41 protein-coding genes are annotated in these 50,616 nt (G+C 37.9%); 25 read left to right on the top strand and 16 right to left on the bottom strand.

Features of this window, described 5'->3' with window-relative positions; all coding sequences use genetic code 11:
- Positions 1-571 precede the first annotated feature (571 nt).
- The 4 genes from clpB (at position 572) to ACTJKN_RS27060 (ending at position 7,051) form a co-directional block, all read left to right on the top strand.
- Positions 572-3,172: an ATP-dependent chaperone ClpB gene (gene clpB, locus ACTJKN_RS27075; RefSeq protein WP_440828734.1), complete on the top strand. Its 2,601-nt coding sequence runs from the start codon at positions 572-574 to the stop codon at positions 3,170-3,172.
- 166 nt (positions 3,173-3,338) lie between these two features.
- Positions 3,339-5,633: a M60 family metallopeptidase gene (locus ACTJKN_RS27070; RefSeq protein WP_440828733.1), complete on the top strand. Its 2,295-nt coding sequence runs from the start codon at positions 3,339-3,341 to the stop codon at positions 5,631-5,633.
- Positions 5,634-5,758: 125 nt separating this feature from the next.
- Complete coding sequence (locus ACTJKN_RS27065) at positions 5,759-6,412, top strand: hypothetical protein (protein WP_440828732.1); 654 nt, start codon at positions 5,759-5,761, stop codon at positions 6,410-6,412.
- A gap of 9 nt (positions 6,413-6,421) precedes the next feature.
- Positions 6,422-7,051, top strand: coding sequence for a hypothetical protein (locus tag ACTJKN_RS27060; RefSeq protein WP_440828731.1), 630 nt, complete (start codon positions 6,422-6,424; stop codon positions 7,049-7,051).
- A 91-nt stretch (positions 7,052-7,142) separates the two neighbouring features.
- Here the strand turns inward: ACTJKN_RS27060 and ACTJKN_RS27055 are convergent, their stop codons facing one another.
- Positions 7,143-8,345 carry an MFS transporter gene (locus tag ACTJKN_RS27055; protein WP_440828730.1) on the bottom strand — a complete coding sequence of 401 codons (1,203 nt, stop codon included), beginning with the start codon at positions 8,343-8,345 and terminating at the stop codon, positions 7,143-7,145.
- A 103-nt stretch (positions 8,346-8,448) separates the two neighbouring features.
- Between ACTJKN_RS27055 and ACTJKN_RS27050 the strand changes: the two genes are divergently transcribed.
- Both ACTJKN_RS27050 and ACTJKN_RS27045 read left to right on the top strand, forming a co-directional pair.
- The gene (locus tag ACTJKN_RS27050; RefSeq protein WP_440828729.1) at positions 8,449-9,006 is read left to right on the top strand and encodes an NADPH-dependent FMN reductase; all 558 of its coding nucleotides are present in this window, start codon (positions 8,449-8,451) and stop codon (positions 9,004-9,006) included.
- Positions 9,007-9,326: 320 nt separating this feature from the next.
- Positions 9,327-9,929: an outer membrane beta-barrel protein gene (locus ACTJKN_RS27045; RefSeq protein ID WP_440828728.1), complete on the top strand. Its 603-nt coding sequence runs from the start codon at positions 9,327-9,329 to the stop codon at positions 9,927-9,929.
- Between the two features lie 80 nt (positions 9,930-10,009).
- Here the strand turns inward: ACTJKN_RS27045 and ACTJKN_RS27040 are convergent, their stop codons facing one another.
- Both ACTJKN_RS27040 and ACTJKN_RS27035 read right to left on the bottom strand, forming a co-directional pair.
- The gene (locus ACTJKN_RS27040; RefSeq protein WP_440828727.1) at positions 10,010-11,662 is read right to left on the bottom strand and encodes a M28 family metallopeptidase; all 1,653 of its coding nucleotides are present in this window, start codon (positions 11,660-11,662) and stop codon (positions 10,010-10,012) included.
- Positions 11,663-11,981: 319 nt separating this feature from the next.
- A complete protein-coding gene (locus ACTJKN_RS27035; protein ID WP_440828726.1) occupies positions 11,982-14,762 on the bottom strand; it encodes a S8 family peptidase in 2,781 nt (926 codons plus the stop codon).
- Between the two features lie 167 nt (positions 14,763-14,929).
- On the opposite strand from ACTJKN_RS27035, the gene ACTJKN_RS27030 reads away from it, so the two are divergent.
- Positions 14,930-15,766 carry a M57 family metalloprotease gene (locus ACTJKN_RS27030; RefSeq protein ID WP_440828725.1) on the top strand — a complete coding sequence of 279 codons (837 nt, stop codon included), beginning with the start codon at positions 14,930-14,932 and terminating at the stop codon, positions 15,764-15,766.
- A 205-nt stretch (positions 15,767-15,971) separates the two neighbouring features.
- On the opposite strand, the gene ACTJKN_RS27025 is transcribed toward ACTJKN_RS27030, so the two are convergent.
- Entirely contained in the window at positions 15,972-16,415 is a 444-nt protein-coding gene (locus ACTJKN_RS27025; RefSeq protein WP_440828724.1) for a PepSY-like domain-containing protein, read from the bottom strand.
- A gap of 937 nt (positions 16,416-17,352) precedes the next feature.
- Complete coding sequence (locus ACTJKN_RS27020; RefSeq protein WP_440828723.1) at positions 17,353-19,860, bottom strand: DPP IV N-terminal domain-containing protein; 2,508 nt, start codon at positions 19,858-19,860, stop codon at positions 17,353-17,355.
- Positions 19,861-20,036: 176 nt separating this feature from the next.
- Here ACTJKN_RS27020 and ACTJKN_RS27015 point away from each other — a divergent pair, with 176 nt between their 5' ends.
- From ACTJKN_RS27015 to ACTJKN_RS27000, 4 genes are all read left to right on the top strand, one after another.
- The gene (locus ACTJKN_RS27015) at positions 20,037-20,915 is read left to right on the top strand and encodes a polysaccharide deacetylase family protein (RefSeq protein ID WP_440828722.1); all 879 of its coding nucleotides are present in this window, start codon (positions 20,037-20,039) and stop codon (positions 20,913-20,915) included.
- Between the two features lie 57 nt (positions 20,916-20,972).
- Positions 20,973-22,334, top strand: coding sequence for a hypothetical protein (locus ACTJKN_RS27010; protein ID WP_440828721.1), 1,362 nt, complete (start codon positions 20,973-20,975; stop codon positions 22,332-22,334).
- A 9-nt stretch (positions 22,335-22,343) separates the two neighbouring features.
- Positions 22,344-23,225 carry a polysaccharide deacetylase family protein gene (locus ACTJKN_RS27005; protein WP_440828720.1) on the top strand — a complete coding sequence of 294 codons (882 nt, stop codon included), beginning with the start codon at positions 22,344-22,346 and terminating at the stop codon, positions 23,223-23,225.
- A gap of 87 nt (positions 23,226-23,312) precedes the next feature.
- The gene (locus tag ACTJKN_RS27000; RefSeq protein WP_440828719.1) at positions 23,313-24,482 is read left to right on the top strand and encodes a DUF3298 domain-containing protein; all 1,170 of its coding nucleotides are present in this window, start codon (positions 23,313-23,315) and stop codon (positions 24,480-24,482) included.
- A 466-nt stretch (positions 24,483-24,948) separates the two neighbouring features.
- Here ACTJKN_RS27000 and ACTJKN_RS26995 read toward each other — a convergent pair whose 3' ends face one another.
- The 5 genes from ACTJKN_RS26995 to ACTJKN_RS26975 all read right to left on the bottom strand — a co-directional run bounded on the left by ACTJKN_RS26995 (position 24,949) and on the right by ACTJKN_RS26975 (position 28,183).
- The gene (locus ACTJKN_RS26995; RefSeq protein WP_230145178.1) at positions 24,949-25,401 is read right to left on the bottom strand and encodes a 3-oxoacyl-ACP synthase; all 453 of its coding nucleotides are present in this window, start codon (positions 25,399-25,401) and stop codon (positions 24,949-24,951) included.
- Positions 25,402-25,448: 47 nt separating this feature from the next.
- Positions 25,449-25,793, bottom strand: coding sequence for a DUF1801 domain-containing protein (locus tag ACTJKN_RS26990; protein WP_440828718.1), 345 nt, complete (start codon positions 25,791-25,793; stop codon positions 25,449-25,451).
- A 225-nt stretch (positions 25,794-26,018) separates the two neighbouring features.
- Positions 26,019-26,594 carry a nitroreductase family protein gene (locus ACTJKN_RS26985; RefSeq protein ID WP_440828717.1) on the bottom strand — a complete coding sequence of 192 codons (576 nt, stop codon included), beginning with the start codon at positions 26,592-26,594 and terminating at the stop codon, positions 26,019-26,021.
- Positions 26,595-26,696: 102 nt separating this feature from the next.
- Positions 26,697-27,257, bottom strand: coding sequence for a hypothetical protein (locus ACTJKN_RS26980; protein ID WP_440828716.1), 561 nt, complete (start codon positions 27,255-27,257; stop codon positions 26,697-26,699).
- Between the two features lie 245 nt (positions 27,258-27,502).
- Complete coding sequence (locus ACTJKN_RS26975) at positions 27,503-28,183, bottom strand: hypothetical protein (RefSeq protein ID WP_440828715.1); 681 nt, start codon at positions 28,181-28,183, stop codon at positions 27,503-27,505.
- Between the two features lie 340 nt (positions 28,184-28,523).
- Between ACTJKN_RS26975 and ACTJKN_RS26970 the strand changes: the two genes are divergently transcribed.
- From ACTJKN_RS26970 to ACTJKN_RS26940, 7 genes are all read left to right on the top strand, one after another.
- Entirely contained in the window at positions 28,524-30,146 is a 1,623-nt protein-coding gene (locus ACTJKN_RS26970) for an ABC-F family ATP-binding cassette domain-containing protein (RefSeq protein WP_440828714.1), read from the top strand.
- A gap of 170 nt (positions 30,147-30,316) precedes the next feature.
- Positions 30,317-31,009: a DUF4397 domain-containing protein gene (locus ACTJKN_RS26965; RefSeq protein WP_440828713.1), complete on the top strand. Its 693-nt coding sequence runs from the start codon at positions 30,317-30,319 to the stop codon at positions 31,007-31,009.
- A 123-nt stretch (positions 31,010-31,132) separates the two neighbouring features.
- A complete protein-coding gene (locus ACTJKN_RS26960) occupies positions 31,133-31,717 on the top strand; it encodes an RNA polymerase sigma factor (protein WP_086547055.1) in 585 nt (194 codons plus the stop codon).
- The gene (locus ACTJKN_RS26955) at positions 31,710-32,933 is read left to right on the top strand and encodes a hypothetical protein (protein ID WP_440828712.1); all 1,224 of its coding nucleotides are present in this window, start codon (positions 31,710-31,712) and stop codon (positions 32,931-32,933) included. Before ACTJKN_RS26960 ends, ACTJKN_RS26955 begins: the two co-directional genes overlap by 8 nt.
- A gap of 43 nt (positions 32,934-32,976) precedes the next feature.
- A complete protein-coding gene (locus ACTJKN_RS26950; protein ID WP_440828711.1) occupies positions 32,977-33,606 on the top strand; it encodes a Uma2 family endonuclease in 630 nt (209 codons plus the stop codon).
- A 9-nt stretch (positions 33,607-33,615) separates the two neighbouring features.
- Positions 33,616-34,269: a Uma2 family endonuclease gene (locus ACTJKN_RS26945; RefSeq protein ID WP_440828710.1), complete on the top strand. Its 654-nt coding sequence runs from the start codon at positions 33,616-33,618 to the stop codon at positions 34,267-34,269.
- Positions 34,256-34,885, top strand: coding sequence for a Uma2 family endonuclease (locus ACTJKN_RS26940; protein ID WP_440828709.1), 630 nt, complete (start codon positions 34,256-34,258; stop codon positions 34,883-34,885). The genes ACTJKN_RS26945 and ACTJKN_RS26940 overlap by 14 nt, the downstream gene beginning before the upstream one ends.
- Before the next feature lie 85 nt (positions 34,886-34,970).
- Here the strand turns inward: ACTJKN_RS26940 and ACTJKN_RS26935 are convergent, their stop codons facing one another.
- Positions 34,971-35,477 (bottom strand): FKBP-type peptidyl-prolyl cis-trans isomerase, encoded by a 507-nt coding sequence (locus tag ACTJKN_RS26935; protein ID WP_055905862.1) that lies wholly within the window; start codon positions 35,475-35,477, stop codon positions 34,971-34,973.
- A 10-nt stretch (positions 35,478-35,487) separates the two neighbouring features.
- A complete protein-coding gene (locus ACTJKN_RS26930) occupies positions 35,488-37,497 on the bottom strand; it encodes a thioredoxin domain-containing protein (RefSeq protein WP_440828708.1) in 2,010 nt (669 codons plus the stop codon).
- 262 nt (positions 37,498-37,759) lie between these two features.
- On the opposite strand from ACTJKN_RS26930, the gene ACTJKN_RS26925 reads away from it, so the two are divergent.
- Positions 37,760-38,857, top strand: coding sequence for a mandelate racemase/muconate lactonizing enzyme family protein (locus ACTJKN_RS26925; protein ID WP_440828707.1), 1,098 nt, complete (start codon positions 37,760-37,762; stop codon positions 38,855-38,857).
- Between the two features lie 282 nt (positions 38,858-39,139).
- Here the strand turns inward: ACTJKN_RS26925 and ACTJKN_RS26920 are convergent, their stop codons facing one another.
- Positions 39,140-40,036 carry a glycoside hydrolase family 25 protein gene (locus tag ACTJKN_RS26920; RefSeq protein ID WP_440828706.1) on the bottom strand — a complete coding sequence of 299 codons (897 nt, stop codon included), beginning with the start codon at positions 40,034-40,036 and terminating at the stop codon, positions 39,140-39,142.
- A gap of 141 nt (positions 40,037-40,177) precedes the next feature.
- Here ACTJKN_RS26920 and ACTJKN_RS26915 point away from each other — a divergent pair, with 141 nt between their 5' ends.
- Positions 40,178-41,425: an MFS transporter gene (locus ACTJKN_RS26915; protein WP_440828705.1), complete on the top strand. Its 1,248-nt coding sequence runs from the start codon at positions 40,178-40,180 to the stop codon at positions 41,423-41,425.
- Positions 41,426-41,444: 19 nt separating this feature from the next.
- Here the strand turns inward: ACTJKN_RS26915 and ACTJKN_RS26910 are convergent, their stop codons facing one another.
- Positions 41,445-42,425 (bottom strand): glycoside hydrolase family 43 protein, encoded by a 981-nt coding sequence (locus ACTJKN_RS26910; protein ID WP_440828704.1) that lies wholly within the window; start codon positions 42,423-42,425, stop codon positions 41,445-41,447.
- A gap of 1,060 nt (positions 42,426-43,485) precedes the next feature.
- Positions 43,486-44,856, bottom strand: coding sequence for a dipeptidase (locus tag ACTJKN_RS26905; RefSeq protein WP_440828703.1), 1,371 nt, complete (start codon positions 44,854-44,856; stop codon positions 43,486-43,488).
- Positions 44,857-45,157: 301 nt separating this feature from the next.
- On the opposite strand from ACTJKN_RS26905, the gene ACTJKN_RS26900 reads away from it, so the two are divergent.
- Genes ACTJKN_RS26900 through ACTJKN_RS26885 form a run of 4 tightly spaced genes read left to right on the top strand, consistent with a single transcriptional unit; the run spans position 45,158 to position 48,628 of the window.
- Positions 45,158-46,132, top strand: coding sequence for a GDSL-type esterase/lipase family protein (locus ACTJKN_RS26900; RefSeq protein ID WP_440828702.1), 975 nt, complete (start codon positions 45,158-45,160; stop codon positions 46,130-46,132).
- A gap of 55 nt (positions 46,133-46,187) precedes the next feature.
- Positions 46,188-46,742, top strand: coding sequence for a PH domain-containing protein (locus ACTJKN_RS26895; protein WP_440828701.1), 555 nt, complete (start codon positions 46,188-46,190; stop codon positions 46,740-46,742).
- The gene (locus ACTJKN_RS26890) at positions 46,735-48,237 is read left to right on the top strand and encodes a PH domain-containing protein (RefSeq protein ID WP_440828700.1); all 1,503 of its coding nucleotides are present in this window, start codon (positions 46,735-46,737) and stop codon (positions 48,235-48,237) included. The genes ACTJKN_RS26895 and ACTJKN_RS26890 overlap by 8 nt, the downstream gene beginning before the upstream one ends.
- Before the next feature lie 25 nt (positions 48,238-48,262).
- A complete protein-coding gene (locus tag ACTJKN_RS26885) occupies positions 48,263-48,628 on the top strand; it encodes a nuclear transport factor 2 family protein (protein ID WP_440828699.1) in 366 nt (121 codons plus the stop codon).
- A gap of 47 nt (positions 48,629-48,675) precedes the next feature.
- On the opposite strand, the gene ACTJKN_RS26880 is transcribed toward ACTJKN_RS26885, so the two are convergent.
- Positions 48,676-49,560, bottom strand: coding sequence for an NmrA family NAD(P)-binding protein (locus ACTJKN_RS26880; protein WP_440828698.1), 885 nt, complete (start codon positions 49,558-49,560; stop codon positions 48,676-48,678).
- Between the two features lie 81 nt (positions 49,561-49,641).
- Here ACTJKN_RS26880 and ACTJKN_RS26875 point away from each other — a divergent pair, with 81 nt between their 5' ends.
- On the top strand, positions 49,642-49,995 hold the full coding sequence (locus tag ACTJKN_RS26875) for a winged helix-turn-helix transcriptional regulator (protein ID WP_215126812.1): 354 nt from the start codon (positions 49,642-49,644) through the stop codon (positions 49,993-49,995).
- The last annotated feature ends 621 nt before the right edge of the window (positions 49,996-50,616 follow it).

The following is a 50,616-nucleotide window of genomic DNA, read 5'->3' as shown; positions in this document are numbered from 1 at the left end:
TGCATAGGTATAAAAACCTTGACGATCTGTTAATGAGCCGCTACCGAGTTAGGTAATATTTGTATATTATTAATAGATAAAAATAAACTATAATTCCATTATACAAATCTAAAGGACGACCTTTCTATAGAAGTCTGTCATCCTGAGGCACGAAGGATCTTTTAAGCGATAGATTACTGATTTCATCGATTAATTGCTTCAAAGTCTAAGTAGTGTAGATAAAGATTCTTCACTGCGTTCAGAATGACACCAATGATTCTGCGTTCGGGATTGTAAGGGTTCAGTACCGATCCTTCATCGGTACCGGAGCGAAGCGCAGCCCTGAAAAGCCCGGACCCTTGCGCAGCTTGGGTAACGCCCAAATCAGTTAAAACTTACAATCCCATATAAGACTTCGATAGTTTAAAGATTCTTCACTGCGTTCAGAATGACAGCAAGCATTATCGCGACAATTTTTCAGTATAAAACACTAAATATCAGCAATTTAGTCATTAAAAACAAAATCTTACCGACAAAATTTCCGATTGTAAAATCAAAATTACTGTGGCATTTGTTTTGACTTAAAAGAGCTATGAACTTCAACAATTTTACTATAAAAGCCCAGGAAGCAGTTCAACAGGCTTCTGAAATAGCCCAAGGCAATCAGCAACAGGCTATTGAAACGGCACACCTGCTTAAAGGTCTGCTTACTGTTGATGAAAACGTAGTTTCTTATGTTTTAAAGAAGCTGAACGTTAACCTAAATTCACTAAATCAAAACTTAGATTCAGAGATTGCCAAGTTCCCAAAAGTGAGCGGAAGCAATGTCTATCTGTCATCTAATGCCAATAGCGCCCTTCAGAAAGCGCAAACATTTTTAAAAGAGTTTAAAGATGAATTTGTCTCTGTAGAGCATTTACTGTTAGGCATTTTAGCCGTTAACGATAGCACTTCGAAGTTATTAAAAGAACAGGGCGTTAACGAAAAGGACCTTAAAAAAGCCATTGTAGAATTGCGTGGCGATAACCGTGTAACGGATCAAAATGCAGAAGCTACTTACCAGGCCTTAAGCAAATATGCAAGAAATTTAAACGAATATGCCGAGAGCGGAAAGCTCGATCCGGTGATCGGTCGCGATGAAGAAATCCGCAGGGTAATTCAGATTTTATCACGCAGAACCAAAAACAACCCTATTTTAATTGGCGAACCAGGTGTAGGTAAAACAGCCATTGCAGAGGGTATTGCCTTCAGGATTATTAAAGGTGATGTACCTGAAAATTTAAAAAGCAAAGTGGTTTATTCGCTCGATATGGGTTCGCTTATTGCAGGTGCAAAATATAAAGGCGAGTTCGAAGAACGCTTAAAAGCCGTGGTTAAAGAAGTTACCCAGAGCGATGGCGAAATCGTATTGTTTATTGATGAGATCCATACTTTGGTAGGTGCTGGTGGTGGCGAAGGCGCAATGGATGCGGCGAACATTTTAAAACCTGCCCTTGCACGTGGAGAGTTGCGTGCCATTGGTGCAACAACTTTAGATGAGTATCAAAAATATTTAGAAAAGGATAAAGCATTAGAGCGTCGTTTCCAAAAAGTAATGGTTGAAGAACCTGATACACAGGATGCCATTTCTATCCTCCGTGGATTGAAAGAACGTTACGAAACACACCATAAGGTAAGGATTAAAGATGAAGCAATTATCGCAGCTGTAGAAATGAGTCAGCGGTATATTTCAGACCGTTTCTTGCCGGATAAAGCCATCGATTTAATGGATGAGGCTGCATCTAAATTGCGTATGGAAATGGATAGCGTGCCTGAAAATGTGGATGCTTTAGACCGTGAAATTATGCGTTTAGAGATTGAACGCGAAGCCATTAAACGTGAAAAAGACGACAGAAAGGTAAAAGAGCTTTCAGAAGAAATTGCCAACCTATCTGCCGAACGTGATGAATTTAAAGCCAAATGGCAAGGTGAGAAAGACCTGGTAGATGCGGTAAACAACGAGTTAGAGCAGATTGAGCACTATAAATTAGAAGCAGAGCAGGCAGAACGTGCAGGCGATTACGGTAAAGTAGCCGAAATCCGTTACGGGAAAATTAAAGAGGCCCAGGATAAAGTTGAAAAACTTAAAGCCGATTTAGAAAGCCAGCAAAGCGATAGCCGTATGCTTAAGGAAGAAGTTACAGCTGATGATATTGCAGGCGTAGTTGGCCGTTGGACAGGCATTCCGGTTACTAAACTGATTGCCAGTGAACGCGAAAAATTACTTCATTTAGAAGAAGAATTACACCAGCGCGTGGCTGGGCAGGATGAAGCAATCGAAGCCATTTCTGATGCGATCCGCCGCTCGCGTGCAGGCTTGCAGGATAAACGTAAACCAATCGGCTCTTTCATCTTTTTAGGTACAACCGGAGTGGGTAAAACTGAGCTTGCGAAAGCATTGGCAGAATTTTTATTCAATGACGAAAATGCGCTGACACGTATCGATATGAGTGAATATCAGGAGCGTCATGCAGTTTCACGTTTAATTGGAGCGCCTCCGGGCTATGTCGGTTACGACGAAGGCGGACAGTTAACCGAGGCCGTTAGGCGTAAACCTTACTCTGTGGTATTGCTTGATGAGATTGAAAAAGCACATCCGGATGTATTTAATATCCTGTTACAGGTGTTAGATGACGGACGTTTAACCGATAACAAAGGCAGGACGGTGAATTTCAAAAACACCATCATCATCATGACCTCAAACATCGGAGCACATTTAATTCAGGATAATTTTAAAAACTTAATTGATGAAAACCGTGAGGAGATAATTGCGAAAACCAAAAATGAATTGTTCGAGGTATTAAAACAGACCATTCGTCCGGAGTTTTTGAACAGAATTGACGAGCTGATTATGTTTACACCATTAAACCGCAGCGAAATCAGAAACATTGTAAGCTTGCAGTTTAAACATGTACAGCAAACATTGGCCGAAATGGGTATCGAAATGGATGCCAGCGATGAAGCTTTAGATTGGTTGGCACAATTGGGTTACGATCCGCAGTTTGGTGCCAGGCCGTTAAAAAGGGTTATCCAAAAAAGAATTCTAAATGAGTTGTCGAAAGAGATATTGGCAGGTAAGATAGATAAAGACAGCAAAATTAAACTGGATATGTTCGATCATAATTTTGTTTTCCTGAACCAAAACGCTGGTTAACATTCGGCGATTAAACCCCGTCCCGATTATATTGGGACGGTTTTTTTTTGCTCTCCAAATCTGTATATCTAAGTTAAGGAGGAAGCATTTTTAGCTTTTTTTAACACTTACATTGTTGTGATAGCAATTTAAGATGACTAGAATTGTAAAACACAACCGCTTGATAATGAATACAAAAATCTATCCGCTCTTGATTTTGGCTTTTTTTACATGCAAGGCTTTCGCGCAAAAATTTCAAAAACCCGCACTCTTAAAAGATATTATAACCTTACCCATGCCTGATACAGGCACATTTGTTTCAGTGTTTTACACCACAAATGAAAATCCGGAGATCATTGCAACCCATCGTCTCGTCCCTCAAACCGAAGTTTTAACTACAGTTATAATGACTGGTAGCCTTGGTAAAGGGCAAATTTTTGCCATTGGCTCATCAGATTATTTTAAAAGTAAATTATTGGCCGATCAAAATATCCAGAAATTACTAAAAAATATCCTCGAAAATGCTACTGATCATCAAAAAAAACTAAAAGTAGCGGTAACCAAAACTGCCGACCCTGCCTTGGTTAGTCTGTTAAAAGCCAATAAAGCAAAAGTTTACATAGCCGAAAACACTAAAATAGAGGACAAAACTGATCTTTACTTTTTAACAGAAGATATATCGGATACCACAGAACGGCAAGCACTCGAAAAATTTGTTCGTGGTGGTGGCAGTCTGGTTTATGGTTCGCCATATCCCTATGTTTTTAAGCACCGCGATCATACCAAATCGTACCTAAACGATCTGGTGAAAATCAATAGTGTATTAAGCAAAGCAGGCATATTTAACGCATATACTTTGTTTCTGGTAGAAAACACAAAAGATAGCTTAACATTCAAAAATGAACCTTTTTATCTTGATCTGAAAAATATTACAAGAGAACTGGTCAAACCCGTCCCCAAAGCAATCGACCCAAACGAGTATGCCTATGTTATAGAACCAACCCTCGAACTCGCTTTTTTGTATAATGCAGATACCAGCCAGATCATAAAAAAAATAAAGTCGATATTATCCATTAGTGATACACTCGCCGTACCAAGCATAAAAAATCCTCTTGATATTTCTACTCCTGCAAAAAAGGCAGGCTATAAATTTTCCAAATACCTTTTTGATAAAATCCATAATACCAGCGAAGCAGCAAATTTTGTATATCCTGATAGCAAATTTTTTCCCGGAGAAGTGCCTAAAAACGCAAAACGGACTGTTGAACAGATCAATATAGAAGTAAAAGTGGGCTCACAGGGATTAGCTGATCCTTATCCAAATTATTTCAGGCTGCACAGTACCGGGGTTTACATACCAGCGGGTGAGAAAGTTAATATTGTGGTCGATCCTAAATACAAAAACCAACATTTAAAGGCTCAGATCGGCATCCATAACGACGATCTAAAACACATGGATAATCTAGTTAGGGGCGGTTTTGATTTAACAAGATCGTTCGAACTGGATAAAGATACCACAACAGTTTTTTCGCCTTATGGTGGACTGTTATATGTAAAGATTTCAGATAGCTCTACCTTAAAATCAATCAATATTACGGCAAGTGGTGTAGTTAAGGCGCCTTATTATAATTTAGAAAAAAATACCCTTGCAGAATGGGAAACAATCAAAAATAACCCAGCTCCATGGGCAGAACTTGCTACCAATAACATTATTCTTACCGTTCCGTCATACAGGATCAAAAATTTAGAAAATCCAGAATCGTTAATGAAATTCTGGAATCAGGTAATGGATGCTGATGCCGATCTGGCTATCATTAACCGGAACAGGACACATCCCGAAAGAATTATTATTGATAACCAGGTAGCTTACGGCTATATGTTTACCGTATGGGATAAAATTGTGGCACCTGATGACCAAAGCTGTGCCTGGATGCTTGATGAAAAAATTGTAGGCACAACCGGAAGTTGGGGGCATTTTCATGAGCTGGGGCATCGTCATCAATTTTGGGCGCTTGATATGGACCAGGTAAGTGAAGTAACCACAAATCTTTATTCGATGTATGTGTATGATAAGGTATTGAAAAAAGGAATTTATAATCATGAAGCAATTAGCAGCAAAGAAGAAGTAAGAAAAAGAATCAAGGGTTATCTCGAAAATCAACCTAGCTTTGAAAAATGGGGGAATGATCCATTTGTTGCCCTAAGTATGTATATCCAGATTATTGAAAATTTTGGATGGGAACCCATTATCAAAGCCAATAAAATATACCGTGAAATGGACCCCAGAAAATACTACGATCATCCGCTGAGTAATCAGCAAAGGATCGATCTCTGGTATACAACCATCTGTAAAACTACCAATGCCAATTTATCTTCCTTTTTCGAAGTCTGGAAAATACCTGTGAGTGAAAAAGCAAAAAATGATACACGCGACTATAAAACCTGGCTCCCCACCGAGCTCGTTGCTTATCTTCCACATTAAGGTATATTATCCCTTAGCTAAATCTGCGGGATTTTTATTTAAAAAGTAACTAACATGATAGTTCATTTTCTTGCTTTTTGTTTCAATAATGATTATTATTGATTACACACAAAAACACAAATAAAATGAAACCTAAATTAATCATCATGGCGCTGCTTTGCGCCGTCAGTTGGCATTGCTATGCCCAAACTGAAAAAGGAACCGGCTTTGCCGGAATCAGTCTAAGCTTTGGAACCTCAAAACAAAACAACACCTCACAAAGCCTGAACACATTTACCGCTACACCTCGTGGAGGCTACTTTTTGGCTAATAATTTTGCAATAGGCCTGGAGATCCCGCTAAATCTTTCCAAACTGCGTGGCGAAAGTTATATCTCCTGGGATGAAGAAGATGGAAGATACGAAGACCGCTATGGTCCAAAAGAATTTAGTTTCGGCATATCTCCTTTCATACGCAAATATGTGGATGTTAAAAATCGGTTTAAGTTTTTTGCCCAGGCTAATTTGCTCCTCCAAATCAACACATTCAATAGAATTGACGATGAAGGTTATCTTATCCGTACCGATGCACGTGCAAAAGGCTTTGGGGCAAGCTTAACTCCAGGTTTTGCTTATATGCTTTCTAACGATTCGAGTATTGAGTTTTCGTTTCCTATTTTAAGTTTCTTCCATCAAAATTATTATGCTGAAGAATCGCTGTACAACTTTGATAAGAAAAATAACTTGCGGTTGGCACTCGATAACTTTACCCCTACTTTCACGATTAATATTCACTTCTAACTTTACCTCATGAAAAATATATTAAGCCGGTTAAACTTAAAGGTATTGAGCTTAACCCTGCTTTTAACTTATGCATTTAATATAAAAGCACAAACTGCAGAAAACAAAGAAATAACATATTACAGAAGCATTTTCCCAGAAGAAAATGGAAAGATCAAATCAATCGGCGATACCAATTTTGAATACTACAAAAGTATTTTCCCTGAAGAAAATGGAAAGATTAAATCCATTGGAGATAAGAAGTTTGAATATTATAAAAGTATTTTTCCAGAAGAAAATGGTAAAATTAAATCTGTAGGCGATAAAAAAATAGAATATTACAGAAGCATCTTTCCTGAAGAAAATGGAAAGGTAAAATCAATCGGAGATATGCCTATCGAATATTATCGAAGCATCTTCCCCGAAGAAAATGGAAAAATCAAATCTATCGGCAATTTGGCAATCGAATACTATAGGAGCATTTTCCCTGAAGAAAATGGGAAACTCAAATCAATAGGCGGTGCCCAGATCGAATACTACAGAAGCATTTTTCCGGAAGAAAATGGAAAACTCAAATCAATTACAGGTGAAACAGGAAGCGTTTTCAATTTCTCTCCTACTGAACTGTACTATTTTATCCTGAATGCAAATTCGAAGTAGAATACAATCCATTTATTCTTATCATCGAACACCGATCTAATAAATCAGATCGGTGTTTTTTTATCACCTTTATAAAAGAGGATGGGCTTTTTTATTTCTTTTTCGTTTCAATATTCGGTAAGAATCCGGTCAGTAAACCGATTAAAGGCAAAAACGCACAAACATTAAATACGTATTCAATACTCGTAGAATCAGCCAATTTTCCCAATAGTGCCGATCCGATGCCACCCATTCCAAAGGCAAAGCCAAAAAATAATCCAGCAACCAAACCAACTTTACCGGGAATGAGCTCCTGTGCATAAACCAAAATTGCGGAGAATGCTGATGCCAAAATCATCCCGATGGGAACAATAAGTACACCTACCCAAAACAGGTTGGCATGTGGCAGTAATAACGCAAATGGAGCGGTACCCAATATGGATGCCCAGATTACGTATTTCCGCCCTATTTTATCGCCTATTGGCCCGCCCAATAATGTCCCCGCTGCTACCGAGAATAAGAATACAAATAGATAGACCTGCGAGGTTTGCACCGAAACATGAAATTTATCGATCAGATAAAAGGTGAAATAATTGGTCAAGCTCGCCATATAGAAATATTTCGAGAAAATCAGCAAGAGTAAAATACATACCGAGAAAATCACCTTAGTTCTCGAAAATTGGTTCACAACAGTTTGAATATTGATCTTTTTACTTCTAGAAAGCATAAATCCCCTGTACCAATTGCCTACGTAAGTTAAAATAATAATGGCTAAAAGTGCGATTACCGAAAACCAGATTACGCTGAACTGTCCGTAAGGAACAATGATCCAGGCCGCCAACAACGGACCTAAAGAGCTGCCTGCATTACCCCCTAACTGAAAAACAGATTGCGCCAATCCCCTTTTTCCTCCTGATGCGGCGTGGGCCATACGCGAAGCCTCGGGATGAAATATAGAAGAACCTATCCCGATAAAACATACTGAAAGTAATATGGTGTAAAAATGGGTCGATTGTGAAAGCGAAATTAACCCGATCAGGGTAAAACCCATGCCAACAGCCAACGAGTAAGGTTGAGGCTTTTTATCTGTATACAAACCCACAAATGGCTGTAATAATGATGCCGCCAATTGAAAGGTCAAAGTAATTAAACCAATTTGCGAAAAACTTAAATGATAGCTGGTTTTAATGATGGGATAAATTGCAGGAATTAACGATTGTATCGTATCATTAAGTAAATGCGAAAAGCTTAAAGCGAAAAGTATTGGGAAAACAGTTTTTTCAATAATGGAAGTGGTCGTGCTATTCTCAGTCATAAAGGTAAAATATAACGCCAAAAATAGTGATTATAAACTTTTAAACTAAGCGATATGTCCTTGCAAAAACCAAACATTTTTATAAAGTTTCGGTTTTATAGTTATGGAAAAGAACAAAAAAATTATTGGCCTATGCGGAAGTCTAAGAAAAGGATCGTACAATGCCATGCTGCTTAAAGTCGCAGGCAGTTTAATCCCCGAAGGTATTGCTTTCGAAATTATAGCTTTTGATGATATTCCTGTTTACAATGCAGATCATGATTTACCGGAAGTTGAAGAAAGGCCGGCAAGCGTGGTGAAATTTAGAGATGCATTGGCCACTGCAGACGCTTTTATTATTGTTTCTCCTGAATACAACTATTCTATTCCAGGCGGATTAAAAAATGCCATCGACTGGGCCAGCCGTGGAAAAGATTCGCCTTTGATGCATAAACCAGTTGCTGTGATGGGCGCCACACAGGGCATGTGGGGAACGGTTAGAATGCAAACCGCATTTTTGCCTGTTTTTACTTTCTTAAATATGAACCCTGTACTGCAACCAGAAGTATTGGTTGCACAAGCACAAAATAAATTCGATGCGGATGGAAATCTAACCGATGAGAAAACCATCGGCATTATTAAAAAGAAAATAGAAAATTTAATTTCTGCTTGTAAGGTTTAATCCAAAACCGCAACAGGTCCTTCCCAAAAAAACCTGTCATTTTAGACGATTAAAATCTGACATTTATATAAAAAAAGTCAGATTGTCAATCTGTCATGTCTAAAAAATTAATCAGTCGATTAATTTTTAGTCACACGAAAATAATATTGACTTAACACTAATTTTATATCTGTTTAACAATTAAGCAGTTGACCAAAAACTGATTTTTTAATGACGCAGGCAAAGATTTTTGGCACAAGTGTTGACTTTTATTCAAATATAGTCAGAAATTAAAAAAGTAAAATTGACTATATTTTTATAACAAATAAATAATAAAAAAGATGAAAAAACTATTATTATCTTTAGTAGCAGTAGCAGGTTTAGTTTATGGTGCACAAGCACAAACTGAAAAAGGAAATTTTATGTTAGGTGGTAACGTAGGTGTAAACTCTACAAAAGTAGATGGCGCCCCAAAAGCGGATTTCAGCTTTAGCGTATTACCAAGTGTTGGTTATTTTATCAGCAACAACTTTGCGATCGGTACAGGTGTTGGTTACGAATACGATAAAAAGGTAAGCGAGAAAACTCAAGATGGTGCTTTTAAAGTTGCTCCATTCGGACGTTACTATGTAGGTTTGTCTGATCAATTCAAATTCTTCGGACAATTATCTGTGCCTTTGGCTTTCGGTCAGTTAAAAACAACTGATGCGAACGGTGATAACGCTGTTAAAACCGGTACTACTACTAAAATCGGTGTAGAACTTGCTCCAGGATTTGCATTTTTCCCAACAAAAAGAATCGGCATCGAACTTTCGGTTAAAGGTTTAAGTTATGAAAACTATACTTTAAAAGCTGAAGGAACTGGCGCTAAAGTTAAAACCAATACTTTCGGTTTAAACGCTGATACTTTCGCACCAAGATTAGGTGTACAGTTCTACTTTTAATTAATTCTCCCTTAGGGGAAACTTAATAAATGACTTTTTTTCGAAGAGCGTCCCGGTTTACCATCGGGACGCTTTTTGTTTTACTTTTTTTCTCTGATGGCTTTAAATTCAGACCCATCTTTCCATTTCGGATACGAATTTTCATTACTGATGCGGTAACCCATATCAAAGAGCATCCGAACATCTTCTACAATACCGGATAAATCCCATGTTTTGGAATCGAAATTATCCTGTGGTGAATGGTAACGGAATTTAGTAAAATCAGCTACCTGCTTTAATCCCCACGCCCTGCCATTTTTAATGTTATCTACCCCTGAACCTGTAAACAGTGATGGTACACCAACCTTGGCCAGATTAAAATGATCGGAACGATAGTATAATCCCGATGAGGGAACAGGATCTGGCACAATTACCCGCCCCTGTTTTTTAGCCGCCGTTGCAGCATAATCTTCCAATTCTGACTGACCAAAGCCGTACACCACAATATCTTTGGTTTTACCGGCGATACCCATCATATCCATATTGATATTGGCAACCGTTTTAGCCAAAGGGAAAGCCGGGTGTTTGGCGTAATACTCAGACCCTAAAAGACCCTGCTCTTCGGCGGTATAAGAAATAAATAAAATGGTGCGTCCGGGTGCTTTAGGCAACTTTTTAAAGGCCGAAGCAATTTCGAATAAAGAAGCTACGCCAGTTGCATTATCAACCGCTCCATTGTAAATAGAATCGCCCTGTATTTTTTCTCCCACGCCTAAATGATCCCAATGTGCCGAATAAATAATAGCTTCATCTTTACGCTTATCGCCTGGTATTTTAGCCAGAACATTATAAGTAACCGATTTTTTGATGGTATTTTTAACCTTTAGTGAAGTGGTGATATTTAAATCAACAGCTTTAAAACCTTTTTTCCGGGCGCTTAGAGCCAATTGATCGAATGATTTACCATCCAGTGCAAATAGCTGTTTCGCCTTATCTAAAGTAATCCAGCCCTCTACTACGGTCCTGCTCATTCCATTGTCTTCGCTTTGCAGGGTAAGTTTAGATTTCGACCAGCCACTGCGCACAACTGTCCAGGGATAAGCTGCCGGCTCGGTATCATGAACAATAATAATCCCTGTAGCCCCCTGCCTTGCAGCTTCTTCAAACTTGTAAGTCCATCTGCCGTAGTAAGTCATATTTTTACCTTTAAACAAGGTAGAATCGGCAAAGCCCGGATCATTGATCAACACCACCACCGTTTTCCCTTTTACATCTAGATTTGCATAATCGTTCCAGCCATACTCGGGCGCAACAATGCCATACCCTGCAAAAACCAGCGATGAGTTACTCATACTTACCTCATCTTGCACACGGCGCGTGCCAGCCACAAAATCGGTTAAATAATTGAGTGTTAAGGATGCTGTTTTTCCTTTGAAAACCATTTTATCTTCCGGCACAGATTTAATTTCTACCATGGGTACCTCCTGAAAGAAACTATCTCCATTGCCCGGCTGCAGGCCTAGTTTTTCGAACTGAGTTTTTAGATAATTAATCGTTTTGGTTTCTCCATTGGTAAAAGGTTTTCGCCCTTCTAAACTATCAGCCGCAATTACAGATAGATATTGGGTTAAACTCGAATCGTTAATGGCTTTAATGGCTAACGAATCGGCACTATCGCCAGTACTTTTTGCACCCTGTTTACAGGAGCCAAAGAACAGAAGTGCACAACTGGAAAGTAGAAGGAGTTTTTTCATTTATAAAGAATTGAATTTCAATAAAAAATTTCATTTGCTGAAAAATACGAAGAAATTAGGAGTTTCTGTGTTTATCATCCCTAATTTGAGAATCTCCAGCAGATCTCACAGATTTACGCAGACAAAGCTCGAACATCCTTAATTCCAAAATTCGGCGCTTATCATATTAAATCTGAGGGAACAAATATATCTCCCACAGATTGGCGCAGACAAAGCTTAAACACCCTTAATTCCAAAATTCGGCGCTTATCATATTAAATCTGAGGGAACCAAAATGCCTCCCGATAATCACCAAAGGTTTACGCAAAACATGTTTCAATTATTGCTTAATTAGCTTAAATTTCTTTAACTGTTGCCCGTTTTTATTGATCACACCAACATAAACACCTGTTGATAAAGCGCTGAGCAAAAAACGGTTCGAACTTGTGGCCTTTTCCTCAAATACCTTCTGTCCTAAGATGTTAAAGATAGATAAACTGTAATCTTCGAATGATCCGCTCAGAATGGTTAAATAATCGGCTACCGGATTGGGAAAGAAGGAAAATTCATTGCCTTTAAGAAACACTGCCGAAACCAGATCGCTCTGCACCTGGCCGTTGGCAGTTTCGAAAGTAACACGGTAAAACTGGATTCCAGCTTTTGGTTTTTCATCAAAAATTGCATAATCGAGTTGATTTGAAACTGGCTTGGTCTGCTGTAAAATACTAAAAGTATTTGGCCCGGTCTGTTTTTCCCAAATGATATTCTTTAAATCCAAAGTACTGCCTATCTTCAGATCAACCCTTATCCGGTTCTCATCGGCCACTAAAGCAAATAAACTCTTTACATAACAGGCAATTCCCTGCTGCGTATAATCGATTGTATAACTTTTTAAACCTGTAAAACCTGTCCCGTTAGCTGCTATCGCAAAATACTTACTATTAATCTTACTTGCATCAAGCTTAACTATAGTATCAGTAAGGGTTAGCACCGGAGAAAGAATATTATCTACAATATTGTACAGCGTATAATCTTTTGCACCGGGTTGTGGGTCCCAGTTGAGCACCGCCCCGTCTTTACATACATAGCCAACTTTCAAAGTCCTCGGACTAGAAATCGTAAATGATTGGCTCAATATTACATTTCCATCCACTTCCATTTTCATCATTGCTTTTGCAAACAAATCTGGAGCATTCCAGTTGTAAAAACCTTTACTTAAATCGATCCCCGAAGCAATTGATTTCCATGTAATCCCTTCATCATAGCTCACCGATAAATTTCCGGTTTTACTGGTGTAAGTATTTTCCCACCTTATGTAGTTATCTTCATTGGCAAAAAAGTATTCGTTTTTTCCAGGATTGATGAAAGAAAAAGTGTTTTTGAATGTATAACGATAAGCCATTGCAAAACGCTGGTTATTGCCCTGTGTGATCCTGTTACCATTAACATGAACCTTATAAGCACCCGCCGGGGGATTATCGAGGCTAACCTGCTGAATGGTATTGATAACGTCGGCTTTGCGCACCGCTGGCTTTGAGAGGGAATCTAAATGCGGAAAGCTGCTTAACACCCAGGGCAGTGTTAAATTTCCGGCAGGATTTTCGAGACTTAAATCCAATCCATTAACCAAACTTTGTGCTGCATTTACAACAGCAGGAGGATCGTTCCAGGTAATGGTGAGTTTCACTTCAGCTACATTAGCCGGAATTGCCAAAGGAATAAGCAAATCCTGATTTTTGGCCACTTCATACAAAGACGCCCTGTTTTCATCTAAAGTTTTTAACGATTGGGCTGCATTCAATTTTCCATAGCCATATAAAAAATCAACATGTGGTGTTCCCAAATCATCAGCTGAATTAATTACTGTTGCCCTAATTAATGAAGCTGAAGCTCCTTTTTTATATTTCTGCTGATAAAATTGTTCTAACAAAGCGATTGATCCACTGGTAATTGCAGCAGAGCCCGATGTTCCGTCTTCACCCAAGGCAACAAGTTCCGGTTTTACGCGTCCATCATAGGCAGGACCTTTGCTGCTCTGATTTTCAGAAATATTTTCTCTGTTAATCCCTCCGATCACCAATAAGTTCTTGGCCTGCTTAAAATTGCCTGTTAAATTGGCTCTGGCGGTTATCCCTTGATAAAAACCAACTGACGGCGTTGTTGTTCCTTTATTTCCGGCAGAAAAAACATGGATCAAAGTATCAGTTTCGTAAATCTGCTTATCGTATGCAGCTGCTTCCATTCCGTAGTCATTGTCTATATCGGTACCATACGAATGGTTTTGAACTTTAATCTGAAGCCTGTTTAAATCAGTAACCAAATCTGGCATGAGGTTAGAAAAATCAGAATATGCCAATTTGGATTTAGGTGCGGCACCTAAACCACGGATAAAGGAATTGCCGTTCCCTAATGCCAAAGTGGCCATAGTGGTAGCATGGGAGGTTGGTGTTTTGCCGATAATTGCGCCAGGTAGCGTTTTACCTAACAGATCGAGATCGCTTGCATCGTACATCCCTTCTTTAAAGGAAACATTTACCCCCGCCCCATCAATACCCGGAAAAAGACGATGGGCATTAGAAATTTGGTTTAAACCGAGATCGATGCCATTAATCACCACTTCCTCTTTAGCAACCGGCAAAACATCAGCGTATAAAATATCATCCAGCTCCAATATCAACATTAAATCAGCTGGTAAAATATTAACCATAATCAGGTTGTTGATATGATCTATTGATTTTATGCTTAAGTTTTTAACTGAACCAGGTAAAGTATTTATATTTTTAAAGGATAACCTAACCAGAATAGAATCGTTCTTTTTTGTGGACTTGGCAAGCACTTTGGTTAACCGATCGCTGGCCTTCCATAATCCATTAGCTTTTTCTTGATAAATAACATGATTAGAGAGGTTGGAGACAGGCGATTTTTCGACAATAAAATAATCGCCGGCAAGCTTCTTTTTAGGGTTTAATAATTGAATTTCGGTAGCCGTCAACGTATGATTGAACCGAACCAAAATGAGCCCTTCGGCACTTAATTTTTGTGAATCACCAGTTTTGGAAATATATTTTTCAAAATATTTTTCTATTCCAGCAGGTTGTACTTGTGCGTTTAAACTAAGCACAGACAGACAAAAACATATAACTAAAAATACAGTACTGACTTTCAAAAATTATTTTATTATAAAATTTTGTTTACATCGTTTATCTTCTCTAAATTAGGATTAATAAGGTAATCCACAAATTTTATTAACTAACTTATTCAACCTAAACTAATTTAATTCTAACTAAGATGAAAAGAACAAAATTTTTATCGATTGCAGCAGCATTTCTTCTACTCACGAACCTATACTCTTGTAAGAGTAATAATACAGAAAATGCGGTAGAAAACAAAACTGAAATTTCAGCAGACAAATTATCACAGATCAAATCTCTAGGCTTTAGCACCGACAATATCCGCAAAACAGATGAAGGTTATTTGGTAGAGGGCGATATTCTTTTAACTGATGACAATTTAGCTGAACCTTCTACTGGTGCAAATTTAAACATTGCCGAAACTGAACAGTACCGAACCACGAACCTGGTTAAATCATTACCACGTGTAATTACGGTTTCAGTAACCAATCTACCTCAGGTATATAGCGATGCTGTAAACACCATGATTTCGAGGTACAACTCATTGGGTTTACGTATTACTTTCCAAAGGGCTAGCGCAGGTACAACCGGAAACATTAACGTTGTTGGCTTTAACGAAGGTCCAAGTGGCGGCTTTATTACCTTAGGCTCTGCGGGTTTCCCAACAGCATCAGGAAAACCGTATAATCAGATTAAAATGAACACCAATGCGGCTGCCTATGGCACAAACCCAGATTTGTTGTATCTAGCTTCTGTGATCCAGCACGAAGTTGGCCATTGCATAGGTTTCCGTCATACGGATTACATGAACCGTGCCTTTAGTTGTGGCGCAAGTGGTGCAGGCAACGAAGGTGCATCGAATGTGGGCGCAGTTAGAATCCCCGGAACGCCTTCCACTCCTGATGCGGGCTCATTTATGTTGGCCTGTTCTAATGGTGGTAACCGTACTTTCAACGCAAATGATGTGATTGCAGTAAATTACCTTTACAAATAAAAAAACACTAACGGATTACCTTAACAGATCAGAGCCCCGAAATTTTCGGGGCTTTTTTGTTTGCCTCTTATTAAACAAGTTATTTTTAACCACAGATGCACACTGATCAACACGGATTGAATTTGTGTCCATCCTTTTTAGCTGTGGTTAAATCGCAAAAAAGTGGTTTGTGCGGACACAAGCCGTCACAATTATGTTTAAAATTTTAGTCGGCTACCTCTTTAATAAACTTTCCACTGGCGTCGTACCAAACATTTACATCCGGTGTACCTTCGATATCGATTTTGTAGGTTATCTTCCCAGCAGTATTAATCCAATCTACGTCATCGATTCTACCTTTAGGGTATTTTGCTTTAATATTCTTAGCAATTACTGCCGGCAATTGGGCATTAGGAATATCTTTTTCGAAAGAAACTGTTTTGCCCGAAACCGCATAAGTAGCTTTATGAGCTACCTTTCCTAAATTAAAATCGACCTCATAATTTGCACCTTTCTTTTCCCAATCTACATCTGTTGCTTTTGGATAAGCTTTATTAAATGCTGATTTAATAACTGATGGAACATTTTTTTGATCTATATCTTGAGCGCTGCTACTGGCCATTCCTCCAACTAAAAGTAATGATGCCAAAATTGTGCTTTTGTAATTCATATTAAAACAACAGCCATATCCTTTAAATTGTTTCTAATCACCAGAATGGTTTGTGAGGACACAAACCATGGAAGGAAAATTTGTTTCGCAAAAACAACAGATGACTCGTAGAAAAATGGTTTAACCACAGATGAACACTGATAAACACGGATTGAATCTGTGTGCATCCTTTTTTATCTGTGGTTAAATAACAACAAAATGGTTTGTGTGGACACTAATCATGGAGGAAAATTGTTTCGCAAAAACAACAGGTGGCTTACAGGAAAATGGGTTAGCCACAGATGGACACTGATAAACACGGATTGAATATGTGTGCATTCTTTTTATCAGTGGTTAAACAAATAACAAAATGGCTAGCGAGGGCACGAATCATGGTCCAAAGGGGAAATTTTGCAATAGAACGGTTTAAATTTGGAATACAACCCTAAAATATTAAACCTGATAGCGCCAAATAGCTCCCGATTTAAACCAATATTGTATTTAAGAAAAATTCAAATCGGGACTATAGGCAATAGCAGGACTGAAATAACCGAAGAATTACCGGAGCCTGCTTTCCAAAAAGCTATCTAACTCAAGAAACAAACACTAATTAGATAGATTGCCGCGGCTAATGAAGGATTAGCCTCGCAATGACGACTCATGTTGATAGGCAATAGCAGGACTGAAATAACCGAAGAACTACCGAAGCCTGGCTTTCCAAAAGCTATCTAACATCAAAAACAACACTTACTGAGTAGATTGCCACGGCTAATGAAAAATTAGCCACGCAACGAGGGCTTATCGTTGTAAAAATGGTTTGTGAGGACACAAGCCATGACAAATAGAACTTTGTTTCCCAAAAACAACAGATGGCTTGGAGTAAAATATTTAACCACAGATAGACACCGATAAACACGGATTGCTCTGTGCATCCTTTTTATCTGTGGTTAAATGAAATTTATTTTCCGTTCTGTTCGATATCCCTGTCCATTTCTACTAAATCAACATCGCTCGGTTCAGAAAAATCGCCGATTAAATATTTGTTAAAATGATCGGCCAGTTTCCAGAAAGCATACTCGGTCATATCTCCAAAACCATGGCGCTGACCTGGAATAATTAAGAAATCGAAACGTTTGCCGGCTTTCATTAGTGCATTGGCCACGCGGATAGAATTTGCCGGATGCACATTATTATCTACATCGCCATGCATCAATAACAAATGCCCTTTTAAGTTTTTGGCAAGATCAGGGTTTTTATCAATGCTGTATTTAAATGAGGTATCGCCTTTTAAGGAAATGGTTTCTTTTACACCATGGTGTTTTTCGCTCCACCAACGGTTGTAAATGCTATTATCGTGGTTTCCTGCGTTCGATACCGCAGCTTTAAAGAAATCGGGATAAACCAACATAGCAGCGGTTGACATAAAGCCACCTCCAGAGTGACCTGTAATACCCACTTTCGATTCGTCGATATAAGGGTATTTGGCTGCCAATTGCTCAATAGCCGTTTTCTTATCTGCCAAACCGTAATCGCGCAGGTTACCATAACCGTAAGTATGGTACCATTTAGACCGCGAAGGGTTGCCACCGCGGTTACCTACCGTAATTACAATATAACCAAATTGAGCTAAACGCTCGGTACGGTCCATACTTTTGCTAAAAGCTTTGTTTACCGCTTCAGTTTGTGGGCCTGGGTAAACATATTCGATAATCGGATACTTTTTATTCGGATCGAAATCGAAAGGTTTATACATTACGCCGTACAGATCGGTAATCCCGTCATCAGCCTTTACTTTGAAAGGTTCAGGGAATTTGTAACCTGCTGTTATTAATAATGAAAGATCTGTAGTTTCAAGATCCATCACTTTTTTCCCGGTTCCGTCATAAAGTGTCGCTTTTGGTGCAGTGTTTACCCTCGAATAATTATCAACAAAAAAAGTATTGTTATCATTCATATTCGCCACATGGTCAAAATCACCTGCATTTAACAATTTCATGTTCGAGCCATCAAAATTGATGCTGTATAAATGTAAATAGTAAGGGTCTTCTTTACCTTCCCGGCCATTTGCCGTAAAATAAAGAATACGTTTTTTCTCGTCGATATTTACGATACTCTCACAGTGGAAAGCACCTTTGGTAATCTGGTTTTTCAGCTTCCCATTTCCATCAAAGAGATAAAAATGTGCCCAACCATCGCGCTCACTCCAATGAATCAGTTCGTTGCCATCATTTACCAAACCTGGGCGGTTAACTTCAACATAGGTATTAAAACGTTCGTCGATTAAAGGCGTAACTTTTCCGGTAGCAATATCAACCGTACCAATGTCGATACGTTTTAAATCGCGACTGGTGCGTGAAAAATAGAATCGGCTATCATTACCCAACCAGATAGACGGACGGAATTCGTTATCACGGTCTTTATTTAATGATGGTTTGCTCCAAACTGAAACACTTTGATCTTTAAATGCGGCAACACTCAGTTTTTTATAAGATTTTGCAGCAAAATCGAACAACAGCACTTCATCCTGAGGGGCTTCAGCCTCTCCCGGCATCTGATATTTATAGGTTTCTAACGTTGGGCGGCCAGGTGTAACACTATTAATAACCCAAAGATCTTTAACCTTACGCGAATCGGTTCTATCCAATACGAAATATTTCGAGTTCGGCGACCAAAGCACATAAGCACCACGGCGTTTTTTATTGTTTTTCTCGTTCTCTACGTTGTTCTCGCCATCGCCATCACTTCCATATGAATAAAACTTAACACCATCTTTAGTTAGCTGATGTTCTACGATCGTACTGTCATCTTCATTTTTAACTGCTTTTTTGTAGTTGTCTTTATCCATCCAATACAGGTTGTAGTTGCGGGAGAAGATAATGGCCGATGAATCGGGCGCTACCGATCCCCATGATGGTTTTGGCTTTGGCTTACTGAAGTTTGGCACCTCAGTTAATTTCGCGCTGGCCAGTTCGTATTTGAAAGAAAATATTTTCTTCTGCATAGAATCTGCAGCTTTTTTGTCTTTTCTATCTTTTTTCAGCTCATCAATGCTGCTTTTAATTTCGAAAGAAATACTTTTTTCATCAGCAGCAAATTTCAGATTTTCCAACGGCAAATGTTCGGCATCGAATGGATCGCGAACAATCAGGGTAATATCTGCAGCTAGCTTGGCATTATCAAACATCAGCTTTTTGCTTTTTGATGCAGGATCTACGAGGTACCAGAATTTTCCTTTCGGGCTTTCGAAAGTGTACCAAAAGCGGTTGCTCAACTTTAGCCAATGTGGGTCTACAGCTGTAGAATAAACCATTTTTTTCAACTTATTTGGCGAAAAACGCGATGCAAGCTGATAATTTGCTTTAGGCTGTACTTGAATATTTTCGGTTAGGGTAAATGTTTTGTTTTGTGCAACTACAGCTAAGGATAAAAACTGCGTACACAGCAGGAGTTTATAAAGTTTATTCATCAAAATTTGTTTGAGCCGCTAAATTATTTAATTAAAGCATATTAAGCAGGCTTTAATGTGTAATAAAAGCGATAGTTAGCTCAATTTTATGCACCCGAAATTAATTATTAACACAATTTATTTTGATGGTTAAATAATTGACGGATTTTATAGTTTTGTAGTTATATATCCTCATAATGAAATACAGCTTTTTAACCCTAATAACAGCCGGAGTAATCTTATTTGCCAGCTGCCAATCTAAATCTCAAACAGAAAATGCCACGGCTAAAGATTCTGCCGGGCAAACTTCTAAAAATGCTACAAGTACAGGAACACCGGTTGACGTTTCTAAAATAAAAGTTGCTGATGCCAAAACCATTTTAGCCAGAAAACAGGTACCTATTTTATGTTATCACCAGGTAAGAAACTGGAAACCAACTGACGGCAAAGTAGGTAAAGATTATATTGTAGAAATCCAGAATTTTAAAGACCAGATGAAAATGCTGGCCGATAGTGGTTATCATACCATTTTACCAGATCAGCTTTATGCCTACCTGAACACTGGTGCTGCGCTACCGAGCAAACCCATTATGTTAACTTTTGATGATACTGACCTGGATCAGTTTACCATTGTGCGCCCTACTTTAGATAAACTGGGGTATAAAGCCGTTTATTTCATCATGACCGTTTCGATCGGCAAAAAAGGCAAATTTGTAGATTACATGAGCAAAGAGCAGATTAAACAACTTGCTGATGAGGGAAATGTGATCGGTAGCCACACTTATGATCATAAAAACTTTAAAAAATATGCAGGTAAGGATTGGGAAGAACAATTAGATAAACCAACAAAAAAACTGGAAGAAATTACAGGTAAAAAGATGACAGAATTTGCCTATCCTTTTGGTTTATGGAATGCAGAAGGTATTCCTGAGCTTAAAAAACGGGGTTTTAGAATGGCTTATCAATTATCAACCAAACGCGATGAAAAAGACCCGTTGTTTACCATCCGGAGGATTATTGCCAGCGGTTACTGGTCGCCAAAAACATTGAGCAATAGTATTAAAAATAGCTTTTAAGCAAAATATCTCCAGCAAAAGCTGGGGATTTTCTTTTTAACGAGTTACCTCCACAACATGAAAAAAATTGCAATAGTTGTTTTATTGTTCTTTCAGATCGTTAAGCTCAATGCACAATCACCACACCTGAGCGGAAAAGTAGAAGTTGTAATGGCCACAGGGCAGATTACCTGCGATTTTATACTCAGCAATATCCCCAACCTGGGAAAAGACTATCAGATTCTGTTAAACAAGGGCTTTAACATTAAGGCGATAAAAGATTCGGCAAACCAAACCTTAAACTATGCCGGATTTTATGGTGGCGCCATGCGCGGCGAAGGTTTAACCTATACTCCATTGTTTAAAGACAGTACAATGGTTAACCCGGTTAAATTGCACATTACTTATACAGGAGCATTCCCAATTTACACTGATACACTAAACTTTATAGATTTTAAGGGATTAATTGCTTTTAATGGCAAAACGATGAGGGCTACAGATCAATCTAAATGGTATCCGATTATTTATGATATCAAAAACGACAAGCTGATTGAACAAATGACCTTCGATATCCAGGTAACAAGTAAGGATGCTAAGATGATTTTTGTAAACGGCGATCTGCCTAAACCGGGGCCAATTGCCAGATTTAAATCGAATATTCCCATTGCGCCGATGCTTTTTGCCGGAGATTATAATGTACAAAAAACCAATGGCGCGCTATTTTTAAACACGCAAATGAATGATAAGCAATTGAATGTTTTTGAACAGAATATTGCTGAAATGAAAGCCTATTATTATAAGGTTTTAAAAATCCCATACAATACAAAAAATGTATTTATTGAACATGCACCTGTAGAAAAATTTAACAAAGGCAGAAGCTGGGGTTTTGTGGCTTTTCCAACCATTGCTTTTGCGGGTATTAAACTGGGTGATATGATTGATGAGGAGCAACATAAACTTAAAAACCAGAACGATTATCCATTTATCGCACATGAAATTGGGCATTATTATTTCGGCAACGTCTTACAACCCAACTCTACTTTGTTCTGGTTCTTCTTAGAATCTACCGCAGAATATTTATCGGTCAAAGCAAGTGAAGAAAAATTTGGCAAAGCATTCGGCACCAAATATTTTGAAGATAAAGGGAAACAGCTAAAAAATTTTAAGGCGAAACCTTTAAATGCGATTAAAGAAGCGAATGAAATATCAGGTACTTACCGTTATTCATACGGCCCATTTTTATTGCGCGGACTGGAACAATCAATCGGAGAGCAGCGCACTTTCAAGTTCCTTAACACCTGTTTAATCGCTAAAGGTGAATTAACAGATTACGCTTTCTTTAAAAGAATTGCTTTAAAATCAGGTATTACTCAAAAAGAGTGGGATATTTATGAAAAAGAGTTTATCCTTTCTGAAAACGCTGTATCTTTGATCAAATAAATTAAAACCTTGGATAAACATCTAAAACCTGCTACTCACATCCTTTTATCAATTTTATTTTTAGGATCATTTTCACTGGCTTGTTCGAGCAATAAGCAAAAAGAAAAAATTGTTGCAACAAGCACGATCAAAGAGGTTAAAATAGATTCGGCCAATACCAAACCTGCCGATAACAAAACCATTCTGGCCCGTAGAGAGGTACCTGTTTTGTGTTATCATCAAATCAGAAATAATATTGCCAGTGACAGTAAAAGAGCACACGACGACATTATTGCCCCTGATAAATTTAAAGACCACATGAAAATGCTGGCCGATAGCGGTTATCATTCTATTTTACCCGATCAGCTCTACAATTATCTGGTTTATGGTGCTAAGCTGCCGGAAAAGCCGATTATGATCACTTTTGATGATACCGACGAAGATCAATTTACCATTGGGAATACAACATTAAAAAAACATGGTTTTAAAGGGGTTTATTTTATTATGACAGTATCGATCGGCAGAAAAGGGCGGATCAATTACATGACTAAAGAGCAGATTAAACAATTATCTGACGAGGGAAATACGATTGCCAGCCATACCTATGATCATAAAAACTTTGCGCAGTTTACCGATGCCGACTGGACAACCCAAATCGATGAGCCAACTAAAAAACTGGAAGAAATTACAGGGAAAAAAGTAGCGTATTTCGCCTATCCCTACGGTGTTTTTAAAGCTTCAACTTTACACAAGCTGAAAGAGCATGGCTTTAAAGCTGCATTTATACTTTCGACGGCAAGAGACGAGAACTACCCGCTTTATACGCTCAGAAGAATAATTGATCCGGGAAGATACACGGCAAAAAATTTATATTACAGCATTAACAAGAGCTTTAATAAAACAAAATCATAACAAAGAGGTTTAAAACTTAGCGCGTTTGAATGAAGGTTAAGCACATCAACGTTCAAACTTTATAACATTAAACTTTATACCCTCCCTATGAAATATTATTTGCTTTGTTTTCTTTTCGGACTACTGATCATAGCTGCCTGTAACAACCCTAAAAATGGAGCCAATACCGCTGAAACTACAAATGATAGTACAGCGAATACAAAGGCCGAACTTACAGAAAGTTTTTACAAGCGATTGGAAGGTACCATTGCAGGCAAAAAAGTAGTGATGCATTTGCAAAAGGTTGATGATGATGTAAGTGGCACCTATTATTATGAGGGCTCGTGGCTTAACCTATCAACCGATACTTTAATCGGGAAAGATAGCCTTGTGCTCACTGAATACAGTTTTTATGAATCGTACTTTACACAGGATTTTAAATCGCCACATTTAGCTTTAAAATGGAATGGAGATGGTTTTAATGGCAATTGGGAAAGTGGCGATAAGACCAAAAAATACCCGATTGCTTTAACAGAAAAATATCCTGAGGGCAGTTATCAATTCAATGCAGGCATTTATAAAGATTCGGTTAAGGCATTTGCCAATCAGCCAAAATCGCCTGTAGCTGAAATCAGTTTTGAATACCTGGAAAGTAAAAACAACGATGAATACGGCAACTGGCTAAACTCGGAACTTAAAAAAATTTCGGGGCTAAAGCCAAATATAGACCGCTCCATTGGCTTTAAAAACATAGCCACCGCTTATTTTAAAGATTATAAGATGCAGGTTGCAGAGCAATCGAAAAATAGCCGTGGCGACGATTTTCAGGCATGGATGAACTACACCAATAATAGCCAGCAATCTATCAATTACAATGATAATGGTTATGTAGTGGTCGATTTCCTTGCTGATGCTTATACTGGTGGTGCACATGGAAATTACAGCAGCGTAATGTTTTGTTTAGATGTGAAAAACAAAAAACAAATGGTGCTTAGCGATATCATCAAAATAGATTCGAATACCTTACAAAGTATTTTAGAACGCAATCTTCGTAAAGAATATAACATTAAAGCCAAAGATGCACTGAACACTGTTCTTTTTGATGACTTTATTAAACCGAACAAAAATTTTTATTTCAATGCGAATGGAATTGCTTTTATGTACAATCCATATGAAGTAGCGAGTTATGCACAAGGGCAGATTGTAGTATTTATTCCTTACTCGGATTTAAAGGCCTATTTGGCGCCTGCGTTTGCCCAAAGAATGAGTATTAAGTAGCTTACAGTTGATTATTGGTTAATCGATTAACTTTTAGAACTGGTTAACTGAAAACTGCCAACTGAAAACTTATCATCTGCGCTTATCATCTTAAATCAGCGGGAATGAATAGGATAAATTGTTCCCGCAGATTACACAGATTACACAGATTTTTAACGCTTAACTTCGGGCATCAACCTGGTAACTGCAAATATAAACTTATCTACTGCTACGATAAAGTTACCTACCTCTCCGATAAAGTTGTTAACTGCATTGATAGAACTCGAGATGGGAGGTATAATTCTGTTGACTGCAAACATAAAGCTACGAACTGCAGGCATAAAGCTGTTAACTGCAAGTATAATGTCGTTAACTACAAGTTTAGAACTGTTAATTGCAAATATAAACCTACGAACTGCAAGTATAATGTTGTTAACTGCCGATTCAAAACTATCTACTGCAAATTGAAAACTGCCAACTGAAAACTTTACAGTATCTCTTTTACGATATATTCTTTACCATTAAAATTAAAGCTTTCATTTATTGCTTTTCCGATCAAAAACCTCCCTATCGGCGAAGCTTGCGATACCGCAAAGAATTTTTGTCCATCGGTATTTAGTTCTCCTGCACTGATGCTGATGTAAAAATTGCCTTCTGAGGTTAAAACCAAACTTCCGTTTTTAACCAGGCGATCTGATTCTACATTTTCGATCTGTTGTAATGCAATTTTCTGTTGCCCGGCTTCATACAGTAATTTGCTGTTGCGGTCCATCTCCTGCTGCATCATTTCGCGCGTGGTTTCGTATTTATCGCCTGCACTACTTTTTGTATCATCATTAGAAGCTTGCCTGGCCTGTTGCAGAGAATATTCAATATTTTCTATCCTATTTTGAATAAAAGTTAGGCAAAGCTGATAAAGTTTAGATTTTAATGCAGACATATAATAATGGAAAATGTAAAAACGGATGATATTAAAAGGAAAACAGACTATTTCCTTAAGGCAAAGGCCTGTTTTAAAATAGATTCGATTTTCTTTTTGGGGGTATCTTCGAGGTGGTTGATCAATAAAATTTTCATTCTGGCTCTTTTCTCCTGCAATAAATCTTCGTGTTCAATTTTATTTCCGTCAACCAAACCGATGTAAGGCTGATGGAGTTTTTTGTGTATCCAAAGATAGCAGAACATTTTTCCTTTATGGTAATAAAAAGGCATTCCGTATTTCCAATGCTCTGTAATATCAGCATAGCCCATTAAAAGCGACCTTAAATATTGCAGGCAGCTTTTAACCGGCTCATCTTTTTGTTCGAAATAATTATCAAGAGGATTTAACATACATTAAATAATGTGAATTTTTAGAAAGATCGTCATTTCGATCCCGAAAATTCGGGAAGAAATCTTTTAAAGTTAACCTATTGGAACTTTTGTTTAAAGATCTCTCCATTCCGCTAAGCTCCAGTCGAGATGACGAGGACACTTGACTAACCAATAGCCCGAAGTCTTTTGTCCTTAGTCTGAAGTCAATTAACCGATTACAGTATCTACTAATGAACCAATGAACTACCCCTCTATCCACCTCACCTTTTCTTCCATCGAAGTTCGGTTTGGCGCCCAGGGTTTTTCGTTGTGATAGCCCATGTAAAATAAGCCGATGCACTTTTCATTTTCACCCAGACTTAAGAAATCACCTAAATCATCAATTAAAGGTGGAGAGCTCCAATAGGCACCTACCTGCAGGCTTTCGGCAGTTAAAGCCATATTTTGAACAGCACACGAAACGGCCGCCAGCTCTTCCCACTCCGGTATTTTACCACTCACCTGCATATTGATGGCAATGATGCAATCGGCCTGACTCGTTTTTTCGGCAAAGCTGTCGTACTTTTTCTGTAAAAACTGTTGCGGACTAACCAATTCCTTATATAATTTACCCAGTTCTTCACCAAGTTTTTTTAATCCTGCTTTTCTGATCACAACAAAACGCCAGGGTTGGGTTAATTTGTGTGTTGGTGCATAGTTGGCTGTTTCTAAAATCTGGTTGATTACTTCAACCGGAATTTCTTTTTTTATATAGCTTGCAGGGAAAATACTGCGCCGTTCTTTTATAACTTTTGAAATGATATCGTATGTTGTACTCATTTGGTAAATATAAGGTAAAAGGTGGAAGGCAGAAGGTTTAAGGCTAGATTTGACGTTTAATTAACTGAAAACCGCAAACTATTAATTGCAAATTATAAACCGTTAACTCCGAACTGCCAACTGTTTCCTGATCTGTTTAACCTTTGCAAAAAAGCCTATGCTTTCTTTATCAACCAGAAAATCCATGGTTTGCAAAAGTTCTTCTCTTATCCAATTGTGTTTGGTGTTCAAATTGGCCAAAATGTTTAAACAATGTGATTTTACAGCTACAGGAATCTTCTCATCAATTAACCAGGCAAAAACAACCTCCACCAAATGATCGGTTTCATAACCGGCAAGAATCTTCTTAATTTCTGCAGAGGCATTTTCCCTGGTCATAAAAGCCAGGATTTTAACATAATGCCTCAATGCCGATAAATTGTTTTGTTGTGGAAATTTCTCCAAAAAATAAAGTATGTACGGTAAAAATCTCTGCTGATGGGCAGCATATACATTTTCTAAAATCCATGCGGCCCTAAAACCTATCTGTTCATCGTGATAGAAACTTAAATCGATCAGCTCTTTTACTGAAAAGGTGTCTTCTGAAGCAATTGCGGCTAATTTTTCTACTTTGCTTTTCTGAAGTGTTGTTTTTATTGTTTCGAGCAGGGAGTGGCTTTGCATGCGACTAAAATAAACTTTTTGCTGGAGATAAACAGATAACAGTCCTATGAGAATTCTATTTTTTTACGACAAATTACCTCGAGATAGGTCGTCATTCCCAACCCGATAACTATCGGGTAGATTGGGAATCTAAATGCTATATGCAGCTTGCATTAAGATTAGCTTCGCTGAGCACTTCGTGGTTCCCGCATGCGCGAGAATGACGCCCCCTACTTTGAAACAGTTTATTAAATAATCAATACCCTTTAATGTTCCGGGACGAAAGATTTATTTCCAAAAATATCTGTTTTGAAAATCCCCATCTTCTTACCGTTAACATCTTCTACAACAGTATTACCAAATACATCTTTTTTATACTTAGCCAATACATTTCCATGGTCATCTCCAACTACGGTATCGCCAAAAACATTATTTTTCTGTTTGCCTATTACTTTACCATTGCCATCTTCTATGCTGATGTTGCCCGAAATATCTGTTTTATAAACATTTAAGACCTGGCCGCGATCATTTTCAATAACGATATTACCGTGGATATCTGTTTTTTGTTTGATGGCCACTTCTGTTTTCCCATCACCGGGAACCAAACCTCCTAATAACTTTGGCACCAGATTTTGATCACGTTCACTTTCTAACACCGTATTGCCAAAAAAGTCTTTCTTTTGCGTACCTACAGCTTTCCCGGCTTCATTTTCTAAAATCGTATTGCCGAAAAAATCCTGCTTTTGCCTGGCTATGGTTTTACCATCTTTATCTACAATGATGGTTTTACCAAAAAAGTCTTTCTTCTGTTTGCCGATGGTGTTATCTTTCGAATCGACCAGAATGGTATCGCCAAAAAAATCTACTTTATATTTATACTGGGATTCTTGGCCAAAAGCCACGACGGAAATAGCAGACATGATAATGCCTAGTGTTAATTTTTTCATATTGATTTCATTTTGTGTGTATCACTAAAATACTAAAATTACTTTGAGAAAAAGCCTGAACAATCATGTATTAATCTTGTTAATTTGAAGCTTAGGATTTTAAACCATGGGACAAAAGCTTCCCCCCTTTGTTAACTAAACCCGGTAGTAGCGAACACGGAGTGCAACGTAGTAAAGTGGATAACGGGACTGCTGCTCCCTACAACGGCCAGAACCCTTCATTTCCCAACAGTCAACTTTACAACAACATTACAACCTTAATTTTTCAACTTTACAGCGAGTAAATGCCTTTCTACCCTCAACCTTTTTGCGTATCTTTGCGGCTTATTTTGATTATAGCATGATTTCAGTTTCTAATTTATCGTTACGATACGGCAAACGCACATTATTTGAAGATGTTAACCTAAAGTTTACCCAGGGCAACTGCTATGGCGTAATTGGGGCTAACGGCGCAGGTAAATCTACTTTTCTTAAAATTTTATCGGGAGAGGTAAACCAAACTTCTGGTAGTGTGGCTTTTACTCCAGGCGAAAGAATGGCAGTTTTAAAGCAAAACCACTACGAATTTGATGAGTTTTCGGTATTAGAAACCGTAATGATTGGCCATAAAGAACTTTATGCCATCATGAAGGAGAAAGATGCCATTTATATGAAGGAAGATTTCTCGGAGAAAGATGGCGAACGTGCCGGAGAGCTTGAAAATCTTTTTGCCGAAATGGACGGTTGGAACATGGAAAGCAATGCTGCAACCATGTTAAGCAATTTGGGCATTACCGAAGATAACCACTATAAATTACTAAAGGAGCTAGACAATACGCAGAAAGTACGTGTGTTACTGGCACAGGCCTTATTTGGTAATCCGGATATTTTATTACTGGATGAGCCTACCAACGATTTGGATATCGAAACCATTGCCTGGTTAGAAAACTTTTTGGCCGATTACCAGAATATTGTATTGGTTGTATCGCACGACAGGCACTTTTTAGATGCAGTATGTACGCATATTGTGGATATCGATTTTGCTAAAATGAGCATTTACACCGGTAACTATACTTTCTGGTACGAATCTAGTCAGTTGGCATTAAAACAGCGTAGCGACCAGAACAAAAAAATGGAAGATAAAGTGAAGGAGCTACAGGAATTTATCCGCAGGTTTAGTGCAAATGCGTCTAAATCAAAGCAGGCAACTTCACGTAAGAAAGCTTTAGATAAGATTGATATTACCGAAATTAAAGCATCGAGCAGAAAATATCCAGCTATTATCTTCAATAATACTGGTCGTGAGGCTGGTGATCAGATTTTACAGGTGGAAAACCTGGGTAAAAACGGAAACGATGGTGTTTTGTTCGACAAAGTTACCTTCATGGTAAATAAAGGTGATAAAATTGCTGTATTATCTCAGAACAGTTTAGCTACTGCAGCATTTTATGATGTGTTAACGGGCAGAGATACAGAGCACAGGGGTGAATTTAAATGGGGTGTAACCATTAGTACTGCAGATATCCCGAACGATAACTCTGAATATTTTGCAGGTAAAGATGAAAACCTGGTAGATTGGTTACGTGAATACTCTGGTACCGATGCAGATGAGCAATTTGTACGCAGCTTTTTAGGCCGTATGTTATTCTCGGGCGAAGAAGTACTTAAAAACGTAAAAGTACTTTCGGGAGGCGAAAAAATGCGTTGTATGTTCTCCAGAATGATGTTACAACAAGCCAACCTGTTAATGTTTGATGAGCCAACCAATCACCTGGATCTCGAATCTATTGAGGCACTTAACAATGGCATGAAAGATTTTAAAGGTGCGATATTATTTACCTCACGAGATCACCAGTTAACAGAAACCGTTGCCAACCGTATTATCGAAATTACACCAAAAGGTACTATAGATAAGTTGATGACTTACGATGAATATATCAACAGCAGCGATGTTGCAAAACTAAGAGAAGAAATGTATTCTTAATTTTCTTCAATTAAAATATCGATTTAAAAGCCACATGCACCCCATGTGGCTTTTTCTTTATAAAAAAACACTTCTGCTGTAGCGTTTCCATCTCATTAATCGTTTTACAAGAAAAAAGCGTTAATGGCCATTAACCAATTTTGTTCAAAAAATTGATTTAAAACATTAAAATGAAAACGAATTTGAAAAATTTTAGCACTACAAAAATTATTCTCTCTCTCTTAGCGATAGCTTTAACCATTACGGCTTGTAAAAAAGACTTTAACAACGACCCTATCGAAGCGGCCGGTATTGGCTTTGTTCATGCATCACCTGGAACTGGCGCCTTGGATTTTATCATGGATAACCAAAAAATAAATAGCTTTACCTACACTAAAGATTTAGGATACTATGCCGCTTATCCAGGAACAAGATTAGTAGGTGTTGCTAAAAAAGACTCTCTAAAATATTTAACCACAGCTCAAGCTACATTAAAAGAAGGATCATTTTATTCGGTTTTCGTAGTAGATACTTTAAAATCTACAAAACTTTTAATCCTTGAAGATGATTTAAAAGCACCTGAAACTGATAAGGCTAAAGTTCGTTTTGTAAACTTAAGTCCGGGTTCTGCCCCGTTTGATTTAGCAATTGCAGGTACAGATGCACCTTTATTTACTGCAAAAGCTTTTAAAGAGTTTACCACTTTTAGCAATATTGCACCGAATGACAGCTATACTTTCGAGTTAAAGCAAAGTGGAACAGTTAAAGTTAGCTTACCTGCTGTTAAAATTGAAAAAGGTAAAATTTATACCATCTGGGCTAAAGGCTTATCGAGCAAAACCGATAGTACTGGAGTTGGCTTATCAGTGATGACAAATAAATAAAAATATTTCACGCTACCTGTGAAAATGAAAACTGACACCACTCAAAAAATTGGGTGGTGTTATTTTTCTTAAATTTGCAACAATTAATCATGATAAACCTTTAATAAATAGTCCTTTACAGGGGTGATAAAAAAAATACTCAGTTTTGAGGAAATTTTAAAAGGCTGTGTAAAAAACGACAATAGCTGTAAAGAAATGATGTATAAATCATTTTATGGCTATTTAATGGGCATTATTTTAAGGTATACAAAGAACCCTTCTGATAGTGAAGAGCTTGTAAATGATAGTTTTATCAAGATTTTTAAACATGTTGGTGGCTTCAAAGCACCAAAAAATCCGGAAGAATTACAGCGATCGTTTAAGGGCTGGATTGCCCAGATTGCCTCGCGGACGGCAATAGACAAAATAAGGAGTTCGAAAGTTCAGTTTTATGTTGATGATTTAGCAGAAAGTGAACATCCGGTTACCCAGGTTTCGGTCGCTTCGGAACTACACGTTAATGATATTTTGAATTTACTAAATCACTTACCAGATACGCAGAGACTGGTATTTAACTTATATGAGATTGAGGGCTTTGCTCACGATGAAATTTCCAAGATGTTAAACATTCCCGAAAGTTCCAGTCGTGTTTACCTTACACGTTCTAAAAATAAGTTACGTACCCTTTACCTAAATACCATGGTTAATTCATACGAAAAAAATGGATAAGGAATTAATTGAGCATATCACCGCGCAACTCCAAAACCATGAGGAAACATACCCTAATGGTGCCTGGGAGCGCTTTTCGGAGAAAAAAAATAAGAGACGAGGCATTGCTTTTTGGCCTTTGTGGGCTGCTGCTGCCTTAATTTTGGTATTCGGAGGTGTGTTTTTTACGCAAAACAATAATATAGATCAGAAAAAAGATATAGCAATAACTAAACCTAAAGCTCGGCAAAATGCTACTGCCGATGGGAATACAAATGCAAATACTGAGACTAAAACCAATCCTACTTCATTAAATAATGGTATTAGCCCTGTAAATAACCTGGCGGCAAATCGTCCAGCCAAAATTACGGAAAGCACAAAACCATTATTAACAACGCAGACCGGTTATCCGTTTATTAATACATCGGACCAATTGACTTCTGTAAACAATAACCTTTTAGATAATAAGCTTGCGGGTGCTAATCTTTCAGACCTAAAAACAAAACAATTTGATATTTTAACGGAAAAGAAGAAACCTCAACCTGCTGCGCAAACAAGTTTTGAAAAACTGCTTGCCCAGGATAGTTATGCGAATCAACAAAAACCGCCATCAAAAACAAACGTGAATTCTAAATGGCAGCCTGATGTGTATATTGCGCCAGCAATGGGTAATGATAATAAAGTAACCATGAACTATGGCTTTTCTTTATCGTATGCTATTGCCAATAAATTATCGATAAGTTCTGGCGTTTCTTATGCTTCTATTAGCACTACTGAATCGTTAAACGCTTCTGCGCCACAAACCTTATCGGGCAAAAACCTCGAGTCAGTTGATGCCAAAGTGCGTGGAATTAATGTTCCTTTAGAATTAAAATACAACATAAGTGATAAACTCTACACTAACATAGGGGTTTCTGCACTAGCCGTTTTAAACAACTCGCAGCAGAACAATTACATTATAAACCAAGTTCAAAGTTTTTCTTCTCCAACAGTAAATGGCTATGCCGATTCTAAAACATTGATTGTAAAAGAAAAGACCACTGAGCCACAGCCCGAAGCCAATATAGATCCTGATAAATATATCGGATTTTATAATTTTTCTTTGGGTTATAAACAAAAAATATCCAAAAAGAACAATATTGCCATCGAGCCTTTTTTAAGGTTGCCGATGAAAACTTTCTCTAAAGAAAACCTTAATCTCACCAACGGTGGGCTGCGTTTGAAGATCGATTTTTAGAAAAAAAACTAAGATATTTAGTATATTTGGTTAAATACCCAATATGAAGAATATCAAACCATATCCTACTGAAGAGGAGCAACCTCCAATTAAAACCCTTAACGAGGTCGATTTTTCTGCATCTTACAGTTATGCAGATTATATGCGCTTCGAATTTGAAGAGCGTTTAGAACTTATCAATGGTTACATTTTCAAGATGAGCCCTGCTCCTTCCAGGATTCATCAAAAAATATCGGGAAGAATTTACGCACCAATTTATAATGCACTGAATGGCCATAAATGTGAAGTTTATTCAGCACCTTTTGATGTACGTTTAGCAAAGAAAAGTGTAGATGACAAAGAAGTTTTCACCGTAGTGCAACCCGATATTGCTGTAATCTGCGACCAATCTAAACTGGATAAACGTGGATGCATTGGCGCACCCGATATTGTTGTCGAAATTTTATCACCAGGTACTAATAAAAAGGAATTGGTCAATAAATACGAGGTTTACGAGGAAGCAGGTGTTAAAGAATACTGGATTGTAAGTCCATCAGAAAAAATATTTTTCAGATATATCCTTGATGACAAAGGCAAGTTTCAACCAACAAAACTGCTCACCGAAGGCGAAGAGGTAACTACAACGATCATACCAGGCTTTAAGCTTGTTCTTGAAGAGGTGTTTAAAGACTAGGATAATGTTATGAAAAATATTAAACCATATCCTACTGAAGAAGAGCAACCTCCAATTAAAACCCTTAATGAGGTCGATTTTTCTGCGACTTACAGTTATGCAGATTATATGCGCTTCGAATTTGAAGAGCGTTTAGAAATTATCAAAGGCTACATTTTCAAGATGAGCCCTGCTCCTTCGCGAATTCACCAAGGTATTTTAGCCAACATTTTTGTCCCAATATACAATATACTCAAAGGGAAACCGTGTCATGTCTACTGCGCCCCTTTTGATGTACGTTTAGCAAAGAAAAGTGTAGATGACAAAGAAGTTTTCACCGTAGTGCAACCCGATATTGCTGTAATCTGCGACCAATCTAAACTGGATAAACGTGGATGCATTGGCGCACCCGATATTGTTGTCGAAATTTTATCACCAGGTAATAATAAAAAGGAATTGGTCAATAAATACGAGGTTTACGAGGAAGCAGGTGTTAAAGAATACTGGATTGTAAGTCCATCAGAAAAAACATTTTTCAGATATATCCTTGATGACAAAGGCAAGTTTCAACCAACAAAACTGCTCACCGAAGGCGAAGAGGTAACTACAACGATCATACCAGGCTTTAAGCTTGTTCTTGAAGAGGTATTTAAAGACCAGGATAAATTCTATGAAAAATATTAAACCATATCCTACTCAAGAGGAGCAACCTCCAATTAAAACCTTTAACGAGGTCGATTTTTCTGCAACTTACAGTTATGCAGATTATATGCGCTTCGAATTTGAAGAGCGCTTAGAAATTATCAAAGGTTACATTTTAAAAATGGGCCCTGCTCCTTCCAGGATTCATCAAAAAATATCGGGAAGAATTTCCAACCCCCTCTATAATGCATTAAATGGTAAAAAATGTGAAGTATATACCGCTCCTTTTGATGTTCGTTTAGCTAAGAAAACTCAAGATGATAAAGAAGTTTTCACCGTAGTGCAACCGGATATCGTGGTAGTTTGCGATCAGACTAAGCTGGATAGACGTGGATGTATTGGCGCACCGGATATTGTTGTCGAGATTTTATCGCCTGGCAATAATAAAAAAGAGCTGATCAATAAATACGAGGTTTACGAAGAAGCAGGTATTAAAGAATACTGGATTGTAAGCCCTTCGGAAAAAACATTTTTCAGATATATCCTTGATGACAAAGGCAAATTTCAGCCAACAAAACTACTCACTGAGGGTGAAGTAGTAACCACAACGATTATACCTGGTTTTAAACTCATGTTAGATGAGGTTTTTCAAGATTAAAAAATGGATATTAACTAAAGAAGTCAAGTTTTAAATGGCAATTTGCTATTTAAAACTTGACTTCTTAGATATCGCTTATCTATAATTAGTGTCCTGAATGACCATCAGCTCCGTGAGCATGACCATGAGCCAATTCATCTTGAGTAGCTTCACGTACATTTAAAATCACACCGCTAAACACTAAATTTTTACCAGCCATTGGGTGGTTTAAATCTACTGAAATGGTTTCGTCGTGAACAGCAGTAACACCTGCTCTAAACTGGTTACCATTGTTATCTTGTAAAGGAATCACATCACCTACATTCGGCAATTCGCCACCAGCTTCAGTAAACATGGTTTTTGGAAGGTCGGCAAAAGCACCTGGATCAATATCACCGTAACCATCTGCTGCAGATAGCTCGAAGCCATATTCATCACCAGTTTTCAAACCGGTTAAATGTTCTTCAAATTTAGGCAACATCATGCCAACGCCATATAAAAATACTAAAGGATTTTCTTCGTCAGCTTTTTCTACAAAAACTTGTTGTCCTTCTTCGTTAGTAGTATGCAATTCGTAAGTTAACGCTACTACAGAGTTTGGTGAAATATTCATTTAAATTAATTTATTGTAAATACTCTAATGCGTCCTCAACAGTGTTAACCGGCAACTGGCATACTTTATTTCGGCAAATATAAACTTTTGTTTCATTGCTTTGCTTACCTTTTAACAGCGGCAGGTTACTTTTTGTTCCGCCCAATGTAATTTTGTTTGGAATATAATGTCCGCTTAATGCTAACTTAATACTATCGGTTTCTAAACCGGTAATGGCAATTTCGTTTATGCCGTAAATTTCGTTTAACAATTGAATAGCCCAATTTGAGTAAGCAGAGCCATAAGTTTTGATCTTCGGTTGAACCGCTGCAAGCATTCCTGAGGCTTTTTCAGTATAATGTTCAATATCGAAAAGCAAGCCCAGTTTCTTTAAATTCTGTGCCATGGTAGAATTTGAAGCGGGAATTACATTATCCATTACTTCGTGTTTACGGGCAATTAAATCTTCACTTTCAGCTGAGGTATAGAAAAACATCGGCGAATCTGTATCCGTAAAATTAGCGATCACATAATCGGTCAATGATTTTGCCTCTTCTAACCATTTTTCATCAAAATCAGCCTCGTATAAGGCAATCAGACCTTCAATAAAAAAGGCATAATCATCTAAGAAACCCGTGATGGAAGCCTTTCCGTTTTTATAATTACGGTATAAGCCACCATTTTTTGATTTTAAGTGGTTTAAGATAAAACTGGCCGCAGCTGATGCTTTTTCGTAATATGGTTTATGATTTAATACCTCTGCAGCATCAGCCAAAGCTTTAATCATCATGCCATTCCAGGCAGTTAAACACTTATCATCCAAGCCTGGTCTGATTCTTCGACTACGCACAGCCATTAACTTTTCTTTAGCTAAGTTTACCTTATCGTAAAGCACCTCCGGCGAAATATTAAATTCTGCAAGTAAATCATCATCGCTGATCGTTTTACGCAGGATATTCGTTTGTTCTTCTTCCCAATTACCTTCTTCGGTAATGTTGTAATAAGCGCCGATTAATTGGGCATCTTCCCCCAAAACCTGATCGAATTCTACCTTATCCCAAATGTAAAACTTACCCTCTACTCCTTCGCTATCTGCATCTAATGCCGAATAAAACAATCCATCAGCTGAAGTCATCTCTTCAAAAACCCAATTTATGGTTTCGACTAATGTTTGTTTAAACGAATAGAATTTGGTGCACTGATACGCCTCTGCGTATAAACTGATGAGCTGAGCATTATCGTAAAGCATTTTTTCGAAGTGCGGCACATGCCATTTATCATCAACCGAATAACGGGCAAAACCGCCACCAATCTGATCGTAAATACCGCCCCGACTCATTTCTTCGAGTGTATGACAAACCGCTGTAAAAACAGATTCATCATCTTTTAAAAAGCCATAACGCAATAAAAAGACCCAATTATTGGGCAAAGGAAATTTTGGAGCGCGATTATAACCTCCATAACCAATATCGAAATGACGTTTCCATGGATCGATAATTTCAGTTAAATGTTCATGGGTATACTCTTCTGCTGTTATTGCTGGGATTATTTTTTCGCTGTCTTTGATGCCCGAGGTTAACCGCTCGGCGTATTGAATAGCTTTATCGGGTTCATTCGCCCAAAGCGCGGCAACATTTTCCAGAATGTTGATCCAATCGTTTTTTCGGAAATAAGTGCCACCATAAATTGGACGCTGATCGGGCAAGCAGATACAGTTTAAAGGCCAGCCCCCGCTCCCTGTCATGAGTTGGATGGCATACATATAAATCTGATCAATATCAGGGCGCTCCTCACGATCAACCTTAATGCAGATAAAATGACGGTTCATCACCTCAGCCACTTCATGATTCTCGAAACTTTCGCGCTCCATAACATGGCACCAATGGCAGGCCGAATAGCCAATGCTCACCAATATGAGTTTATTTTCCGTTTTTGCCTTTTCTAATGCTTCTGCGCCCCACTCATACCAATTAACAGGATTATGGGCATGCTGCAACAGATATGGAGATGAGGCGTGGATCAGGTTATTGGTATCAGACATGGCAGTTAATGTAAAATGTAAGCGGAAAATTGAATTCTAATTGGAGGCGTAAATCTATTAATATTCTACAAACCTGTTTCGATTTAGTTTTGTTTTTATACTTTAGTTGGAAATCTATCTGAAGGAATGGAATTAGCCATAAATGAGTTGTTTATTTGGAAATTTGACACAGAGCGTCAAGAATTGAGCTGAACCCATTATCGACTATTATTCAGATTTTCAAACCCTATAACCTTACACCTTAATCATCAACCTCAAAAAAATGAAAATCACCCATACCGAAATATACCGTTTTAGCATCCCTATGGAACCTTTTGTTATTGCAACGGGAACCATGCATTTTGCTCAGAATGTATTGATCAGAATTTTTACCGATACAGGTATTCACGGGATTGGCGAATGCTCTGCTTTCCCGATGATTGTAGGCGAAACACAGGAAACCTGCATTGCGATGGCTAAAGACTTTGCCGCCATTCTAAAAGGGAAAGATCCTTTAGAAATTCCGGAACGGATGAACGATTTATTGGGTTACGCCGATCATAACAATACCATTAAAAGCGCTTTCGATATGGCATTGTTTGATATTGCAGCCAAAAATGCAAAATTACCGCTTTATAAATTTCTTGGCGGAACCAAACGTACCATTGAAACTGATATGACTATTGGTATCGATACACCTGAGGGGATGGCCACAACAGCATTGAAATATAAAAGCCAGGGTTGCCGGATTTTAAAAATTAAGCTGGGCAAAAAAGTACACGATGATATAGAAAGGGTAAAACATATTCGCGAAGCGGTGGGCGAAGATTTAATTTTACGTCTGGATGCCAATCAAGGCTGGAGTTTTGATGACGCATTATTTGCCTTAGGCGAATTAGAAAAATACAATATTGAGTTTTGCGAACAACCCATGCGTACCTGGTATGATGATAAATTACCCGAGCTGAATGTAAATTCGCCGATTAAGCTCATGGCCGACGAAAGCTGTTACAATCACCACGATGCCCGTAAATTGATCAATAGCCAGTCTACAACTTATTTAAACATTAAATTTTCGAAATCCGGAGGCATTTTAGAAGCGCAAAAAATCCATGAAGAAGCCTTACAACGCGGCGTAAAATGTATGATTGGGAGTATGCTCGAAACCCGGATTGCTTTAAGCGCCAACCTACATTTTGCATTGGCCAGTCCGAATGTTGAGTTTTTTGACTTAGATACCGCCTTGCTTGGCCATTTGATCGATCCTGTGGTTGGTGGCCTCACTTATAATGGATACTTCCTTGATGTGCCCGAAGAAATTGGTATTGGTGCTGAAGCTGATGAATTTTTCTTAGCGGAATGTGAAAATTGGACTATTTAGTTCAGTTGTTCATTAGTCAATAGTTCATTGGTCAATAGTTCATTGGTTTTCCTGCCTGGCGCCTTTAGAAGATTAAATTATCCATCAGCTAGTTTGAAGAATTAATCAATTACCGATTCCATTTGATCAACGAACTATTGAACTTACTAACAGATTGCTTCCCCGAAGAGCGGGGCAGGCTGTCGGCTGAAAAAGCCTTCTCGCAATGACGAAAACGGTTATGCATCATGCCTAAGAACCAATGACCAGTGAACTAATGACTAATGACCAGTCAACCAATGACTAATGAACTAATAACCTATCTAACGCTAAACTATCTCCATTAAAAGCATTAAAATCAACCACATGACCAATGCCGTTAATTTTGGCTTTATCAGAGTGCTGCCAAAACTTCCAACGGCTTTTATCCATTCTTAATTTTGGTTGATAATAATGGGCAATCCACAAGGGATAATCATCAAAATGGTCGACTAAATAATCTTCATAAAATTTAAGACCGGTATAAACAATCGGCCTGACTTTGGTTTTCATTTCTATATAATTGAGAAAATCAGACAATTCTGCCCTCATTTTCAAAGGAGAAACGCCATCCAGCGATTCAATATCCACAACAGGCGGCAAATCCCCTTTCTCGATATTTACCACTTGCAGGAAAAACTTAGCCTGTGTTTTGCCATCCTTTTTTGGTCTGAAAAAATGATATGCACCGCAAATAATCCCTGCTTTTGGGGCTTCACGCCAATTGCGTTGAAAATATGGATCGACCAACATTAATCCCTCTGTGGCCTTGATAAATGCAAAACGGATACTAACCTCATCCTCTTTCATTTCCTTTACTTTTTGCCAGTTTATTTTGCCCTGATAGTAGGAAACATCGATACCGTGAACGGTATATTTTTTAGGGATTTTGATGTTAAAGCTTTCGTAAGTTCTGTAATTTGGGTCTTGCCCCCAATCTTTAACCCATCGCCAGGTAGCAACAAAACTTCTTAAAACATAACCGTAGTAAAATGGAGAGAGCAAAACCAACAGTAAACCTGCAATAACCAATTTAAGTTGAACCGAAACACCCTGCTTCTTTTTTCTGCTTGTTGTGGGTTTTCTGGCTACAGGTTTCCTAACGGCAGGTCTTCTGGCAACAGGGGTCTTGTTTATTGGGGTTCTTTTCTCTGGCGGCATTTGATCGGTTTCCGGATGCAAATTTGTGAAAAATTACGGGATATTTTTCTGCTCATATTTTTTAATCCGACAAGCGGATATTGAATTCAGATGATTAATTAATATCTGGCTTTTGCTATTTTTACCATATCTAAATACAGCATGTTCAAACTTATTTTCAACACCTATAAAACATCATTCAGCGGATTAAGCAGAGAAACCTGGCTATTGAGCATTGTAATGATGTTTAACAGATGTGGGAGCATGGCTGTTCCATTTATGGGCTTATACGTTACTCAAAGTTTGCATCGCTCCGAAATGGACGCGGGTTTAATCATTACCTTATTTGGTGTAGGTTCTATTCTGGGTTCGGCAACAGGAGGAAAATTGACCGATATGATTGGTTTCCGCCCGGTGCAAATCCTTTCTTCGATAGTAGGCGGTTTACTTTTCATCCTCTTTTCTACCATTACTCACTTTTACAGTTTATGCATTTTAACTGTTGTCATCAGCTTTTTTTCTGAGGCATTCCGCCCTGCAAATTTCACGGCTGTTGCACACTACGCTGCAGCAGGTACTATAACAAGATCGTACTCTTTAAACAGACTCGCGGTAAACATCGGTTGGTCGGTAGGCATTAGTTTGGCAGGAATTATCGCTTCAATTAATTATAAGCTTTTGTTTATTGTTGAAGGTGGCGTAAGCATTATTGTTGGTTTATTAATCCTGTCGTTTTTGCCACAGGTGAAAGATTTTATTAAAAAAGCTAAAGAAAACGCCAGCAACATGGTTATTCTGAAACCTTGGGAAGATGTTTTCTATGTAAAGTTCATTCTGCTTACTACTGTTTTTATTACCTGTGCTTTTTTAATGTTTAGGGTTGTTCCGGTATTTTTTAAGGAACAATGGCATATTGATGAGTTTCAGATTGGAATTATAATAGGCCTTAATGGGGCTGTAATCGCTTTATTTGAAATGATTATGATCAACAAGATTGAAGCAAAAAGATCACCCATGTTTTTTATTACAGTTGGTGCGGTTCTATTTTCAATTTCATACATCATTTTAAGTGCCCCGGTTAGTTTCCATATTGTTGCAGCAGTACTTACCATTGTCGTTTTTACCTGCGGAGAGATGCTCACATTGCCGTTTATAAACACCATCGTAATTAGCAGAAGTAACGAACATAACAGAGGCTTATATGCAGCAGGCTATACCTTGAGCTGGTCGTGTGCGCAGGTTATTGGTCCATTGTTTGGCTTCTTCATTGCCAAAAATTTCGGTTATAACTGGCTTTGGTTCGGACTGGCCTGTATGCTTTTATTATGCACCTGGGGATTTAATACACTGAATAAAAAGCAGGCAAAAACTATTTTGCAAAAAAGTGAAGCTCAGCTGGAAATTGAATAAAATCTCCAGCTGACAGCAACTATTTAACTTTCTGGGCTTTTACCCCTTCGTTTGTAATTTTTACGGGAAGAATATTACCATCTGCATCAAACTTCATTTCATCAATACAGGTAACACGATGATTGCCATCAGTTTCGGTTAAGGGGCGGCGGTGGTAAACAATGTAATATTGTCCTTTTTTCTCGTTGATAATTACAGAGTGGTGGCCTGCGCCGGTAGCAATGGAGGCATCTTGTTTTAATATTTTGCCAATCCTTTTAAATGGCCCAAATGGCGAATTGCCAACGGCATAAGCTACTGAATAATCGGGACCAGTCCAGCCGCCTTCGCTCCACATGAAATAATATTTACCATTTCTGATGAACATATATGGCCCTTCTACATAATTATCAGGTGTAATTTCTTTAAAGGTTGTACCATCTTCAAAAGGCAAAAAGCCAGTAAAATCTTTATTCAACTTGGCAATATTGCAGTGTTTCCAGCCACCATAAATTAAATAATACTGGCCGTCTTTATCTTTAAACACAAACTGATCAATAGGTTGAGCGCCATTATGGAATTTATCTACCAAAGGTTTCCCTAAATGGTCTTTATATGGTCCCTCTGGTTTATCGGCAACGGCTACGCCAATTCCACCAATTTCTTTATCGCTTTGAATATCGTTAGCCCCAAAAAACAGGTAATATTTTTTGTCTTTTTGCACAATTGCGGGCGCCCACATGGCTTTGTTGGCCCATTTTACAGCAGCAGTATCTAAAATATGCGGGTGTTTTTTCCATTTCACCAAGTCGTCTGATGAAAAGGCGTCCAGAAAAACCTGCTCTTTGTATTTGGCAGAATAGGTTGGATAAACCCAATACTTATTGTTAAAAATAGCTGCATCAGGGTCTGCATACCAGCCTTGAAATATTGGATTTCCAGACTGATTAATCGTTTTAGTATCTTGAGCTAAAGAAGTTAGTCCAGATAAAAGTAAAAGAGATGAGAATAGATATTTCATGGCAGCAATTTAGAAAAAAATCCGTGGTAAAAAAATTAGCTTATTTCATTTGTAGCTGGAAAGGATGGAAAGTAAAGTGCAAAGATGTATAAGGATAGTATGGTCTTCGACTCCGCTCAGACTGACAATATCTACTAATAATAGGCTCTGGTAAATGCAGAATGCATATCTAGCTTCAGGTTAAGCGCTAATATTGTCTAAAGGGGGGATTTATTGTATGAGAATTGATATTAATAACAGCAGAGAACATATTAACCACCAAGTCACAAAGAACACAAAGTTCAGTGCCTTGTGATATACGGCTAAAAACCAAACCACATAAGACACATAAGTTACATATAAGCTCAATGCCTCATATGTTCTTACATGCCTTATATGTTGAAAAATTATAATAAAAGTAAGCCCCTGAAACAAGTTCAGGTTGACGGATCGAGTGCATGATCATCATCCAACAGCTATCGGATGCGAAAGGGCTTTTTCGGCCTATGAAGCAATCTTTATGGCAAGGATCACTAGCGTGAAAGATTGCTTTGTCGTTCCTCCTCGCAGTGACGCCGATTTTTACAACCCATCAATGGTAGCCTGTCGAAGGACATATGTTTTTTTATTTCGACTAATGGTCTTCGACTCCGCTCGGACTGACAATAAAAGTTAAATTCATTTAGTTGTTGGAAATCAAAACTTGTAGCATTTCAGCTAAACCTGCCCTGCCCTCCGTTTCAAATCCTCGGCCTCATGCTTCGGCCTGCGGGTTTTACACTACGGTCAGGTTTAGGTTGCAAGGTCTGTAATACTATTTAAAGTTTTATAGCGGATGCAGGAACAGGCTTTGCTTCGAAGAACGAGACGCAGTTAAATAAACCCGACAAAGCTAAATAGCCCGGAATGGAGCGCAGCGAAATGAGGACTATAAGCGATGGCGGGACTACAGCACCTATGAAAATGTGACGCTCATTTTCAAAAAAAATCCCTGCTTATATTAAATAGGCAGGGATGGTCTTCGACTCCGCTCAGGCTGAACAAAATATAATTTTGTTCAGCCTAAAATGCGTGGTTAAGCTTATTTGCTCAATTCTGCGAAATATTTATGGAATAATGGCAAAGTCTCTATTCCTTTATAATAATTGTAAATATCATATTTCTCATTTGGCGAATGTAAAGCATCGCTATCTAAACCGAAGCCAAAAAGTACCGATTTAATACCCAATGCATCTTCAAACAAGGCCACGATAGGAATACTACCACCACCACGTGTTGGAATAGCTTTTTTACCAAAACTATCTTCAATTGCTTTTTCGGCTGCCTGGTAAGCAATACTATCAGTTGGGGTTACCACTGGTTCGCCGCCATGATGAGGCGTAACCTTTACTTTTACATTTTTAGGCGCTATGCTTTCGAAATGTTTGGTAAAAATCTCGGCAATTTCTTCTGAGCTTTGATGTGGAACCAAACGCATAGAAATTTTTGCATTGGCTTTACTCGGCAATACGGTTTTTGCACCTTCGCCAATGTAACCGCTCCAAATTCCGTTTACTTCTAAAGTTGGACGGGTACCTGTACGCTCTAAGGTTGAATAACCTTTCTCGCCCCAAACTTCTTCGATATCTAAATCCTTTTTGTACTCTGTCTCGTCGTAAGGTGCAGAATTTAATGCTTTTTTCTCCTCATCTGTTAACTCAAGTACTTTATCATAAAATGCAGGGATAGTGATGTGGTTATTTTCATCGTGTAATGAAGCAATCATTTTACAAAGGATAGTTGCCGGATTGGCCACAGCACCACCATAAACTCCTGAGTGCAAATCGCGGTTCGGACCAACTACTTCAACTTCCATGTAAGCTAAACCACGCAAACCGGTTTCGATTGACGGATGTTCCATGCTGATCATCGAAGTATCAGAAATTAAAACTACATCGGCTTTTAAACGTTCGGCATTGGCGTTTACAAAAATACCCAGATTTGCAGACCCCACCTCCTCTTCACCTTCGATCATAAATTTAACATTGCAGGCCAAAGTATTGGTTTGCATCATCAGTTCGAATGCTTTTACATGCATATAAAACTGTCCTTTATCATCGCAAGCACCGCGGGCATAAATTTTACCATCGCGTACTGTTGGCTCAAAAGGTGGTGTATGCCAAAGTTCTAATGGATCGGCCGGTTGAACATCGTAATGACCATATATTAAAACAGTGGGTAAAGAAGCATCTATAATTTTTTCGCCATAAACAATAGGATATCCTGCGGTTGGGCAAATTTCTACCTGATCTGCACCTGCATCTTTTAATTTCTGCGCAACATAATCAGCTGTTTTTAAAACATCGCCTTTGTATTTCGGATCAGCACTTACCGATGGAAAACGCAATAACTCAAACAACTCATCTAAAAAACGTTGTTTGTGCGTTTCTACATAATTTTTAATCTCTTGCATAACAAAATGAATTTGGACAAATATAGGTTTTACCAAATAAAAAGGCACTTAAGCGCCTAATAAATTATCCCCATTCCAGGGTAAAATTTTGCTTATAGCCAGACGGTTAATGAGTTGTTTATTTTTTTTAAGCCCCAAAATCACGGCTCTATTTTTTAAACTTAAAACGCGTCTTTTAATAAATACAAAAAAATGATTTAATGTTTGTAAAAAAATATAGCACAGCATTAATTATATTTACTTTTTTGTAAATTGCGCCAATAACAGATATCCTTAAATCCTGTACGAAAGAATTTTAACAATGAAGTTTAGCGCAAAAGTATTTCTATCTCTGCTGCTGCTTCTTGTTGTCCGCATTTCTTCCTTAGCTCAGGGGCAGCCCCCTACCCGCGTAAGTTGCCCGGAAGCAGCCCAATATTATTCGAAAGACAGCATAAATATTGTAACCTTTGGAGCCAGTACCGTAGAAGGCGTTAATGGTGTTGGTTTTCAAACCATGCTTCAGAACAATTTCATAAATTGTTATACGAATAAAATCGTGGATATTACCAATCATGGTATTGGTGGCCAGACTACTTTTCAGGGATTACTCAGAATTGATAATGCAATAGCCAATAGAACCGGTTTTATTGTAATTGATATGGGCATTAATGATGCCGTTGCAATGACTACTGGCAAAGGAAATGTAGCCGAAACCGTTGCTAATATGCGGGCATTGATTACAGCAAGCCTTAAACAGAAATTAGTTCCAATTTTATGTACACTCCAGTTTGTTGATGACAGGACCGTTAAAAGTAATGTGGCTGTAAATACCAACATCAGAAATCTTAATACAGCCTACAGAAAATTAGCTGCAGAATATAAAATATATTTAGCCGATGTAAATGCGGCCATGAGACGTGATTTTTCGCTTTATCAGGATGCCTTTCATCCAAATGCACGCGGTTACAGATTGGTGAGCTATGTAATTTTCGACGCCATTAATAAAGCAATTTTTGATAAATTCTTAAAATTTACCGTTTCTCAGAATTACCCTAATCCAGCAGCCATGCAAACATTTATTGATGTTGTTTTGCCCGAAACGGATAAACTTAATATTCAGATTTACGATTTAATGGGCCGCTTGGTTAAAACAGTTGTAAATGAATACCTCAATACCGGAAAACATACCTTAGAAATTAATACCTCGACCTTTGTTCCCGGCATTTATTTCTTTAAAATATCTTCCGATTCAGGTCAATATAATTCTGCAAAAAAGTTTATTGTAGCGAGGTAACAAAAGATTTAAATATTAGTCTATTTATAGATTAATATGTTTTATACCTTTAACCATGACTACTGAGACATTTTTCACCAATGAAGTTATTGATCTCGATCTTCTTCCAAAATACGAAGAAATTCAGTTAAGCCGGCCACACCCCGATTATTGGAAAATTATCTGTATTAATCTACTGATCTTTTTTGGCCTGTTGGGAATAGCTATTGGGATACTCCTGTTTTTTATTGATGAAGCAAGACCAAATGCCAAATGGATTATCCCCCTTTATTTAGCTTTATTTGCCATCTTTTCGTTACTCTTTCGCGCCAGTTTTAAGAAACGGGGTTATGCTATCCGCACACATGATGTAATATACAAAAGTGGAATTATTGCCGAATCGACAACAATTGTGCCTTTAAACAGGATTCAACATATCGAATTAAATGAAGGGATTTTTTCCAGAATATATAAACTGGGATCATTACAGCTATTTACCGCAGGTGGACAAACAGGGCATATCCATATTTCGGGGATTGCAATTGATGATGCCAAGCGTATCAGGGATCTGCTTTTGAAAAAACTAGACCTACTTGAAAATCCAGCAACAGAATTGAATGCCAATGAATAACGATTTTAGTAAACCGCAGCGCGAATCGGCCTTTGGCATCATTGTAATGGGTGCACATACCATGCTAAAAATTGGAAAGGCGAGTTTTTTCTTATTTATTATTGCCTTTGTAAAGATGTCGAGCACTTCTTTCACCTACCTGATCTTAGGCATTTCTGCGATAATTGTATTCAGTTTTATATTTGCTTATTTATGGTATTTAAAATTTACATTCTTTTTAGATAAAGAAAAGCAGGAATTTGTAGTGAATAAGGGGATATTCAACCGCGATCAGGTAATTATTCAGCTCGATAAAATACAGCAGGTTAACATTAACCAGAATATTCTGCAGAAAATTATTGGAGTTTATGGCTTAAAAATCGATACAGCCGGTGCTCACGGCGAAGAAGTAAGTATAAAAGCAATTGATGAAACTTCTGCCTATAACCTTAAAGAACATTTATTAAATAGCAGAACTGTAACTGAAGCACAATCGGAAATTGAACACGAAAACCACAAGACAGCAGAAACACCATTTTTAAGAATAAGTGCCTGGACTTTGTTTAAAGTAGGACTTACCTCTAATTATGGACAAAGTTTAGCTTTACTTGCTGCTTTTTTTTACACCGTTATTTATGAGGGCAGACAATTGCTTGATGCTTTTAAAATTAATAAAGATGAAATTCAGAGCACGGTAACGGGTATGTTAACCATTGTGACGGTTTTTATCTTAATTGCAAGCCTTTTAGTTTTACTGTTGATTATTAATCTGGTTAGAACCTTTTATAAGTATTTCGAACTCGAAATTAGCGAACATAAAAACACACTTTTACTCTCTTCAGGGCTCATTGCCAAGAAAAACACCTTGATTAGTCCGAGTAAAGTCCAGATTACCAAATACAGCCAGAATTACTTTCAAAAAAAGATGACTATGCTAAATATGAGTTTAAAGCAGGCTCATTTTGGTCAAAGTAAAAAAGGGCATGAAATGCAGGGAAATACCTTAGAAATTCCTGGATGTAACCCTGGCGAAAGGGATGAATTGTTAAAAATGATATTGGGTCAAATACCTTTAAAAACAAAAGCATTTATCCCCGACTGGCGTTTTTTGAATTTGCCTATTTTCTTTAAACTGATTTTGCCTGTGGTGGCATTTTTAATCATTGCATTTAACGTTCCTGAGGTTAAACCCTATATCGGCGTATCAATTGCTTACTTAATCATTGGTATTTTGATGATTTATATCAGTTATCGCCGACATCAGATTTCAGTAAGTCAAGATTTCATCATCAAAACCAGCGGGATTTGGGATATTTCAAATGAAATTGTAGTGCCAAATAAAATTCAGGCCATTACCACTCAATATCCATGGCATAAAGGGGTTGATGTTGGTCACCTCACTTTACACACGGCTGCAGGTCAGATTCATTTTAAATATGGCAATTATACCGAAATTAAACAGCTGGTAAATTACTGGTTGTATCAGGTAGAGGTTAAAAATGAGAATTGGATGTAATTTTTTTGAAGAAAAAACAATTAATATGAATACCAGGGAACAGATTATTTTAAATGAAGATAGATTATTAACGGCTATAAAGCATGGCAATATGGAGGATCTGGACCTGCTTTTGCATGAAGATTTACTTTTTAACCTGCACAATGGAGTAACCATAACAAAGGCGATGGATATGGAAACTTATACATCCGGAAATTTAGTCGTGAATTCTATTTTACCGGCTGAACAGCAAATTAATCTGATTAACGATACGGCAGTTGTTAGCGTGAAAATTGAACTAAAAGCAGTATATAATTCGCAATCCATCGAAGGTATTTTCAGATATTTAAGAGTTTGGAAGGTCTTTGATCAGGAATGGAAAGTAATTGCCGGAAGCTGTGTGTCCATATAAAAAATAACAGCTGCCAGGTTTAAATCCAAACAGCTGCTATAATTCGATTAATTCTGGTATGCCGCAGCAAACTCAGCAGCAAAATCTTTAAGCTTAATGTTACCTAAAACGGGCCTGTTTCTATAATAATCTACAAAAAGTTTATTACTCTTAATCGCATCGCCCATTTCTACATAGTTTTTGGCTATTTCTTCAGGTAAACCCGCTCCTACCATCCCGTTAAATGCATCTTCATCGCTAAATTCTATCCAAGGTAAGTCTGGTTTACCTACTGCAGCACCCAATGCTTTTGCAACATGAGCCGGCGTACTTTCATCATCACTGGCTACATACTGTATGGTTTTACCTGTAAAATTGCTTTCCAATACTTCGGCAGCTACCTCGGCAATGTTACGGGGATGCACCAAAACAAGTTTAGAATCGGCGCCATAATTAGCCCCTAATATGTTTGCATGTTTAACCATATCGATGTTGGCTAAAAAGTTAATGTAAAAATAACCAGTACGTAAATGTTTCACATCTACCCCATTTAATTCGGCAAAAATATTTTCTACATCATGTAATCCTGCAATTGGGCCTGTTCCATCTGGCAGATCTGCACCTACACTACTTAAATTTACTACTTTTTTAACCCCAGACTCTTTTATGGCAACAGCATAATTTTCGCCGATACTTTTAATATATGCCCTAAATTTTGGTGCTGCAAAATTTGGCGGAACCATGGTGTAAATGGCGTCAGCCCCACTAAAAGCATTCTTTAAAAATCCGGTATCGCTAACACTACCAATTAAGGGTATTGCACCGAGCGATTTAATTTCTTCGGTTCTATCAGTGTTACTGCTAATAATTTTTACTTCATGGCCTTTGGCTACCAATATTTCTGCAAGGGGTCTGGTAATATTACCTATTGATCCTGTTAATGTTATTTTCATGATTTTTTGTTTTTAAATATTGAATACAAAGCTATATTTGTACTTACTTTTATACAAGTACTTACCCCAAAGTATGTAACCATGACAGCTGTTAAAGAAAGTTCGACCCGTAATTTTAATAAAGGTGTAGCGCTAACCAGCTGCCCGGTTACCTTTGTAATGGAAAAAATCGGTGGTTATTGGAAACCCATTATTATTTTTCATTTAATGAGCGGACCAAAACGTTACAGCGAGTTAAAACGTGCAATACCACAGATAACTGAAAAAATGCTTATACAGCATTTAAAGCAATTGCAAAATGATGATCTTGTTCATCGGGATGCACAAGCCGTTGTCCCTCCGGTAGTTACCTATAGCCTCACAAAATCGGGGCAGGATCTTTTTCAGGTATTGGATTCGATGGTAGATTGGGCCGTTAAAAATGGCTCTGTTTAACTATTATTACATACTGATCTGCGCAATCTGATAAATTCTGACCACGAAGTAGCGATTAGACCTAAAAAATCCATAAGAACAGCTAATAAACAAATTCGATAGCTACTTGCACGGGCATTGCGCTCCGAAAAAGAAAATTAGTTGACAAATAGGCAATATATTTTTTTTATTGATTGGAAATGAGAGGGCGGTTTTTCATTGGAGATTGCAGTCCTGCTGTTCGCTGTAGCCCTCATGCTTCGGGGCTGCCGCTGCCATCAGGTTTATGAACAGCGTGGGTGCAAGCTGCAGCCTCAGAAATGAATACGGTTTTGGCCATTTAGCGCTGGGTGGAGCGGCACGCCAATGTCTTTAAGTTAATGGTAAATCGCAAAAAGATGTCACCCTGAGGCATAATTTATTGTATGAAAATCAGTATTAATGAGAAGTGAATTTAAAAGATTAAATCTCCTCAGATTATCGTCCTTTAGATTTGTATAATGGAATTATAGTTTATTTTTAGCTATTAATAATATACAAATATTACCTAACTCGGTAGCGGCTCATTAACAGATCGTCAAGGTTTTTATACCTATGCAATGATAAAATCCGCTACCGTTTTTCCCTTAGTGACCAGATAAC

Origin of the sequence: Pedobacter sp. 22163, assembly GCF_052045595.1 — a bacterium.
GTDB lineage: Bacteria > Bacteroidota > Bacteroidia > Sphingobacteriales > Sphingobacteriaceae > Pedobacter.
Note: the sequence above shows the minus strand (reverse complement) of the source record. Positions and strands in the feature narration are given on the sequence as shown.

Excerpts from the sequence above, each read along its gene's own strand:
- clpB (WP_440828734.1), top strand. The coding sequence starts at position 572 with ATGAACTTCAACAATTTTACTATAAAAGCCCAGGAAGCAGTTCAACAG.
- ACTJKN_RS27070 (WP_440828733.1), top strand. The coding sequence starts at position 3,339 with ATGAATACAAAAATCTATCCGCTCTTGATTTTGGCTTTTTTTACATGC.
- ACTJKN_RS27065 (WP_440828732.1), top strand. The coding sequence starts at position 5,759 with ATGAAACCTAAATTAATCATCATGGCGCTGCTTTGCGCCGTCAGTTGG.
- ACTJKN_RS27060 (WP_440828731.1), top strand. The coding sequence starts at position 6,422 with ATGAAAAATATATTAAGCCGGTTAAACTTAAAGGTATTGAGCTTAACC.
- ACTJKN_RS27055 (WP_440828730.1), bottom strand. The coding sequence starts at position 8,345 with ATGACTGAGAATAGCACGACCACTTCCATTATTGAAAAAACTGTTTTC.
- ACTJKN_RS27050 (WP_440828729.1), top strand. The coding sequence starts at position 8,449 with ATGGAAAAGAACAAAAAAATTATTGGCCTATGCGGAAGTCTAAGAAAA.
- ACTJKN_RS27045 (WP_440828728.1), top strand. The coding sequence starts at position 9,327 with ATGAAAAAACTATTATTATCTTTAGTAGCAGTAGCAGGTTTAGTTTAT.
- ACTJKN_RS27040 (WP_440828727.1), bottom strand. The coding sequence starts at position 11,662 with ATGAAAAAACTCCTTCTACTTTCCAGTTGTGCACTTCTGTTCTTTGGC.
- ACTJKN_RS27030 (WP_440828725.1), top strand. The coding sequence starts at position 14,930 with ATGAAAAGAACAAAATTTTTATCGATTGCAGCAGCATTTCTTCTACTC.
- ACTJKN_RS27025 (WP_440828724.1), bottom strand. The coding sequence starts at position 16,415 with ATGAATTACAAAAGCACAATTTTGGCATCATTACTTTTAGTTGGAGGA.
- ACTJKN_RS27020 (WP_440828723.1), bottom strand. The coding sequence starts at position 19,860 with ATGAATAAACTTTATAAACTCCTGCTGTGTACGCAGTTTTTATCCTTA.
- ACTJKN_RS27015 (WP_440828722.1), top strand. The coding sequence starts at position 20,037 with ATGAAATACAGCTTTTTAACCCTAATAACAGCCGGAGTAATCTTATTT.
- ACTJKN_RS27010 (WP_440828721.1), top strand. The coding sequence starts at position 20,973 with ATGAAAAAAATTGCAATAGTTGTTTTATTGTTCTTTCAGATCGTTAAG.
- ACTJKN_RS27000 (WP_440828719.1), top strand. The coding sequence starts at position 23,313 with ATGAAATATTATTTGCTTTGTTTTCTTTTCGGACTACTGATCATAGCT.
- ACTJKN_RS26995 (WP_230145178.1), bottom strand. The coding sequence starts at position 25,401 with ATGTCTGCATTAAAATCTAAACTTTATCAGCTTTGCCTAACTTTTATT.
- ACTJKN_RS26990 (WP_440828718.1), bottom strand. The coding sequence starts at position 25,793 with ATGTTAAATCCTCTTGATAATTATTTCGAACAAAAAGATGAGCCGGTT.
- ACTJKN_RS26985 (WP_440828717.1), bottom strand. The coding sequence starts at position 26,594 with ATGAGTACAACATACGATATCATTTCAAAAGTTATAAAAGAACGGCGC.
- ACTJKN_RS26980 (WP_440828716.1), bottom strand. The coding sequence starts at position 27,257 with ATGCAAAGCCACTCCCTGCTCGAAACAATAAAAACAACACTTCAGAAA.
- ACTJKN_RS26975 (WP_440828715.1), bottom strand. The coding sequence starts at position 28,183 with ATGAAAAAATTAACACTAGGCATTATCATGTCTGCTATTTCCGTCGTG.
- ACTJKN_RS26970 (WP_440828714.1), top strand. The coding sequence starts at position 28,524 with ATGATTTCAGTTTCTAATTTATCGTTACGATACGGCAAACGCACATTA.
- ACTJKN_RS26965 (WP_440828713.1), top strand. The coding sequence starts at position 30,317 with ATGAAAACGAATTTGAAAAATTTTAGCACTACAAAAATTATTCTCTCT.
- ACTJKN_RS26955 (WP_440828712.1), top strand. The coding sequence starts at position 31,710 with ATGGATAAGGAATTAATTGAGCATATCACCGCGCAACTCCAAAACCAT.
- ACTJKN_RS26950 (WP_440828711.1), top strand. The coding sequence starts at position 32,977 with ATGAAGAATATCAAACCATATCCTACTGAAGAGGAGCAACCTCCAATT.
- ACTJKN_RS26945 (WP_440828710.1), top strand. The coding sequence starts at position 33,616 with ATGAAAAATATTAAACCATATCCTACTGAAGAAGAGCAACCTCCAATT.
- ACTJKN_RS26940 (WP_440828709.1), top strand. The coding sequence starts at position 34,256 with ATGAAAAATATTAAACCATATCCTACTCAAGAGGAGCAACCTCCAATT.
- ACTJKN_RS26935 (WP_055905862.1), bottom strand. The coding sequence starts at position 35,477 with ATGAATATTTCACCAAACTCTGTAGTAGCGTTAACTTACGAATTGCAT.
- ACTJKN_RS26930 (WP_440828708.1), bottom strand. The coding sequence starts at position 37,497 with ATGTCTGATACCAATAACCTGATCCACGCCTCATCTCCATATCTGTTG.
- ACTJKN_RS26925 (WP_440828707.1), top strand. The coding sequence starts at position 37,760 with ATGAAAATCACCCATACCGAAATATACCGTTTTAGCATCCCTATGGAA.
- ACTJKN_RS26920 (WP_440828706.1), bottom strand. The coding sequence starts at position 40,036 with ATGCCGCCAGAGAAAAGAACCCCAATAAACAAGACCCCTGTTGCCAGA.
- ACTJKN_RS26915 (WP_440828705.1), top strand. The coding sequence starts at position 40,178 with ATGTTCAAACTTATTTTCAACACCTATAAAACATCATTCAGCGGATTA.
- ACTJKN_RS26910 (WP_440828704.1), bottom strand. The coding sequence starts at position 42,425 with ATGAAATATCTATTCTCATCTCTTTTACTTTTATCTGGACTAACTTCT.
- ACTJKN_RS26905 (WP_440828703.1), bottom strand. The coding sequence starts at position 44,856 with ATGCAAGAGATTAAAAATTATGTAGAAACGCACAAACAACGTTTTTTA.
- ACTJKN_RS26900 (WP_440828702.1), top strand. The coding sequence starts at position 45,158 with ATGAAGTTTAGCGCAAAAGTATTTCTATCTCTGCTGCTGCTTCTTGTT.
- ACTJKN_RS26895 (WP_440828701.1), top strand. The coding sequence starts at position 46,188 with ATGACTACTGAGACATTTTTCACCAATGAAGTTATTGATCTCGATCTT.
- ACTJKN_RS26890 (WP_440828700.1), top strand. The coding sequence starts at position 46,735 with ATGAATAACGATTTTAGTAAACCGCAGCGCGAATCGGCCTTTGGCATC.
- ACTJKN_RS26885 (WP_440828699.1), top strand. The coding sequence starts at position 48,263 with ATGAATACCAGGGAACAGATTATTTTAAATGAAGATAGATTATTAACG.
- ACTJKN_RS26880 (WP_440828698.1), bottom strand. The coding sequence starts at position 49,560 with ATGAAAATAACATTAACAGGATCAATAGGTAATATTACCAGACCCCTT.
- ACTJKN_RS26875 (WP_215126812.1), top strand. The coding sequence starts at position 49,642 with ATGACAGCTGTTAAAGAAAGTTCGACCCGTAATTTTAATAAAGGTGTA.